The organism is Kitasatospora sp. NPDC048365 (assembly GCF_043200835.1).
GTDB lineage: Bacteria > Actinomycetota > Actinomycetes > Streptomycetales > Streptomycetaceae > Kitasatospora > Kitasatospora terrestris.
In genome coordinates this window covers 110,677-168,347 of record NZ_JBICYJ010000013.1, presented here as the reverse complement: position 1 = coordinate 168,347, position 57,671 = coordinate 110,677, and the positions used below count along the sequence as shown (strand labels likewise).

The following is a 57,671-nucleotide window of genomic DNA, read 5'->3' as shown; positions in this document are numbered from 1 at the left end:
AGGTCGGTGGCGGAGCCGGTGAGCATGTCCTTCACCTGCCGCGGCCGGCCGATGAACTCCGGACGGGCGGAGAGGAAGGCCGCGATCACACCGGAGACGTGCGGCGCCGCCATCGACGTGCCGGACTGCTCGGCGTAGGTGAGGAGTTGGTCCCTGGCCGGATCCGCTCCCGGGTTGAGCCCCGCCGCGTCCCTCACCCGGCCGCTGGCGGCCGACGCGATCCACTCGCCGGGCGCCACCACGTCCGGTTTCATCCGCCCGTCCAGCGTCGGCCCCTTGCTGGAGGTCCAGGTGACGCCGAAGGCGTGCGGCGCGTCCCGGTGGGTGGAACCGACCGCGATGCAGTCCTCGGCGTGCGCCGGTTCGATGATCGAGCCCATCACGGCTGAGGTGTTGGCGGAGTCCCCGGCCATGGTGCGGGCGCCGTAGTTACCCGCGGCGACGACCACCACCACGCCGGTGGCGACCAGTTGGTTGACGGCCTGGCAGAGCGGCGACTGCCCCGCGGCGTACTCGTCGGGCTTCCACTCGCAGCCCAGGCTCATGTTGACCCCGTGGACGCGGAGTACGGCCGGGTCCACGTTGACCTGGCTGCGCAGGTAGGTCAGTGCGTGGATGACGGCGCTGGACGAGGTGACCCAGGTACCCCGGCGGGTGGGCCGCATGACCTTGATGCTCACCAGCTCGCAGGCGGGGGCCATGCCGGACAGTTTGGCCGTGTGGGCCCGCTCGATGAATCCGCGGTTCCCCGAGTCGTCCGGCTCCGCCCGGAGCGGGGTCATGCCGTCGGGCGTGCAGCCCGAAATGATGCCGGCGACGTGAGTGCCGTGTCCGCTCTCGTCCGTCAACGGCTGCAGCGGGTACTGGTCGGCCGACGCGCCGCCGGGCCGGCTCTGGTCGTCGGGGTTCACCAGGAAGCTGAAGTCGCGGTGCAGTTGGCTGGTCAGTCCCTGCGGCGGTTCGTTGTCCTGGCCGGCTGCGGCGATCTCCAGGTCGGAGAAGTGCGGGTGGCTGCCGTCGATCCCGCTGTCGATGACCGCCCACACGATTCCCTGGCCGCGCGCGTCGTAGGAGTGCCAGGCGGCGTTGGCCTTCACGGTGGGTGCGGACCGGTCGATCTGCGGCTTCAGTTCGTAGTCCGGCCAGACCCGGAAGATTGTCGGCGGTCTGCCGTCCATGTCCGCGAGGGAGCGGTCTTTCGCCACCATGTCGTGCAGGTCCGCCCGGGAGAGCACGCACTGGTAGAGCTTCGGTGCGATGAGCGCGAGGCCGCGCGGAACGGGGGGCTGCACCGGGCTCGCCGAGGTGAACTCCTCGGGCCACCAGCCGCCGGCGACCCACTGGTACCCCTCCCAGAGGTGGTAGAAGGCCTCCCGGACCGACTCGAGGCCGCCGGGGAACAGCACGTTCAGCTCGACCAGCATGGCAACCTTCTGGGTGGGGTCGGTCCCCTCGTGAAGGTTGAGGTCCCCCACGATGGGGGAACGGGAGGAGTTCTCGGACTCGTACGCCATTGCCCTGTCACCTACCTCGCCAGACTACGCCGCCGTCGCACCACGTCGAGCAACTCGACTGCCGAGTCCATGAGTTCTTCGGGTCGGACGCGGAGGTCCTGCATCATGTCGTGCCGCAGCCTGATGGCCTTCATCACCGGATCGAAGTCGTCGCCGAAGAGTTCACGCAGCTGGTTCATGGGATCGCCGGACGTGGCACCGCCCGCCGTACCTCGCGACGTTCCGCCTGCTTCCTCGATACGTACCTCAGACTCCAGCAGGGCAAGACAGGTCAGGAGCAACTTCTCGCTTTCCTCGCCATCGGACTCCGCTCGCTGCCTCAGCTCCTCCAGACCGGCGCTCAGGTCGGCATCCCCTATGGGGCGTTGCACTTCCTGTATTCGCCGCAGCAGGGGACGAGCGAAGCGTATCGGCCAGTCGGTCATGTCCAACGGCCGTGGTGTGGCGTCGAAGCAGCGTACGGCCGCCAGGCCCGGGTCATCAGGCCCCGAAACCATCACCAGCGACTCGCTGCTGCGCCTCGTGATGACGTAGTCGAGGGGGAGGAGGTTGCCCGGACCCATGTCGTAGACGACCACGGCCGCCTTCGAGAGCGCCATGTCGATAGCCATGGGCGTCATCGACTTGTCCCTCGCCTGCACGTCGTCGATCCCGAGCGCCAGCAGCCCGGTCTGCTGGACAACCGGGAAGATGAAGTCACGGTAGAGCGCGAGCAGCGACCGACTGGCGATGAACAGCGCGAGCTGCGGGGCCAAGGCGTCTCGTCGCAGCTCGGCAGTGGTCGAATCACCCCTGCCCTTCAACTGCGAGGAGATCTCCCCCTCCCAGATGCGTCGCAGCTCCTCGAAGAACGTCGCCATCACGTGCGCCCGATCGGCATTCGGGTTCCGGTCGAGCACGATGGCCTTCACGCCCCGGCGATTGAACTTCGGTGCCTCGTCGTGCGGGTCGGTGGGCATGATCGCCCAGGCCGGACGCGTCATCCTCCCCAACCGCTCACGCAGGAGCGTGAGCACCTCCCGCATGTCGGCGTCATCGAGGCTGTACCCCAGGAAGACCGGCTCGTGCCCCAGCAGCACCCACGACAGATACGTCGCGAGCAGTGGATTGCGGCGGACGAACCCGTCGTAGTCGTCCTCGGTGGCGACCAGCTGGTCCGGGTGGTTCAGGTCGCCGTGAAGCTTGAGCAGGTAGGTCGCCTCCGGGCGGTGCTGGATCGCCAGCTGGGACTCGCCGATCAGCGGAACGCACGGTCTTCGCTCACCCGAGTAGCCCTGCTCGACCAGGAAGTCGAAATTCGTGGTGACGACGGTGTCGAACGGCAGCTTCGCGAAGGCCTTGTGCGCCTCGCCCGGCCGGATGTCGTTCACGAGGAGTAATTCAGCCAGCCGCTCGATCAGGTAGGAGCGCCCGTAGGTCTCGGCATAGGCGCTGATCGAGTCAAGCGGCCCCGCGTAGGTGCGCCCCGGGAGGTCCTTGTCGAGCTGCGTGGCCAGCTCGGTCCAGGTCGGGGGGCGCCGACCGTCCTCGGTCACAGCGGCGGCGCTGATGCCCGCGCCGATGATCGGCAGCCATCGGCCGGCCGCGAGGGCACGGCGCAGCCCGGCCGGCAGCTCATCCACATAACTCGTGTGGTCCGGGGGTATGACTGAACTGCTCACGGCCGTCCCTCCGATCAGACGAACGCGATCTCGCAACCACGGGTGACTGAGCTGAGCTCCACCTACTCTCAGCCTGGCACACGCCCACAGCCCCGTCATGCCGCGGAGTCCTTCCACTCACGGCAGTGGTGACGAGGACCCGCGAAAGGGCTCTGGCCGCGATTCCGTGACGAGCTCGGCGCGACGGAGAGCGTGGACTGGATGCTGGATCATGGCTGCACGAGGGAATCGAAGGCCAGCTGTGGACAGGGTGGGGATGAACGTCAGCGAACTGGTGCGCGCCGAACTGGCGCGGCATGACTGGACCGCACTGACCTGCGCCTGCCTTGACTCGGCAGAGCACTTGCCGCTGGTGTTCGAGACGCTTCTGACGGCCGAGAGCCCCCAGGACGCTCGCGGCTACGCCCTGTCGGGGCATGTCGAGTACAGCGGCATCATCGCCGAGTGCACCGGACCGGCGATCGGTGTCATCCTCGCGGCACTGGCGGGCGAGGTTTCGCCGGCGGTCAGGAGCGAGTTCCTGGAGACGTTGGCGTGTGCAGCCTACGGTTCGGGCTACGACACCGCGCCGCCCGCAGCGCGTGCGAATGACGAGTTCCGGGCGATGGTGCGGGAGGGCTTCTGGCTGCTCATGCAGGCCGGTCTTACCGGCAGTGCGCAGGACGCCGAGGCGGTGGCCGACCTCTGCGAGTACTACGACCTCGGTGATCAGAAGTCGGCGTACTACCTGTTGCTGCTGCGGGAGCGCGTACGAGCGAAGAGCAAGCGCCGAGTGGCGCGCCGATAGCGGGGGGCGAGTCAGTTTCTGCGGTGGTCCAGTTTTGGGGCATGCTACGCAGTGTGATCCGTTGAGCTTTATTGCCCGCAGCAGAGCCCCGGCAGCGAGACACGGAGCACTGTCGATGGCCACCAGGTCCGGGCACCCTTGACGGTGTCGGCGTGGGCGACCGGCAGGAAGCCGGTGTCGAACTGGATCTGCGCGGCCTCGGGGATGTTCATGAAGTCGAGGGACGCGGCCGCCAGGTCGGGGTTCTTGGCCTTGGCGAACCCGGCGACCGAGCCGGGCAGGTCGGTGCCGTTGCCGCCGTTGGCGCCGTCCGGCAGGTAGCCCTGCTTCGCCCATGCGGCGAGCGTGGTCGCGCCGTCGGTGCCGCCCGGGGTCTTGATGGTGGTGCCGGCCTTGTCGTTGTACAGCCGGCCATCGAGCCGCTGGACCCGCGGGTCGCTCGACCACTCGGTCGGCGCACGGCAATCCTCGCACACACGTTCCGTACTCGTCGCACGCCCCGTGAGGTCAAGCCGGTCGAGCGCTTGCCCGGGCAGGGCGCATACCTCACTGGTCTTTCCCGCCGTTGCCTCGACTGTGGCGAGGTCGGCATCCACAGCTGCTCTCCAAGAAGTCGGCGTAGCGCCCTGCCGCCGATGCGAACAGCAGCGACGAGGACTGCCACCGCAGAGGCCGCGAGTGTGTGGTTCCACCGCAGGTTGCGGGGAGCCGGCCCGGGGGGACGAACGCGGCCGGCGCCCCGGTAGTTCGAAGGCGGTTGCACATGGTCGAGGGGCGGCCTGTCCGGATGTCGGTCAGGCCGCCGTCGTGGTCGAGGTGTCAGGTGGGGTCGGTCGACGGGGCAGCGACGGCTGCCGTTGCCGTCACCAGCCGTAGACCTCCATCGAGTAGAGGGAGTAGCCGAAGGACGACCCGCGCTGGGTGCCGTACATCCGGACGTAGCGGCCGGAGCCGTTCAGGTTGGTGAGGGTCTCGGTGCCGCCGGTGCCGGTGGTGGTGGAGTGGACGGTGGTCCAGGTGGTGCCGTCGGTGGAGGTCTGGATCTGGTAGGCCTTGCCGTAGGCGGCCTCCCAGCTGAGGGTGACCTGCTTGACCGGCTTCACCGATCCGAGGTCGACCTGCAGCCACTGCGGGTCGCTGTAGGCGCTGGCCCAGCGGGTGGTGGGGTTGCCGTCGACGGCCATGGCGGCGGTGAGGCTGCTGCTGTTGGCTTCGACGGAGGAGGCGGCGGCGGGTCGGCCGCGGGCGGCGTCGGTGCCGGGGACGGTCCAGGTGAGCGTGGTGCTGCCGGTGGCGCCGGTGGTGTCGGTGGCGGTGATGGTGACGGTCTTGGTGCCGACCGCGATCGGGGTGCCGGTGATCTGGCCGCCGCTGGTGATGCTCAGGCCCTGGGGCAGGCCGGTGGCGCTCCAGCTGAGGGTCTGTCCGGCGGCGGAGTCGCTGCCGGTGACCTGGACCGGGGTGATCGCGGTGCCGGGGCTGGTGGTCCGGTCGCCGGGGTCGCCGACGGTGACGGTGTTGGTGGCGGTGCCGCCGACGGCGGTGAAGGTGAGGGTCTGGGCGTTGACCGGGCGAGTGTCGCCGCTGCTGCCGGTGTTGTTCCAGCTGCGCTGCGGGGAGGTCACCACGGACTGGGCACCGGGGGCGGTGAGGCTGAGGGCGAGTCCGCTGTAGCGGTTGACGAGCCGGTACGCGCCGGTGGGGGTGGCGGCGCCGCTCGGGGTGGGCGCGGTGGTGACGGCCTGGACGGACCACTGCTGGCCGACGGCGGTGCCGGCCGCGGTGGCGGTCACGGGTGCGCCCCAGGCGCGGCCGGCGTTGCCGGTGCCGACGCCGAGCGCCTGGCCGCTGCTCACGTTGGTGACGGTGAAGAAGCCGTCGCCGGTGGCGGTGAACTTCCACTGCTGGGTGGTGGAGCCGCTGCTGCCGGCGGTGGTCAGGGTGCTGCCGGACTGGGCGAGGTACTGGCCGTTGCCGGCCGCGATCTGGTACGTCCGGCCGCTGTTGACCGGGGCCTGCGGCAGGTCGGAGCTGCTGCGCGGCGAGACGGTGATCTCCCGCGAGCTGGTGCCGCATTCGATGCTGCAGTAGGAGCGGAAGGTCTTGCCGAGGACGGTGGTGCTGGCCCTGCTGCCGGAGTCGAGGAGCCAGCGGTACCAGGAGCCGTTCTCGGTGCCGGGGACCAGGCCGAGGTCGGTCCACTTCTGGGTGGCGAGGTCGTCGGTGGCGTAGAAGTGCAGCGGGGTGTTGACGCCGGTGTTCTGGGCGATGTTGTTCTGCGGGGTGCCGATGTACTTGCCGAGGTAGGCGCTCCAGGCGATGTTCATCACCGTGAGCGGGGACTGCCCGGGCATGGTGCCGGCCGCGACCTGGGCGGTGGCGCCGCCGGTGGTGGTGGGCTTGTACTCGTCGCCGGGGGCGGTGTAGCCGGTACCGCCGCCGTCGGCGGGGATGATGTTGCTCTCGGCGCCGCCGACGCCGGGCTGCTGCCAGGCGCCGTTGTACCACTTGCTCCAGGAGTTGGCGGCCATCTTGCCGGAGATCGGGGCGCGGGCGACGTGCTGCTGCCAGACGGATCCGCCGGAGGTGCCGGGCTTGGTGACGACGCGGGTGGCGTAGAAGACGTAGAAGTAGCCGGAGGCGTAGTCGGTGAACAGGCGCTGGTCGCCGTCGCCGTAGTAGTAGGTCTGCTGGGGGAAGGCGGCGGTGTCGCCGCGGGTGGTGGAGTACGGCGAGGTGAGGGCGTGGTCCTGGATGGTCCAGGTGTTGCCGTGGTCCTTGGAGACGGCGGAGTCGATCGCGTCGAAGTGCAGGCCGTCGCCGAACGGCGAGCCGGTGAACTCGTTGTGCACCAGGCCGTACCACCAGCCGGTGTCGGGGTCGACCCAGACGCCGACCAGGTCGCAGTAGTTGCGCTGGGTGTAGGTGGTGCCGGTCGGCGCGGCGGTGGCGGTCAGGCCGGTGGGGCTGTTGTTGCAGCGCCAGGTGGTGTCGTCGTTGCGGTCCTGGGAGTTGGCCGGGTTGACGGCGCTGCTGATCGGGTCGAGCGTCGCGCTGTCGAAGTCGGCGCCGGACCAGAAGCTCCACTTGCGCGGGTCGTTCCCGTACAGGGCGTGGGCTGACTGGTAGTAGAACGTGCCGTTGGCGTCGATGTAGGGGAACGCCGGGGAGTCGTCGCCGTTGGGGAAGGACAGGCCGCTGCCGGCGTTGAACAGGTACCGCGGGACGGGCGCGGTGGCGGAGCCCCACTTCTGGACGGCCTGCGAGGGGTCGCACTCGGCGAGGCCGATCCGGGCGTTGTTGACGATGCTGCCGCCCTGGACGGCCAGGCACTTGCCGGACTTGGCGCTGTAGATCGTGCCGTCGGGGAGGTACGTGAACTTCTGCTGCGCCGCGCCGCTGGTGCAGTCGTAGAGCTGCACGAGGGCCCCGTTGGCGTTGGAGCCGCCGGTGACGTCGAGGCACTTGGTGGTGGAGCCGACGGTGACGGTGAGTCGGCCGTCGTCCTGCCAGGTCCAGTTCTGGGCGCTGGCGCCGTTGCAGGTGAAGATCTGGACGACGGCACCGTTGGCGGTGTTGAAGTCGGCGTCGTCCAGGCACTTGCCGCCGATGGTGACGGTGCCGGGGGTGCTCGCTGCGGCGGCCACCGGGGCGGCGATGGTGCCGGCGCCGGCTGCGGCGAGCGCGACGGTCACGGCGGTGGCGAGCACCGCACGCAGGGTGGGGGGTGTTCTGCGGTTCACAGGTTCCTCCTGGGTACCACGGGTGGGGGGTGGGGCGAGGGGGATGCCCCGAGCGCGGGGTGGTGCGGTGGGTCCGCGCTCAGTCCTTGATGGGGGCGACGAGTCGGTCGATGAAGTCGGCCCACTCGTGCCGGGTCGAGGGCTTGCCCTCGATGCCGGGCCGGCGCTGCCAAGGGAGCGGTCCGGTCTCGCGGCGGTACTCGACGCCGAGCGCGTCCAGCCGGGGCAGGTGGTCGGCGAGGCGGGTGCGGAACTCGTCGAAGTCCCGTTCCCCCTCGCTCCAGAGGGCTTCGGCGACGGCGCACAGGCGGGGGAAGGCGTAGTAGTCGACGGTGCGGGGGTTGTCCATGTGCTCGGTCCAGATGTTGGCCTGGCCTCCGATCACGTGGCGTGCCTGCTCGGGGGTGAGCTCGGGCGGGACCGGGTCGAAGCGGTAGGCGTCCTCCAGGGTGAGCGGGACGGCGAACGGGATCGGCTCGTCGTCGCGTTCGGACTGCCGGTAGTCGAGGTAGACCCGGTCGTCGGGGCAGGCGACGACGTCCAGGCCGCGGCGGGCCGCGGTGCGGGCCCCGGTCAGTCCGCGCCAGGAGGCGATCACGGTGTCGGCCGGGACGGGCCCTTCCAGGACGTCGTCCCAGGTGAAGGCCCGCCGGCCGCGGTCGGCGAGGTGGTCGGCGAGCCGGCCGGTGAACCAGGCCTGGAGCGCGTGCTCGTCCGCCAGGCCCCGCTCGCGGATCAGCTCCTGGGTGCGGGGGTCGGCCCGCCACTGGCCCTTGGGGCACTCGTCGCCGCCGATGCCGACCACCCGGCTGGGGAACAGGTCGACGACCTCGTCCAGCACCTCGCGGAGGAACGCGAGGGTGCTCTCCTCCGTGTTGAGGATGTTCGGGTTGATGCCCCACCGGGTGAACACCGGCAACTCCACACCCTGGACGCCGAGTTCGGGGTAGGCGGCGATGGCGGCCTGGGAGTGGCCCGGCAGGTCGATCTCCGGGACGACGGTGATGTGCCGCTCGGCCGCGTACGCCACGATCTCGCGGATGTCGTCCTGCGTGTAGTAGCCGCCGTGCGGACGCCCGTCGCCGGGCGCGCACTCCCCCGCGCCGACCTGTGACTCGGCGCGCCAGGCCCCGACCTCGGCCAACCGGGGGTGGCGCTTGATCTCCAGCCGCCACCCCTGGTCGTCCGTCAGGTGCAGGTGCAGGGTGTTGAGCCGGTGCAGCGCCATCAGGTCGACGAAGCGCAGCACCTCGCGCTTGGGCAGGAAGTGCCGGGCGACGTCCAGCATCACCCCGCGCCAGCGGAACCGGGGCCGGTCCTCCACCTCGACGGCGGGCACCGTCCACCGCGCCTCGGTGACCGACCGGCGGTGGACCGCGGGCGGCAGCAGCTGGAGCAGCGCCTGGCAGCCGTAGAAGACGCCGGCCTGCGAGCCGCCCTCGATCACCACACGTTCGGTGGTGACGCTCAACCGGTAGGCCTCGTGGCCGAGTTCAGGAGCCAGGCGGAGCGTGATGGCGTGCCCGGCTCCGACGGCGACGCCGACCGGCAGCCACAGCCCGGTGGCGGGGCGCAGCGCGCCCTGCAACCAGTGGGCGCTGGGGGCGAGTTCGCGCGGCGCGGTGATCGCGGTGGTGTCGTCGAGGCGGAACTCGCCGTCGAGGAGCTGCAGGAACGCGGGGCGGGGCAGCATCGGGTCAGCCCTTCACGGCTCCGGCGGACACACCGGAGACCAGCTTGCGTTGGACGAGGAGGAAGAACAGCACCACGGGCACCGAGAAGATCACCGAGCCGGCCATCTGGCCGCTGAAGTCGGTGCCGGTGGTGGGGGTGCTGAAGGAGGCCAGCCAGACCGGCAGGGTGTACCCGTCCTGGTCCTTCATGAAGGTGTAGGCGACCAGGTAGTCGTTCCAGGCGGTGATGAACGCGAAGATGCTGGAGGCGACCACGCCGGGGGCGACGAGCGGGAACAGCACCTTGTAGAGGATCTGCCAGGTCGAGGCGCCGTCGATGCGGGCGGCCTCCTCGATCTCCACCGGGACGGCGATGAAGAAGCCGCGCATCACCCAGATGGAGAACGGGAGCACGACGGCGACGTACGCCAGGATCAGGCCGAGGTAGGTGCCGAGCAGTCCTGCCTGGTTGAACACCAGGAAGGTCGGGATGAGCAGCGCGGTGCCGGGGAGCATCTGGACGATCAGGATCGCGACCATGACGGTGCGTCGGCCGCGGAAGTGGAAGCGGCTGAGGGCGGCTGCCGCGAGGACGCCGAGGGCGATCGCGAGGACGACGGTGCCGCCGACCACGATCAGGCTGTTGCCGAGGTTGCGGTAGAAGCTGGTCTGGTTGATGGCGGCGTCGAAGTTGGCCAGGGTCGGCGACTCGGGGACGAACTTCGGGGTGGCCGACATGGCTTCGGAGCGCGGCTTGAAGGCGGTGTTGACCATCCAGTAGACCGGGAAGATCCACACGATGCCGAGCAGGACGGCGACGGCGTTGGCGAGCGGGCCGCCGCGGCCGGTGCGGCGACGGGTTCGGCGGCGGGTCACAGGTCCTCCCCGGAGCGGAGCAGGCCGCGGATGTAGAACGCGGAGACGACGACGAGGATGGCCGTGGTGACGACCGACAGGGCGGCGCCCTGTCCGATGTGAAAGCCCACGAACGCGGTCCTGTAGGCGAAGATGCCGAGGGTGGTGGTGGCGTCGTCGGGCCCGCCGGCGGAGACCAGCCAGATCTGGTTGAAGACGTTGAAGTCCCAGATCACCGACATCAGGGTGACGAGCATCAGGGTGGGGCGCAGGAACGGCAGGGTGATGTTCCACCAGAGCCGCCACTCGCCGGCGCCGTCGAGCCGGGCGGCTTCCTGCCGTTCGGCGGGCAGCTGGGTGAGTGCCGCGTACAGGGTCAGGGCGATGAAGGGGACGGCCTGCCAGACCACCAGCAGCCAGATCGACAGGTAGGCGAGGGCGGGGTCGTTCGACCAGTCGGTGCTGGTCATGTCGCCGAACACGCGGAGCTGGGTGAGCAGCCAGTTGACCACGCCGTAGCCTGGCTGGAAGAGCCAGTTCCACACCAGGGAGGAGGCGACGGTGGGCATCGCCCAGGCGCAGATCATGACGACGGTGAGCACGGTGCGCAGCGTGCGCCCGACCCGGGTCATCAGCTGGGCGACGTAGGTGCCGACCGCGATGCTGCCGGCCACCATGGCGGCGGTGAACAGCACGGTGCGGGCGAGCGAGTGCCAGAAGGCGGCATCGGTGAGCAGTTCGGTGTACTGCTGCAGTCCGACGGTGCGGTAGGCGCCGGTGAACAGGGAGCGCCGGCTGTAGTCGGTGAAGGAGGTGCAGACCAGGAAGGCGATGGGTGCGACGGTGACGGTCAGCATCACCACGCCGGCGGGTGTCAGCAGCCACCAGTGGGCCCGGGTCCGGTTCGGGCTGCGGGGCGTCGTGGAGCATCCCGCCGTACCCGTGCGTGGGGTTGTCATGGGTGTTCTCTTGTCCGGAGGGAAGGGGGTGCCCCGCGGGGGTGCGGGGCACCGGGGGTGGTCACTGCCCTGCGTTGAGTGCCTTGGTGGCGGCGGCGTCGAAGGCCGCGGCGGCGTCCTGGGGGGTCTTGGCGCCCGAGGCGACGGCGGAGAAGAGGTTGTTGACGTCCTTGTTGCCCTCGAGCTGGCCCCAGTCGGCGTTGGCCGGGGTGGCCTTGGAGTTGAGGGCGGCGTCGAAGAAGGGCTTCTTCAGCGGGGGGAGGGTCGCGGAGGCGGTCTTGATGCCCTCGGCGCTGTTGGGGATGAAGCCTTCCTTGCCGACGATCCACTTGCTCTGGACGTCGGGGCTCGCCGCGATCGTCGTCCAGGCGAGGGCGAGGCCGGCGTTCTTGCTGCGGGCGGCGATGCCCCAGTCGGAGCCGCCGATCATCACCGGCTGGGTCTTTCCGGACTTGCCGGGCAGCGGGAAGGTGCCGAGGGTGTCGTCGGTCAGCTTGGGGTTGGCCTTCTGGATGCGGCCGATGAAGCCGCTGGTCGCGATGATCGCGGAGGCCTTGCCGTCGGCGAAGACCTGCACCTGGTCGGGGGTCTTGACGTCGACGGTGCGGGAGGCGGCGGCGGAGAACTCGTTCTGGAACGCCTTGAAGTCCGCCAGTCCGGTCTGCGCCTGGGCGGAGCTCATCGAGCCGGACCACTTGCCGCCGCTGTGGGCGGCGAAGTCGCTGCCCGCGTCCCAGACGAACTGCATCGCCGCGTACCAGTTCTGGCCGGGGAAGTAGAGCGGGGAGAAGTCGGCGCCCGGGTTGGCGGCCTTCACCTTGCGCAGGTCGTCGACGAGCTGGGCGTACGTGGTGGGCGCCGCGGTGATGCCGGCCTTGGCCCACATCTCCTTGTTGTAGATGACGGCGCGGGCGCCGGCGAAGCCGGGGACGGCGTAGAGCTTGCCGTCGACGGTGGCCGGGCCTTCCAGGCCCTCCACCCAGGTCTGACCCTGCCTCAGGTCGTGGCCGTAGGCGGTGAGATCGAGCAGGCCGCCGTTGGCGGCGAACCCGGCAACCTGGGTGTTGCCGATGTCCAGGACGTCCGGCGGGGTGGAGGTGGCGAGCGCGGTGGTGACCTTGGTCTCGATGCCGTCCCAGCTCTGCACCTGGACGTCGACCTTGGCGCCGGTCTGCTGGGTGAACCGGTCGTTGATCGCCTTCAGGGTCTCGTCGGAGTAGTCCCCGTCCATGACCCAGACCTGCAGGGTCTTGCCGGCACCGCTGCCGGGGGCGACGGAGTGCGCGGCGCTGCCGGTGGTGCCGGCGCTGGAGCAGGAGGTGAGGACGGCGGTGGCGGCGAGGACGGCCAGGGCGGCCGGCAGGCGGCTGTGTCTCATGGAATTTCCTAGGGGTACGCCCGGTCGATATAGGATCACCGGACAGTGGGTGGTATCCACGGGCATCCGGATCGGGCGGCCCGCCGCGGTTGCAGCCGCGGCGACCGAAGGCCTCCGGTCCGGAAGTCCGTAACGCGCCGGGGTGTGTCAGAACACCCCGAGTTCAGCGGTGAGCAGCAGGGACGCCGCGCCGAGCAGCGCGAGATCGGCCCCGTCCGCCGCGTACCTGACGGTCAGTGCGGCGTTGATGGGTGACAGGGTGCAGGCCCGCGCCGTCGCCGACGCGGAGTCGAGGAAGGGACCTTCGATCAGGTCCCCGGGCCCGACGAGCAGGAACTCGTTCAGGTTCAGGACGGCGGCCACGGTGGCCAGGACCGTGCCCAGCGCCCGGCCGGCCTCGGCGAGGATGCGGTCGCGGTCCTCGGGTGCGTTGCGGTCCAGGCGTGCCCTGAGGCGGGCGGCGTCGATCAGTGGTTCCAGGCAACCGCGGCGGCCGCAGCCCTCGCAGGTCTCGCCGTTCGGGTCGACGGTCAGGTGGCCGATCTCCCCGGCCGCGAACTGCTCGCCCTCGACCAGTCGGCCGTCGACGACCAGTCCGGCACCGACACCGAACTCGGTGGTGACCACCATCAGGTTCTGCGCGTCGGCCCGCCCGAAGTTGAGCGCGGCCAGGGCCGCGGAGTTGACGTCGTTGCCGACCCGGGCCGGGACGCCGAAGCGCTCGCTGATCCGGGCCGCCATCGGCAGGTCGTACCAGCCGAGGTGGCCGGCCTGCCGGACCGTTCCCTCGTCGTCGACGATGCCGGGGGTGGCCACGCCGATGCCGAGCACCCTGGCCCCGGCCAGCTCCATCAGCTCCTCGGCCAGCCGCAGGACCAGCGCCAGCGCCTCCTCCCCCGCGGCGTCGCCGATGTCGATGCTCCGCCGTACCAGGATCCGGCCCCGCAGGTCGGTCACGGCCCCGCGGAACTGCTCGGCGTGCGCGAGATCGAGCACGACCAGGCTGACCGCGTCGTCCTGGACCTCCACCAGCATGGACGGCTTGCCGCGCCGCCGGGTGCCCGGCTCGGCCGGCGGCTCGACGTCGGCGACCAGCCCGTCCGCCTCCAGGTCGGCGACCAGGGCGGAGACGGTGGGCGCGGTCAGTGCGGTGGCCCTGGAGAGCTCGGCCCGGCTCATCGCGCCCTGGTGGTAGAGAGCCGCCAGGACGAGCGAGCGGTTGTGCACCCGGTTGTCCTGGACCTGCGCCTTGGTCCGCTCCGCCGCCCGCCGACCTGCGACGGGCACGGCGGCGAAGACGCCGCGCGGGGATTGAACCGGCTTCATGCCCGAACCTCCAGGAGTAATCTCTTAAGACTCTTTACTTAAGATTGTTTAGATAATGCTGCGCCTCTGCGGGCACTGTCAACCCTCGTGTCGCGACCGTGATCCTGCCCCTGCGGGCGACAGCCCACCGGGCGGGTCACACGGCGCACAGGTCGGCCGAGCAGGACCGCAACCCCGGTGACCGGCGCGCCGTTTCCGCCGAGCGCCGCGCGCGCCTGGCCGCGGACCACGGACAGCACCCGCTGCCACTCCCCCGTCTGCCGCGTCGTCCCGCAGGGCAGCCGGCGCGTCGCGCCCGGTAGGTCAGGCTTCCAACGCGGGGGCCACGCCGTAGCGGTCGAAGCGCTCAGCCCGGCTCAGCTCAGGCGTCCGGCCTGCCACGATCGGACCAGACCGCGAGCTTCCCGCCCGGCATCGAGACAACCCGCCAACCTCCCGACCCCAGCACTTCCCATGCCTCGAACGACGGGTCCGCCCGGCTGTTGAGGTGCCGGCCGTTGTCGAAGACCAGCCGCAGCGAGCCCGTCTTGAAGGCCACTGCGGACAGGACCTTCGCTCCGAACAGCCCCGACACCGCCGCCACGTCCTGTCGCCCCGGGCCGAGAAGAACATCCTGACGCCCGTCGCCGACACCGTGGGTGAGCTTGAAGGGGCACCCAAGAACCACACGGGCATCCGAGTCGAGGCGCAGGACCAACTGGTAGCCGGCGCTGATCTCCGTGACGGCCAGACCCCGAAGGTTCATGATCCAGCGGTCTTCGTGCTCAGCCGGCATTGATTCACTCACCACCGCACGATGCACCGCGGAGCACCGACGACACCAGCCGAGCAGGCTCCACAGCCTCGCAGCCCATCTCGCGGTGGGGCCGCACGCCCCCGGGCCGTCGTGCTGACCCTGGCGGCCAGGCGATGCGGGCACGACGCCATCGACTCCCTCACCACCCTCGTCGAGAACGCAGTGGATCTGAACGTCCCCGCGATGGCCGAACGCCTCGGCGTGGCCTGCCCCGACGCCTTCGTCAGCAGCCTGGGCCGAGACCTTGCCGCGGTCACCGGCGGGTTGACCCTGCCCTGGAGTTCGGGCGTCGTCGAGGGCCACGTCAACCGGATCATTCTGTGGAATCTGCGGTGTCAAGTTCCCGCGCATGACGGCGGCTCAGGCCACCGTGCTCTGCTCAGCGGGGGAACATGTCGGCGTAGGGATCCGGTTCGTTGGTGAAGGGATCTCGTCCGGCCTTCCATCGGATCTGCTGCTCGCGCCAGTGAACGAATCCTGGAGAGGTCTTGCCCCAGAGGGAGGTATCGCTCAGGGGACACGTGGCGAGGTCAGCGGTGAAGATCCGCAGGATGAACCGGGCCATGCCACAGTCGAACAGGGTCCAGCGTTCGTCGGTGTGCCGGCCGCAGACCAGGACCGGCCAGTTGTCCGGGTCGGGGTCAGTGGTGAGCCAGCACAGGAGATCGGGGCCGGATGTCTGGCCCCAGGGGAGGATGTGAGCCGGGTCGATATCGGGTCGCCACTGCGCGGGAGTGCGTTCCCATGTCGAGCGGGCGCCCGAGATCTCGTCCTCGATGGCACCGGGATCCCACTGGATACCGTCCTTGTGCAGAGGGAGGAGGACACTCAGCAGGTCATCGATGCCCCCACCGCCGTAGAGCGACATGAACGCCTTGTAGTCGCTGGGCAGCCGGCAGTCCAGTCGTTCTTCGACCGAGGGCCAGTCCAGGGCCTCGTCAACGCCGAAGGTCGGGGCCATGACCTGGGCGAGTGCTGCGATATCCGGGTGCTCAGTCATGGGCCTCCCCTTCATTCCAGTTGGTCGGCTCAACCTAGCGGCTTGGGCGGACAACACGGCCGGCGGGTGCTGTCTCGGGCCGGCGCATCGGTCTCAACGATTGGCAGTGCCACGGCGCCGGGAGGCAGGCTGAGCTCTCGCGGACTGGGCCCGGCCGGCGTCGGGACGTCGGTGAGCCGCTCAAGCAGACGATTGAGGGCATCCTGGCCGTCGTCGACGGCGGCTCGTTCGTCATCGGTGAGCGGGATGGACACGGCCATTTTCTGCAAGTTGCTTTTTGCTTCCAGGAGTTGGGATCTCGTGGAATGCTTGGGGCTGTAGAAGTCGCAGCGTGCGCAGGCCATGCGGTGCTGGCACTGCTCGAAGAAGGTGTAGCTGCAGTAGCCGTGTCCGAGGTCGTAGTGCTGCCAGGGTGCACCGGCCGCCGCGGCGCCGGAGGCGACCGCGTCGCGGTCGACCAGGACCTCGATGGTGCGCACGTTGCGTTCGAAGTAGCCGGCTTCGGAGTAGGCCTTGGACAGGGTATTCGGTGTGATCTTCGCGTAGTACTGGGTGGATTGCGGGGAGCGGTGTCCGAGCCAGGCCTGCAGCTCGAACAGGGTCATGGGTTCTTTGGCGTTGTAGAGCTGGCTGGCGATGGTGGACCGGGCGCGGTGGCTGGTGATGTTGCCGCGGATGTCGGCGGCCGGGACTCCGGCCTTGCGGCAGAGCATCGGGATGACGGTGTTGTTGATGTAGCTGGTGGAGAGGTGCCGGGCCCGGACGGCGAACAGCGGATCGACCAGCTCGCCGGTGCGGCGGTCGGTGAACTTCGGCTGGTCGGGGCGGGCGGCCTGCCAGGCGTCGACGGCCTGGCCGAGGATGGGGTCGACCGGCTTGGTGAAGGCGGTGCCGGTCTTGTGGGTGGGGACGTCGAGCAGGCAGATCGCGTCGCGGGCCAGGACCTGCTGCGAGTCGCCGGCGATCGGTGTCCCGTCGTGCTGCCAGCGGATGCAGCCCACCTTCAGCCGGGCGATCTCGTTGCTGCGTTGTCCGGAGAACAGCCAGGTCAGCGTGACCGCGCGGACCAGTTCGAAAGGGTAGAAGTGCCCGGAGCGGGTCTGCGGGAGGTCGGCGGGTTCCAGGTTCAGGCCCGCCCACAACAGTTTCGCCCAGACCTCGTCGGCGATCACCCTGGGGTCGGGTCCGAGGAGAGCGGTGATGCTGCGGGGGATGGCCAACGCGCGAATGGGGTCGAAGTGGCGGGGCAGCCACTCCCATTCCTGGCAGTCGCGGAAGAACGTCCGCAGCGCGGTGATCTGCCCGGCCTTGCTGGGCGCTTCCAGCGGCTTGCCGAGACGGTTGCCCAGCCCGATGGTGCGCTGGACGTAGTCGCCGACCTTCATCCGGTCCTGTGCGGCGATCCACGAAGCGCAGGTCTGCCGGGTCCAGTCGGCCGGATCTGCGGCGTCTGGCTGTTCTGCGGCGATCCACCGGCCGACCTTGAGCAGGTTCGAGCGGACGCCGCCGCGAACGCGCGGGGTCAGCGTCGAGGTGGCGTGCCAGCGGTCGGCCCACTGTTCCCAGATCGGCGCGCCGCCGCTGGCCCGGGCCGAGTGGCGGCCGGTGCCAGGCTGTGGAGAATCACAGAATCCGAGCTCGGCAACCGCCCGCTGCATCGCATGCAGGGTGTTCAGTCGGCTGCCTTCCAGCAACCCGTCGTGGCGGACCCGGTCGAACGGTGCGGTGTCGAGATCCTCAAGATGAGGGCTGCGGTTGAGTAGGAACAGCTGGCAGGACACCATCGGCAGCAGGGCGTCCTCGTCCCGGCCGAGCCGGTAGCCCCAGGCGACCAGGACCGTCCGAAGTCGTGCGACCTCGCCGTTGACGCGGTCGCGTCCGAAGATCCGCCAGGCCAGGGTCAGCCGCTGGAAGCTGCCGAGCCGGTGGAACTCGTTGAAACCGCCGAGTAGGTAGGCGTGCGCCGCGAGATAGGGGCGGACCTCGTCGCCTGCCCAGGCGGGTGCGTGCCGGCGGAACTCGGCCTGGGTGCGGCCGAGCAGGCGGAACCATTCCTCCTCGGTCCAGCCCCAGAAGGTCCTGCCGGTCTCCGCGCACCGCGTCAGCAGCACCGCGACCACATCCAGCATGGCCCGTCGGCGATGCGGGGTGGGCGGGGAGTCCAGTGCGGCGTTGACCGCCTCCAGCGGACCCAGCAGCCGCGCGATCGCGCGCCAGCCCGGCGCGGACGGGTCGTGGTACTGCAGTCGCCGCAAATTGCGCACGCCCAGGTCGGCCACGGCTCTGGCCTCGGCGGGTCGTATTGCCAGCGCGGCGGTGTCGCGGGGCGGGGAGATCGGCCAGGACCAGCGTCCGACCCCGTCCTCGGCGGCGATGGCCGGCAGCGGTGCGGTCATCGTGACACCCCAGCCGTCGTGCCGTCCGCAGAGGTGAGCATCTGTATTCGCCAGGCGTGGATGTGCTCCATGCCGCGGGCCAGCTTGTCGGCCAGGTCCCGGCCGGACAGGTGGATGTACTGGAGCGTGGAATCGGTGTTGCGGTGGCCGGCGAAGGTCGCGATCGCGTGCAACTCCCAGCCCATCCGGGCCAGATCGGTCAGACACAGGTGCCGGGTGGTGTGGGTCGAGAACCGCGGGACACCGGCCTCCAAGGCGATCCGACGGACGACCTTCGACCAGGTCCACAGAGTCAGCGGCTGTCCGTGGTTGCGCCGGGACTCCGACAGGAACAGCGGCCCCCTGGCCCGGCTGATCGTGGCCCGGTGAGCGAGGTAGGACGACATCAGCACGCCGGTCGACGCCGAGTACGGAACCACCCGCTCCAGCCGGTTCTTCGTCGTCTCCGCCCGCACCCTCAGCGTCCGGTGGGCCGGATCGAGGTCGTCGGTCCGCAGCGAGCACAGCTCCTCCCGCCGCAACGCGGCATCGTAGGCCAGGGCCAGCATCACCCGGTTGCGGACCGGCTCCTCACGCGCAACCTGCAGGATCCCCAGCCACTGCTCTTCGCTGGGAATCCACGGCAGCTTCGTCAGCCGCGGCACCAGCCCGCGCTGCTGCCCGCCCCTCTGGCGTCCAGGAGTGTAACGGCCCCGGCCCACCGGGTTCGACTCGCGCAGGCCCTCCTCCATGAGGAAGTCGTAGAACAGGCGGACCGGCACCAAACGCTGCTGGATCGTGGCGTTCGCCAGCCCCGACCCCGAGTCGATCGCCACCACGTTCGTACCCCGACGGTGCGGTCGCGACATCAACTCCCTTACGTAGACGGCAATGTGGGCGCGATTCGCGGTGACCGGATCGACGTCTTCCCGCTCGCACATCACCAGGTACTCGGCCAATCCGCGGGCGTAGGCGTCGATCGTCCTCGGCGCCCGACCGAGATCAGTCCAGATCTGCAACCACACCGCCGCCTGCTCGTGCCGACCCAGCACCGGCCACTTCTCCATCAGCACCATCGTGCCGCTCAAGCCATCTCCCAAGTCCGTGGTTGCACCGGAGAGACATGATCACCCCGGCAGATTCCACGTAACTTTTAAGATGATCAAGCGCCAGATGTTCGGCCGAGCCAAGCTCGACCTCCTCCGCAAGCGTGTACTCCTCACATCATGAAGATCACCGGGCACAGCTTGTCAGAGCGGGCCGGAAAGTCCTTTGACCAGGAGTTTTTCGTCCGTCACCATGCTCCGGTGACAGTTGAGACCACCCTCGTCAAGGTTGACGCCGACCTTCGCGCCGGCCGGATACCCGTCGCTCGTCAACGCCTGCGCGGCCTGGTGTCCTCGTACCCGGCAGACCTCACGGTCAGGCGGAGGCTGGCCGAGGTCTACCGGCTGTACGGCGAGCCGGCCGAAGCGGGACGCTGGGCCTACCTCGACACCGACCGGGTCCCGGCCGAGACGGCGGCTTTCGAGGCCCGCCACCCTGACCCGCTCGACCGGATGGCAGCCATCGCCTGGCGTGGGTCCGAGCGGTCAGCGCAGACCGAGACCGCCCGCGCCCGGCTGGCCGAGCTTCGCGAGGCCGCCTCCGTGCACGCCGGTCGCCCGATCCACTGGCACCACGTGCGAGACCGTGCCCAGCACGCCGCCCAGGACGGCACGGCCGGGCCGTTGGCCTGCGTTGGTCTTGCCGTCGTCGGTTTGGCTCTCATGGGCTTCGCGGTCCTCGGCGTCGTCACCTTCGTTCGCTGGTGGCTCTGACCCTTCGCCGCTGGCGTCGCTGTACCGGAGAGCTTTCACGGAACTCGCGCCAGAGCCAACTCCTACTGTCCCTTGACAATGTATGGACATGCCGGCTTTGCGCTCCTACGCAGGCAAGTGCTTCTGGCCTGAGCGTATGCAGCCGGAGGGCCGAGGCCGACCGTCTTCAGAAGGGCGGTTCGTCTGCGCAGCCGCCGCTCGAGAAACCGGGCCTACGGGTGGCGATGTCTTCGGGGAGCTCCAGGCTGGTCGTGTCGTAGCCCCATGTCTTCAGGGCACGCAGCGCGCGGCTGCGGTCGTGGCGATTGGTGCTGGTCGTAAGAAGACGGCGGGCGTGGCTGGCGAGTTCGCCACGGTGTCGGGTGAGTTCGGAATGTTCGGCCAGGGGGATAGCCGCAAGCAGAGCAGCGTCACGCACGACCGCGTTCGCGTAGTCCAGGAAGCGGGCGACGGCGTCGTAGAAGAGGGGCCGCAGATCGCGAAAGTCGCGCATGTACGGATCTTCGCCAAGGGACCAGCCGTGGCGTTCGCCCATGGCGACGCACTCATCGTCGGCGTCGTAAGCGAGAGAACCGATCCAGTCCAGCAGCGCCGCGCGCATGGGATATGCCGCGCGTCGCCCGACTTCGGGGCGGATCGTGTCAGCGGCGGGATGGGAGAGGAGGGCGGCGACGTACATGGCCACGGGGACGGTGGCCTCGTAGAGACTGTTCTGATGGCGCACCGGTTCCAGGTCATCGAGTGCGGAGGCTTGTACGACCGGGTCCGGGTCGAGAAGCCGCACCAGAACAGTCGGCAGGAACTCCCCACCCGTCAAGCGGGCGGTCCCGAGCGCGGCCCAGTCAGTAGTGCGCAGCAGTACCTGGCAGTCGGGGAGTCCGGTCGCCGTGAGGCTGTCGAAGGGGCTGTTGCTGATCGTCACCGGCCGAGGCTACGGCAACCCTCCGACACAGCGCGTCGGTATTCCATTCAGCCCGATGTTCACCTCTCGCTACGGTGCGTAATCGAGCCACAAAACTTGGCCAGAACCCGAGAACGGGCAGCGGATGTACACCGGTTTGGGAGGCAACCGACGCCCGCGAGGGATTCGAAATGTTCACGGGTTTCGACAGCAGCACCGGCATGGAGAGTTTGCTGCCGGGGGTGATCGCTGGCCGAGGCCGTCGGGTGTCTAGGGTCGCGTTCCATGACGAGGACCACGCCCCCGCGCCCGCTCGATGTCGAGGTGCTCTTCCCGGAACTGGCCGCCTACCGCGGTACGACGACGCGCCTGCACCCGCGTCCGGGCAGCCCGACGGTGTCGGGCAGCTCGGTGGGCGGCCCGATGCTGTGGCCGGCGGACGAACCGTGGCCGGTGTGCAGCGAGGCCCACGGCCGCGGGCGGGGCCGCCGCCCGGCCGACATCCACCGCTACCGGCGGGTCCTGTCTGCTGCATGGGCCCGGGAAGGGAACCCGGGCCCCACGGACGAGGAGCGCAAGCTGCTGGGCGAGCTGCGCCTGGAACACCGGTTTCCCGAGGTGTCGGAGACGGATCCGCTGCCGATGATCGGCCTCGCGCAGCTGTATCGGCGGGATGTTCCGGACCTGCCGGCGGGGCCGGGAGACTGCGACCTGCTCCAGGTGTTCTGGTGCCCTTTCGACGCGCACGGCCCGGGCCGGTACGACCTGGAGCTGCACCTGCGCTGGCGACGGTCCTGGGAGGTCGGTGAGGTGTTGGCGGTGTCCCCGCAGCCGATGGTCGTCGGGTACGACGGGTTCGTACCCGAGCCCTGTGTCGTGCACCCGGAGCAGGTGGCCACGTATCCGTTCGCCGGCCTCCTGCCCGAGGACCTCTGCGCCCGGATCGATGCCTGGGAGGAAGCCCTTGAGGAAGAGGCCGAGCAGTCGGCGGACGAGAACACGCCCGAGCCGGTCGGCTACCAGTACGACCTGTCCATCCCGCCCGGCTGGCGCGTCGGCGGCTTCGCTTCCTGGCACAGCACCGACCCGTACCCCATGGACTGCCAGACCTGCAGGACGCCGATGCACCTGCTGCTGACCATCGACAGCTCGGAGTGGGACGGCGGCAGCGGCAGCTGGAAGCCGCTGGAGGACCAAGACCTGCCCACCCACCGGTACGCGACCCCCACCGAGGTCACGGTGGGCCGCTCCGGCGAGCTCAACGTCTTCGCCTGCCCCACCGATCCCGACCATCCGCACCGTTGGAGCATCCAGTAGCTCGCAGGATCCGCCCGGTGCGGCAGCATTCTCATCGACGAGCGGGGGGTGCTGTCGCTTCTCGTGAACATCGAACACGCCGCCATGCAGGTGCCTCCCGAAGTACTGAACAACTGCTGTCGAAACCGGCGAACAAAGCCACGCCGGGCGCATTCGAGCAGGCCGACGCACCGGTCGAGCAGGGCGTGGACCTGGTGCCGGCGCTCGCGGGTGGTCTGTTCGCGGACGCCTCCGGGTCGGGCGGGGTTCACCGCGGTCGCCCAGCAGGTGGCGTGGGAGCGGACCTCGGCCAGGACCTTGCCGCACGGGTTGGACCACAGATGCCATCGGTCGCTGACCTGCACTGCTTCGGGGAGGGCCTGGCGGATCGCCTCGCCGTAGGAGCCGGACCCGTCGCGGCAGACGTACTCGATCCCCGGGTGCTCACGCAGCCACGCGGCCAGCGTCCGGGTGGTGCGGTCGGGCAGGACGTCGATCCGCTCGCCGGTCTCGGCGTCGATGGGCACGGTCGCGTAGCGGTGCCGGCGCTTGAGGGCGAAGTCGTCGACGCCGTGCACCCGCCCAGTCGGCGTGCCGCACACGGGACACGGCACGGGATCCTCCCGGGTCCGCGCGGTCACCCGGATCACACCGCGCTCGCCCGTCACGTCCTCGACCACCAACGCCGACAACCCTGAAAACACCTCACTCACAAGCTCGTTGACATCGCGCACACCATGCCGACGATGCCGGTCACCCCTGTTCCGGTTCGGGCCGTGCTGCTGACTGTGCCGGCGCTGCTGTTCGGCGGCACGTTGCTGGGCGACCTGAACGCGGCAGCCCTCCCTCGGCGGCGCGGGCCCAGATCTGTGGGTGTCGGACCCGGTTCGTACGCTGCGGCCATGAGCGAAGGGTCTTGGGCGGGCGTCCGCGAGCAGATACAGGGACTGGCGAAGGCGCCGGGCGCCGGCACGGTGTTCGGTTTCCATGGTCATGGGTTCTCGCTGGAGGATCCGCTGACCGAGCACGAGTTGGCCGAGTTGGAGGAGCAACTGGGTGTTCGGCTTCCGGAGGACTACCGGGAGTTCCTGACCCAGGTCGGCGCGGGCGGCGCCGGCCCAGCCTATGGAATTTTCCCGGTGCGCCGTGTGGACGGGCGATGGCGGTGGGACGGGGACGGTGCGGATCTCTCGGACCTCACCCGGCTCACCGAGCCCTTCCCCGTCCAGGGCCCGGACCCTGAACTGGTGCTCGCGCTCCAGGAGGAGTGCCCGCAGGAAGAAGACTTCGAGGAGGACGAGGACTTCGACCGGGCCTGGGAGACCTGGGACGAGAAGTGGGGCAGGGTGATGTGGAATCCCGACCGGACGGTGGGCGCCATCGTCCTCTGCCATCTGGGATGCGCCTACCGCCAATGGCTGGTCGTCAGTGGTCCCGAACGCGGTCGCATCTGGTCCGACGACCGGGCGGACGAGCGGGATCTTGAGCCGCTCCTCGGGTCGGGGCGGGAGCCCGTGACGTTCGCTCTCTGGTATCGGGGATGGTTGGAAGAAGCCGCCCGGGCAGTCGCCGCGAGTCGCTGACAGCGCAGGAATCGTTGAGGTCGCCTCCTGCCGGGTCCGCGACGCCGACACCGATCGGGTCGACGACCGCATCGAGGTCCTGCGCGCCGAGACCCGCACGTCCGGCAGCGTTGCCGCCCAGGCCGCACTCGAGCTCATTGCCGCGTTCCACCACGCCGCGTGCGCAGCGCCTGCGCGGCCCCGCCGCCACTGTCGGGCGCCTGCGCGGCCCTCGCCCGCGCAGGCCTACGCGTACTTCGCAAAGGCAAAAGCACCTGCCCTGACCTCCGACCGGTTCGCGAGCCCGGCGGAGCCGCCGGCGGTGGCCGTACCGACGTCCGGCGTTCATCGCACAGAGCACTCGACCGCTTGAGCAGCCGCTGACCGGACATGACGGTCTTCCTGCCCACGCGCACCCGGCGCAGCCTGTTGGCCGGTGCCGTCGTGGCGGCCACGCTCGCCGTCCTGGCCGTCGCCGCGGTCGCACCGGCTTTCGCGTTGCTCGGGTCCGCGCAGGGCCGCGTAGGTGCCCAGGGCGCGGGCCCCGACCTTGGCGACAGAGTTCGGCAGGAGGGGGTCGAAGCGGCGCCAGGCGGCCTCGACCATGGCCTCCGCCTCCTGGTAACAGGCCTGCACGGCACCGCAGTCGACGATGGCGGTGGCGACCTCGCGGACCGTCCGCGGGTCGGCTCCGCCGTTGCGGACGGCGGCCCACAGCCGGGAGATCTCGTCGGCGGGCAGCAGGGGGACGGCGCGGGCGAGCGGCACGGTGACCTTGCCGGGTGCCGGGCTCGGACCTGCCGGTCGTCTGCTTCAGCGAACCGTCCGAGGAGGCCCGCAGGGTCATGCTTCGGACAGGAGTGAGCGACCGAGGGCCCTACGAGCCTTGGGGGTTGGTGTTCGACCGCGAGGCGCGGCTCGAGATCGGTGTCCGCCCTGTGATGTACCTGTCCGGGGAGGAGATGGGCCTTACCTCCGGCCTCCCCGACATGTCCCGAAACCGTCGGGTCCGTTACGAACCCGGCTCTGCGGACTGGCTGCACGAGCGGGAATGGCGGCTCTGCTTCACCAAGAAAGGCGGCCAAGTCGGATCAGGCTCACCTCGCCCTCACCAGGGAGCTGACCATCGGCGTGATCGTGGGTGAGCAGGGTCGGCACCCGCCGACCCGGCAGGTTCGCCGGGCTCTCTCGCTCCCCGCCTCCCACCGAGCCGCGGCCGGGGGCGTCCGGGCAATCAGCCACCCTCCTTCCCGTGTGACCTCGCGGGCTCGGGGGAAATGATTCCGGTCAGGGCGCCGACGCCCGGAGTGGTTCGACGATGGGGGGTTCCATGTCAGCCGAACTGGTTCAACTGGTGGAGCAGGCCGGCCCGTACCTGACGGCGGCGGTGTCCGCCTACGGTGCGACGGTCCTGACCCGGGCCCAGAACGCTGCGGCGGACGGCACGGCAGAGGTCGGCCGTCGCATCGTCCGAGCCGTCTGGCAGCGCCGGCGGCGTCCCGACCAGCTCGCGCTGGAGGCAGCGGTCGAGGCCGTCGCCGCCGAGCCGGAGAGTCCGGAGGCTGCGGATGACCTGCGCCGGCAGATCGAGCGGGCCCTGCGCGAGGACGCCGAACTGCGGGCGGAGATCGCCGCGATGCTGCCGGGAGCGCCGCAGGTGGTGATCACCGCGACCGGCGAGCGGGGTATCGCCGCGCAGCACATTGGCACCGTGGTCAACGGCGACGGCGCGACGGTCCGGCCGTGACGGAGCACGTGTCCGACCCGTCCGCCGACGGCGGGCCCGACCGGGCCCGCGCGACGGACCGGGTGGGCGGAGCCGATGGGTACCGGATCTCCTCCGACGGTCCCCGGGGCGTGGCGGCCGGCTCGGTCGGCTGGGTGGTCAACGGCGATGTCGTGGTCTCCGCCGCCCCGGTGCAACCGACCGGTCCCGCCGCCGCGCCCCCGGATCCGCCGGGCCCGGGGCACGGCCCCGCGCACTGGTCCGTACCGCCGCGGAACGCCGCGTTCACGGGGCGGGACCAGGCCCTGTCCGAGCTGCGCGACCGGCTCTCCCGCGGCACGACGGCGGTGGTGGCCGCACCGCAGGCCCTGCACGGCCTCGGCGGGGTGGGCAAGACGCAGCTGGCGCTGGAGTACGCGCACCGGTATCGCGCGTCGTACGACCTGGTGTGGTGGATCGACGCCGAGAAACCGGAGGGCCTGCTGCCGGCGCTGTCGGTGCTGGCCGATCGGATCGGCCTCCCACCCGACGAGAACGCGGCCAGGGCCGCGGCCGCGGTCACGGAGGCACTGCGCCGGGGCCGGCCCAGTCCGCGCTGGTTGCTGGTGTTCGACAACGCCGACGATCCGGCCGCCGTCTCCCGCTATCTCCCGGACGGTCCCGGACACACCCTGATCACTTCCCGGAACCCGCACTGGACGGGCCTGGCCGCGGTGCTGCCGGTCGATGTGTTCCGGCGTGCGGAGAGCGTCGAGCACCTGACCCATCGGGTGCCCGGCCTCGCTCGGCGGGACGCGGATGCGGTGGCCGACGTGGTCGGCGATCTGCCGCTGGCCGTGGAACTGGCCGCCGCCTGGCTGGCCGAGACCGGGATGCCGGTGGAGCTGTACATCGAACGGCTGCGCGAGGAAGCGGCCGAGGTGCTGGCCTCCGGGACGGCCTCGCGGGAGGCCGGACTGTTCGGCGCGACCTGGAACGTCTCGATCGCCCGGCTGCGCGAGCGGTCCCCGGCCGCGGTCCGGCTGCTGGAGCTGTGCGCCTTCCTCGCTCCCGAGCCCGTCTCCTTGCGGGAGTTCGTCTACACCGAGCAGATGCTCGACGCGCTCCGGCCGTACGACCCCGGGCTGACCGACTCCTTCGCCCTGGGGCCGGTGCTCAGCGCGATCGGCCGGTACGCCCTCGCCCGGGTGGGCGGCGGTGACGACAGTCTGCAGGTGCACCGTCTGGTCCAGTCGGTGGTCAGGCACGGCATGACGGAAGAGCAGCAGAATGACGCCATGCACGAGGTGCACCGCTTCCTGGAGGCGCTCCACCGGAAGTCGGGCGAGGCTGACAATCCTGCCAACTGGCGCTCGCTGGGACGGATCTGGCCACACCTGGCACCTTCGCGGGCGCAGGACTGCGACGAGTGGCACGTGCGCGACCTGCTGGTCGACCGGGTCCGCTACCTGTGCGTCCGCGCCGACACCGCCCGCGGGCTGCCGCTGGCCCGGCAGTTGGATGCGGCCTGGACCGCCCGCCTCGAGTGGGAGGACTTCCCGGAGAGCCGGATCCACTGTGTGCGGCAGCTCCTCGACCTGCGCCGGCTGACCGGTGAACTGCTGCGGGCCGACGGCTCCTACGCCGCGGCGCTGGCCCTCGCCGAGACGACCCTGGCCGCGCAGCGAACCGAGTTCGGCGAGGACGACCGGAACACCCTGCTGACCGCCGTCTCGGTCGCTGCCACCCTGCGCCACCTGGGCCGTTTCCAGGAGGCGTTGGCCGCGGACCTGCACGCCCACCGGCGCTCGCTCGCCTGCTTCGGACCCGACGACCCGCTCACCCTGTCGGCCGCCGGCAACCTGGCCGTGGACCACCGACTCGCCGGTGACAGCGACGCTGCCCGGACCCTCGACCAGGACACCGCCGAACGCCGCGCCGCGCTGCTCGGTCCGCACCACCCCTCGACCCTGACCTCCGAGTCCCAACTCGCCCGCGACCTGCGCGAGTCGGGCGACCACCACGGGTCGGTCGACCTGCTCCGCCGGATCGTGCGGCTGCTCGACGGGCCGGTCCGGGTCGACCTCTCCGACGAGCTGCGGATCCGCCTGTCCCTGGCCGTCTCGCTGCGCCGGGCCGGCGACCACGCCGAGGCCCGCGAGCTCACCGAGCACCTCTACCGGCGGTACATGGACCGGTACGGCCCCGACCACGCCGACTCGCTGGCCTGCCGGCTCAACCTGGCCGCCGACCTCAGCGCCGCCGGCGACAACGAGGCCGCCCGCGACGTCGCCACCGACGCGTACGAAGGACATCGTCGACTGCTCGGGGAAGACCACCCGTTCACCCTCGCCTGCGAGAACAACCTCGGCATCTACCTGCGCGGCAGTGCCGACCTCGCGGGTGCGATCCGGCACGGCGAGCGGGCGGTGGCCGGCCTGTCCCGGGTCCTCGGCGCCGAGCACCCGTTCACCCTCGACGCCGCCGTCAACCTCGCCAACGCCTACGGCGACGACCTGCAGCCCGCCGAAGCGGATCGGCTCGGCCGCGCCGCGCTCGACCGCGTCACCGACCGCGCGGGCGGCGGACGTCCCGCAGACCGGGAGCTGGAGATCCAGCCGATGTGAGCGGGCGGCCCGGTCAGCTGCCGCCGCAGGAGGTTTCGAGACTTCTTCGCCGCCATGGTCGACCCACAAAGCCGCTGGGTGGAACGACGCCACACCGCCACGATCAGTAGCGCCGCACCGCGCCACACGGCGAGGAGCCGGCTCGACGTCGTGGTCTCCGCTCGGCGCTTCTCACCATGTCTTGTCGTCATCACTGCCGTGTGTGCACCGGTTGCGGAACGATCTTCCTTGAGATCTACTTTTCCGCAGGTCAGAGCCGTGTTCGATCAGAACTACGACCTGTAAAGTACCGATCTCACCGGCTCCGCAGGTCAGCACCGCGTCGGCCTGCGGATTCGTTCGCGAGGGACCGATCTGCGCCCGCAGGCGCGTGCTGCTCCAGCAGGGACAGGCGGCTGGCGGTCCGGTTGATGTCGGCGGGCAGGCCGTCGCCGCGGAGCACTTCGGCCAGGGATGCCCGGCTCACCAGGGTGAGCGGTATCTCCCGGTCGCACAGGACGTCGATCAGGTTGGCGAAGCGCTGGGCCGCGTCCCGGTTGGTCTCGGCCAGCCGGGGCAGGCCCGTGAGCACCCAGTCCTGCGCGGTGTCGGCGAGTTCCAGGTAGTCGCCGGTCGAGACCGGACGGTCGCACAGCTCGTGGAAGTCGAACCAGATCTGCCCGTCGCGCACGGCCAGGGCCTCCACCTTCCCGGTCCCGGCGCGCAGCGGGCGTCGTTCGTCCGCTGTCGGCACGGTCAGCCCCGCGTCGGTGAGCTGATGTTCGGTGCCGGGCCACAGGTAGCGGCCGGCGGCGAACCCGGAGCGGGGCCGGCCCGCGCCGCGGGAGGTCCGGTAGTCCTGGCCGTCCGTCAGCTCGACGACGTCCAGCGAGGCTTCCAGCAGGGCGATGACGGGTTCGAAGAGCTGGTGGAAGACGGGGTTGGGCAGCAGGCCGGCGGGCGGATAGTTGGAGGTGGCGAGCAGGGTGGTCCCGCGGGCGAGGAGCGAGCGCACGACCCGTCCGATCAGCATCGCGTCGCCCGCGTCGTGGACGTGGAACTCGTCGAAGTACAGGAACCGGCAGTCGCCGAGCAGTTCCTCGACCGCCCGGTCGCTTGCGGCCCGTTCGCCCCGGTACCGGCCGTAGGCGGTGTGGAAGCGGCGGAAGAACTCGTGGAAGTGCAGGCGCCGCTTCTCCGTCTCCTCGGTCAGCGGGACGGCGTCGAACAGCGTGTCCGCCAGCCAGCTCTTGCCCCGGCCGACCGATCCCCACAGGTAGACCCCGCGAACCGGCGCCGTCGCCCGGCCGAACAGTCGCCGCCTGCCCCCCAACGCCGACCCGAGTCCGGCGAGCCGGGCCGCCACCGCCAACTGCCCCTCGTCCAGCACCAGGCCGTCCCGCTCCGCGGCCCGCGTGAACTCCCCCGTCCCGACCACCATGCCCCCTCCCCTGATCGATGATCTTCAAGGCTCCCGACCATACGCCACGGGGCGTTCTCGTTCGCGCCGCTCAGCCCATCAGCCGGCGGATCTCGGTGATGACGCCGACCAGGGCCTCGCGCTCCGGGGGCGTCGTCCCTCCGCCACACCCTCGTTCCAACCACAACACCCCACGTCACGGGCCTACATCACAACCAAAGTGCCGAGCAGTCACACGGGATGATCCGGTAGGTCTTCGACGCCCGGTTCGAGGCCGGTCTCGACTGGGCGCGGGTGTGGGCGAAGGGCCACGACGGCGCTCTGGCCGCGTCGGCGCGGGCCTCCATCGGCGGGTACGCGATCGGCACATGGCTGGCGGAGCTGTGGGCCACCGTGCAGGTGCCGGCCGGGGAGCAGGGGGCGATCGCGCCGGAGCGGTGCCGGGCACTGGAGGAGATCGATCCGTGGTGGTGCCCCACCTGGCCGATCACCTGGCAGCGCGCGTACGCGACGGCCCGGCAGTGGTGGCTGGAGTGCGACGGCCTCGTCGACTGGACCACCCTGCCGCTGGACACCGTGTACGAGGGCGAGCAGCTCGGCCGGTGGGTGAAGGCGCAGCGGGCCGGCCGGCCGGGCTTGGAGGCGGACCAGCGGGACCTGCTCGCCGCGATCGGGCTCGAGGAGAACCCCGAGCTGGTGGCCGTCAAGGCCGCCGCCAAGGCGAGGCTGTCCCGAACGGACCGCTTCACGCAGGGCCTGGCCGCGCTCGCGGCCTTCGTCGAACGGGAGCGGCATCCCCGGGTTCCCCGCCCACACAAGGAGCCGGTGGAGGCCGGCCCGGCGGCGAGAATCAGGTCGTCGTGTCGCATTTCGCCCTGGGTACCTGGCTCGACAACACCAAGGCACGCAGGGCCGAGCTCACCCGGGGCAGCTCGCGCAGCTCGCCGAGTTCGGGGTCGAGTGGGCGTGAACGGCAGTGTGCTCCGCGTCGTGGTCGCCGCGGTCGCCCTGGTGGCCGGGTACGTGCTGGTCGGGTGGCCGTTCAGTCAGTCGGTGTCGGTGGCGGCCAGCACGGCTATCCAGCTCAACGGGCCTTCCGACCTCAACCAGGTCGCCGCCGCCCAACCCGCTGACACCACACCACCCACTCACACACGCTGCCGGCTGGGATCAAGTCCCGGCACGTCTCCCACACGTCCGGCCCGACCGCCTCCCCGGACCACTCGCCCATCGCCATGAAAACGAGTCTGGCCCCACCGCTCACACGGCAGGGCCAGAACCCAACATCTTCATCGGTCTTCCAGGGCGAGCGCCACTCATCGCTGCAGGACAGACATGGGCGATCCCCTTTCTGGGACGGCTGGTTGCCGCTTGACAGGACGCTAGAGCGGAAGGCGCCGCGCAGTGCGTTCATATGACGTGCGGCTGCCTCACTCTCCGATGGGCGCCGACTGGTCCTGCCCCGCACCCGTGGAGGCGCTGGACAGCGTCTCCACCTCCTTGCCCTCCGAGCTGGTGCCGAGCGCGGCGGCCGTGATGAGGTCGGACTCGGGTGCGGCCAGATCCGCACCGAAAGCCGCGGCGGTGCGCCGCACCTCAGCGAGTGCCTCGGTCAGGTCGGCCAGGTTGACCTGCCGGTCGTCACCCTTGCGTGAAGCCGCCTGGAACGCGGCCAACTTGACGGCGTTCACCAGGTCGCCTCCGGACAGCCCCAGCGAGAGGCCGGCCAGCACGGCGGCGTCGACATCGTCCGCACGAGGCATCCGGTCCGGCAGCTTGGCGGCCCACAGCCTCTGCAGGGTCGGCTCGTCCGGAACGGAGAGGACCAGGGTGACCTGGATCCGCCGGCGGAACGCCCGGTCGAACAACTGACCTTGGTTGGTCGTGAGGACGACCATGCCCGGATAATCCTCCAGGGCGCGGAGCATGGCGTTGCGCACGTTGTTGTGCGCCTGGTCCGAACCGCTGTCGACTCGGGTCAGGCGACCGCTGGTCAGCGAATCGGCCTCGTTGAAAACGAGCATCGCGCCAGCCCGTTCCCCCTCGGCGAACAGGGCCTTGAGGTTCTTCTCGCTTTCGCCGACGTACTTGGACTCGATTGCGGTGTAGTCGACGACCGACTCCGCCGGCGACCCGATCCCCACCCTCGCGTTCGACAAGATCGTCGAGGCGCGCGACCTCGCGGCCAGGGCAGTGCAATGCTGGGAGAACGGCGACCAGCAGGGAGCGTTCGAGGCCGCCAGCGCGACGGCGCCGGCCGCCGAGGCCGCGGCCACCGCGCTGAACGTCCTGCTGAAGCCGGACCGGGAGCGGACACGGCAGGACGAGCACGGACCGGACGACGACGGATCGAACTGGCCGGGCTGACACGCCCGCTACCGGTCCGGCTTCAGCAGGACGTCCGGGATCGGCGGCACCGCCGGACCCGACTCCAGGTAGGGCAGCGCCCAGACGGTCCGCAGCCGGGCCTCATCTGCGCACGCCGCCAGGCAGGCCTCGTAGTCAGCGAGGAAGTCCTCGAGAGGATCCGGGCCCGGCTCCCGATGCTGCCGGCTCACGACTACCCGACGACGGCCGGATCCACCGGGTGCGGTCCGGCCGGGCCACGCCCACGGCGAGGACAGCGGCTAATGCTGTGACTGCATACGTTCGCCAGGGTGGTGGTCGGCGCTGCTGAGGTCCGGACCGGTTGGATCTCGGGAGACGTTCTTGCTGGCCTGGGAGGCGGCAGGAGGGCCAGCAGTTGCAGCGGGTCGGGCGGCGGAGCAGTACCAGCTCGGTGCGGTATCGGCGGCGATGATGCTGCCGGCTCCGGTCGGCGGCACCCGAGCGTCGGTCATCGCCCGGCTGGTGGCGGCCGACGAGGACACCGTGCTCTGCCTTCGGATCGGCGCCCCTTCATCCTCATGTCACCTGATCAGCGGGGGCGCCGTGCCCCGGCCGGTGACCAGGCGGCGCCTACAGTCGGAATAGATCGTCGGCGCAACAAACCATCGCGATTCCGGGAGGCTCCGTGCTCCAGCTAATGGTCCTGGATGAATCGGCGACGGCGACACCAACGACGGCCTCGACCGCCCCGCCCGGGTCGGGCGGGGGTGTGGTGACGCCGGCCCCCACTGTGCTGGGCTGGGACCAAACCCTCATCGCGATGGGGATCACCGCAGCGGTGATCCTGCTGATCGGGCTGGGACTCCTGCTGGCCCGGAGGCCAGTGACGGTTCGCAGCTGGTTGGCGCTCATGCTGGTCGCAGGCCTGCTCCTGTTCAGCGTGCTGTCGTTCGCGGTCAACGACAGTGCGACGCGCGGAACACTGCTCGGCGCCGTCGGCGCGGTCGTCGGCACAGTCGTCGCGTTCTACTTCACCTCGAAAACGACCGAGCAGACCAACCAACTGCTCGCCGCCACCGTGGGCACCGAGAGCGTCCCGGACCTGTCCAATCTCAGCGAGGCCCAGGCGAAGGAGAAGCTGGGCGCGACCTCGCTGCGACTGGTGACCGCTCCCACCTCGCAGCCACCGAGCGGCACCGCGACAGTGACTGGGCAGGAGCCGATCGCCGGCACGGTGGTGCCCAAAGGGGCGTCGATTTTCGTGACCTACGGCTGACGCGACAGCGGCTCACCTATGTCGTCCCGGCCGGATGACTTCCCGATGCGCTGGTCGCGAAGTTCGCCCTCCCCAGTCTGCACGGCCGGTCCCCATGGTCATGGGGCGGTCGGCGATCGCCGACCGCGTGGCGGTTCACCTGCTCAAGCACGACTACAAGCGTCTTATCAGGGAGATCGAGTCTCTCGATCAATTCTGTCTCATGCTGTGCGTCGACGCGGCGGGCACCTACGGCTGCCAGGCTGTCGAAGTCGCTACCGACCTGTCGGCCGTCGCGTTCTGGCGCAGCCACGTCCCTGCAGAGGCCGGATTCGGTCATCAAATGCACTCACGGGGCCGGCCTGGGCTTTCACGGAACTGCGGGCAGAGCCGCGAAATTGGCTCTGCCCGCAGTCCCGGATGCTGTTGGTGATCTTCACGGCCCTGCATATTGCTGTAGGCCGCCCGGGCTCAGGCCGTCCCATGAGAAGCCGCTCCTCACAGATCGCCAACAGCATCAGTTCCGTGAAGGGCCGCTGCGGGGGTGCTACCCGGTGGCCACAACCTGGCCGGCCGTGACCTGGGGAGGGTTGGGCAGCAGTGAGGTGAGGTTGTCCCGCACGAAGTCCGCCGCTCTCCGGATCGACTCCTCGGCCCCGGCCTGGTCTTCGAAGACGCTGGTGGAGACCATCACTCCGTCCCCGGCGTCAACCCAGTAATAGGCCACGAATCCGGGAACCTGCCGCAGCAGCGGCACGAATCCATCGTTCACCCGGCGTGCTGCCTCCGTAGGATCGGTCACCCCGTCGTACCGTCGCACTGCTGCGTACACGCTGGTCTCCTCACGGGTCCCGAGGTCATCTCGTGCGAGACGACATACCCCTCGCCGACGTCTTCCGCTCGCGAGGTAGTCGGAAGGCACTCGGACAGCCGAATTGGTGATCCACGGCGGCCTGCGCCGGGCGCCGGAACAGGCCGAGGCCTCACGGAACTGCGGTCAAACCCGTTTCAGGGATCGCCATCACACGAACGTGCCATGGCTGCCGTACCGGCTTCGACCTGCGTGGATGGCACGGCGCCGGGCGCCGGCCGCGAGTGCGGCGGGGGTGAGGGTGCCGGTGCCGAACCGGGCGTTCGCGCGGTCGATGACGGGCTCCAGGGTGCGGGCGCTCTCGGTGGCCGGTCGAAGGTCAGCTGCACCGCGGTGCTCTCCTGCTCGCCGAGGTCACCGGCGCGGGCAGTGACCGCGCGGACCCGGGCCCGCTGCAGGCCGAGTCGGGCGTGCAGGGCAGATGTCGATCCCGACGCCGTAGTACTTCGCGACCGAGGCGAAGGCCGGCAGCACCCGGCCGGTCTACGGGTAGCAGACCGTGGCCATCCGGTCGAAGCGCCAGCGCCGGGCGGTGCCGCCGAGCTTGCGCACCACCTGGACCAGGTGCGGGAAGTCCTCGGACTCCGCGAGCACTGCCCGCCAGCGGCCGGAGTGGGCCAGGGCCCCGACCAGCAGGTGTGCGTTCGCGCCGACGCCCCACGACTCGGGCGGGTCGGGCAGCTCGAGCCAGTCGAACTGGATCTCCTCGCCCGGCGGGTGGGCGATCACCGCGACGTCGCGGCCGGTCGACGCCTTGCAGGGCTCGCAGTGCGGGTGGAGCTGGTGGCGGCGAAGCACCCGGGTGAACGTCGAGTAGGCGCCCTGGTAGCCGAGTTCGGTGATCTCGTCCAGCAGCGTGGAGGCCCACACGTGCGGATCGTCCGCCAGGCGCTGGCGGCAGTAGTCCACGAACGGCGCAAACGCGTCCGGGGCCCGGTGCCTGTGCTCGGACACCCGCTCACCGTTCAGGTGGGCGCGGATCGTCTTGCGGTCGCGACCCAAGTGCCGGGCAATGGCCGAGATGGACCAGCCCTGCCGACGCAGAGCATGAGCGTCCACGTCTTCCTCCCGCGTCAGCATCCAGGCCCCCGAACAGGCCGAACTCGTTGCAAGCGCAGACTTTCCGACAGGACACGAACCAACCGGACACGCCGGGAGAGATTACACGATGGGTGGGGAGATCACCTGAGCAGGTTTGGCCAATCAGGTGTCGTAGAACTCGCCATCGTCGCCCTGGATCTTCGCCTCCAGGGCACTTGCCACCTCACGCATCTTCGCGATCACCGCATCGCTCGGGTTCTTGGACACGATCCGCCCGGCGCTCCACCACATCGGAACATCCACGAGGCCGGGATCAGCAGCGACCACCGCCTCCCACTCCGCCGTGCTGATGTCCCGACCCTCTTCATCCCACCAGTTCTCACGGCGGGTGATGTGCACGTCGTAGCCCATGACCAGCCAGAGTAGGCCGCGAGACCGACATGGTCGCGAAGTCACATTGGAGTAGCGAGTGCAGGGTGTTGCCCGCACTCACCGAAGGTGAGGAATCCAAGCGAGCAGGCGTGGCCAGTACCCGAGCACGGGTGGGGAGATTCAAGGCTCTGACCGCGCTTCCGTGAATGATCTCCAGATTCGTCGAGGACCGGCTCACGCCGGTCCTCAGCCCGGAACCCTGATCCACGCCCGCGAGAGTTCCTACGAAGGCGCCGGGGTTGCCGCGCTTTGTCAGCTGTAAGAAGTGAAGGTCACCGACCGTACGAGCATGCTGTAGGTGGCGCCTTCGGCGTACGACACAGGGCCTCCGGCCCAGTCCGTGACGGCGGAGCCGGCCGTACTGGGGTCGTCCCAGATGGACAGCTCAACGCCAGCGGCCGAGTCCGGGTACTTATGGGTCCGGCTCGTCGCGTCCCAGGTATCGGCGCGCCGCAGGGTACGCACCGGCCTTCCGTCGACCCGCCAGGTGATCTCCTCGGGCGTCCAGCGGATGGCATATGTGTGGAAGTCGACAGTGGTGTCGATCCCGGATGCGGGGACCATGGTCGTAAAGTCTGCTGCGCCCTTGGCGGAGTAGTTCGTCTGAACGCAGGCCGGGTCCTTGCCGACCCACTCGAAGGAGATCTCGTCGCGGGTCTCCTGGGACTGCAACGCCAGGACGCACGCCACGCCGGTGTGTGTGGCCCCGCTCTTGACCACGGCGGTGAGCTCGCCGTACTGCTCGGTGTGCTTGTCGTGCGAACTCACCTGCGCGCCAGTGCCGACGTTCCTCGCGGAGTCGAAGGCCAGCTCCAGCACCAGCGCATTGTCGCGCAGTGCGGCGCGATTCGGGGTGAGCAGGCTGGTCCAATCCGCGTCGAAGGCAGACGAGCCGTAGTCGGGGTTGTCGAAGTTGGCAGTCCAGGACATCGCCGCTCCAGGCGCATGGGAAGAGATCGCTGACAGTCGATCACATAGGGTTTCCAGCATTCCAGATGGCGACCGGCTCAGCTCTCGGACTCCGAGAAGGTTCACTCTGCAGATGCCCGTCCACCCCGGTTGCGGCAAGACATCTTGCGACGTCAAGGTCCTGATCCTGGCGGCCATCGACTGACCTGGCCATTCACGCAAGCGCGGTCAGAGCCAGATTCAAAGAGCCCTATCACCTCAGCCTGGAGAACCGGGGGAGGCCTGCCAGAGGCGTCCGGCACCTGCTTGTCGGCGGTCGCCAGCTTCCCGGCCGTGGTCCGAGGTGTCGTGGGTGGGCTGGTTCAGCAGGGCCAGGACGGCGGCGGTTCCGCCGGCCCGGTGGGCATCGGCGATCTTCTGGAGGTTCCGCGCGAGGGTGCCGATCACGGTGACCGACTGGCCGCGGCGGGAGACGGTGCCGCGGGCGAGGATCAGGAAGTGGTGGACCAGGGTGCTGGCGGCCTGTTCGTGGGTGTCGTCGAAGAAGGTCAGGTCGACCTGGCCCCGTTCGCCCTGGCTGCCATCGTCGAGGGACACGAAGATGGTGCGCCAGCCGGAGCGCATCGGCGGGGTCTGGATGGCGACCTTCGCGCCGGCGACCGGCGACCGGCCGACCGAGCTGCACCTGGAGCAGGAGGAACGCACAGCCCTCCTGCGCGCCCACGACCGCTCCCGGGCGGGCCAGCAGGAGCGGGACTTCGCGCTGGGCGCGGTCCGGGCCCTGGCATGGCTACTCGGATACGCCAGCGGTGTCCGTGGGCGGGGCCGCCTCGGGTGGTTCACCCGAGCCAGTGCGAGGTGTCACCGTCGATCGGCTGCGGCTGCTGCTCGGCAGCTGTCTCGAGTTCAAGGAGCCCGCCGAGCGCCGCCACGGCGGCCGCTGCCGCGGTGCCCGCCTCGCCCGCGGCGTCACGGGCCCCCTGCAGGTCGCCGGCCTGCCGGCAGTCCAAGGCTCTGGCGCCCAGACGCCGCAGCTCGGCGAGTTCGGTGTCCGCCAGGACCGGAGCAGGCGCGTCCTCAGGAATCGCGGTCATCCCGTCATGGTCGACCAGCGCCACCCACCCATCCAAGATCATCCACGGCGTACGTTCCGCCGCTGTCTTACCGATCCCCCGCCGGTGCAGAGGCCGACGCCCCGGCGGGTGACCGTACGCGGTCACAGCACTAGGGTGGGGCCGTGGACATGCGGACGACCATCACCCGCCTGACCGAGGAAGCCGGACTGCAGCTCCACGACCGCACGTGGGAGCCGGCCCCCGCCGACCGGGCCCTCGCCGAGCGGACGGCGGCCGCGCTCGCCGAAGCCGTCCAGCCGCCCGCCGTCCAGGAGTCTCTGGCTCCGATCGACCGGCTGGAGCACCTGCGGGCCGCGCTCGCCGACCTCGCCGTCGCCATCGCCCGGGTCCACGGGCACCTCGCTTGGTTCCTCGCCGCCGCCGGCACCGCCCCTGGCCCCCGTCCTGCACTGGCGCGCTCTGCCCGCCGACCACGGCCGCTCCTTCGGCACCGTCGAGCCGACCCTGGGGCAGCACGCGGACGCCGAGGACGCCGTCCGCCGCCTCCAGCAGACCCTCGCCCGGATCGCCACCGCCTGAGATCCGGCCCGTGCTCGGGTTCTGCTGGATCATCGTCTGGCTGCCGACACGGCCGACCCCGGAGCCCCGGTCACCGACCGCCCCTGCGCAAGGCCGCCCTCCGGCCCCGCCCGGGGCCGGAGAGACGACCGGGAACCACGGCGCCCCCCGGCGGTCCGAGGACCTCCGGGGCGCTGTCGCGGGAGCTTCGGTCACTCCCGCTCCTCGTCCATGTCCATCGCGGCCGTGTCCTGCCCGGCCGGCATCGCGCCCTCCGCCTGCTGCCGGGCCTTCTGCTCCGTGTCCTCGGCCTTCGCGCCGTGGTCACCGAGCGCGCTCTTGGCCTGGTCCGCCAGGTCTTTCGCCTTGTCCTTGAACTGGTCGCCGAGTCCCATGCCTCTCCTCGTCCTGTGATCGGGTAGCCCCCGTCCCAGAAGCCGCAGCGGCACGCGTCAGCGCCCCCGGGCATCGACCGAATGGCCCAACCCGGCCCGGCTGCCGCTGGTGGCGGCGCAGATCAGGGGTCTAAGAAGGAACCTGGACGGGCAGCCGCCCGGCAGGAGCTCCAGGCCACTGGGCCCGGAGCGAAGGCCGGCCCGGCCGCCTGGGCAGTCCGCCCAGCGGCACCACCCGGGCCGCCGAGCCGACGAAGAGGAAGGGGTCGTGATGGCCAGACCCGTATGGACCGGCGTGCTCACCTTCGGCCTGGTGACCGTCCCCGTATCGCTGTACACCGCGACCGACAGCCACAGCGTGGCCTTCCACCAGCTGCAGCGCGGCACCAGCGACCGGGTGCGCAACAAGCGCGTGAACGAGCGCACCGGCGACGAGGTCCCGTACTCGGAGATCGTCAAGGGCTTCGAGGTCACCGACGGCGAGTACGTGGTCGTCGAGCCGGACGAGCTGGAGCAGATCTCCCCTGGGCGCTCGCGCACCATCGACATCTCCGGCTTCGTCGACCTGGACCAGGTCGACCCGATCTTCTTCGACAAGACGTACTACCTCGGGCCGAAGGGCAAGGAGTACGCGAAGATCTTCCAGCTCCTCACCGAGGCGCTGACCCGCTCGAACCGGGCCGGTATCGCCCTGTTCTCCATGCGCGGCAAGGAGTACCTGACCGCCGTGCGTGCCGAGGGCGGCCTGCTGGAGCTGCACACCATGCACTGGGCCGACGAGGTCCGCGACCCGCGCAAGGAGATCGGCGACCTGCCGGGCGGCCAGGCGAAGTACAGCCGGCAGGAGCTGGCGACCGCCCAGCAGCTCATCGACATGCTGAGCGTGGACTGGGACCCGAGCGAGTACCACGACACATTCGAGGAGCAGGTCAGAAAGCTGATCGAGGACAAGCTCGCCGGCCGCGAGATCGCCGTCTCCGAAGGGCCGCCCGCTGAGGCCACCAACGTCGTCGACCTCATGGAAGTCCTCAAACGCAGCCTCGAAGGCGTCAAGAGCGGCACAGCAGAGCCCGCCGCGCACTCGTCGCGCACAACGCCGAAGACCACCGACGGGAAGAAGAGCACCAGCAGTGCCCGGCCCGCCAACGCGAAGAAGCCGGCCGCGAAGAAGCGCACCACCGCGAAGGAAGACCTGTCGCAGCTGACCAAGGCGCAGCTCTATGAGAAGGCCACCGAGTACGAGATCGCGCACCGCTCCAGCATGAGCCGCGACGAACTCCAAAAAGCCGTCGAGAAGGCCGCGCGCGGCCGGCGGCTTCGGACGGCATCCTGATCCGGACGGCAATGCGCGGTGAAGGAGCTGTCGTCAGCAGCTGTGTGCCCGCCGAGGATGGCCGGGATGTGCGTCTCGGGCCCGGCTGGCGGCCGGCCCGCTCCGACGCCGTGATCACATCAGCCACCCCGAGATCGTCCCACTGCGACTGGGCGCTTCAGTGGGGTTGATCCGCTTTGACGGACACTCCTGATCAGGGGCTTCGGCCTCGGAAGGATGATGTCCGTCATGGAGAGCACGGGGAAGAAGAAGCCGCGGCCTCTCCGCTCGTTCACGCCGGAGTTCAAGGCCGAGATCGTCGAGCTGTGCCGACGTGGTGCCCGCTCCGCCGGACGTGACCGCGATCCAGAACCTCGTTCCGACCGTTGCCGGCAGGTGGCGCCGATTCGCTACCCGCGAGCCGTCCGCCCACTTCGTCTTCCTGTCCGGGGCGAACCGAACACCCGCCCCCGAGGACGGGAAACGTCCGGAGCGGCATGGCCGACAGTTCCGAGGCCGTTGCTCGGCGCCTGCCGGACACGCGCGAATGCCTGTCCAAGGGCCTGACGCCCCCTGCCCGTCGAGCGGGGGAAGCTCCACGAATGGCCGAACCCCATCGGCCGCGATAGCCAGGCTGACCGGTCGGAAATTATGATCGATCCAGCCGAGCGAGTGTCACCACCGGCGGACGCCAGCGTGGCACGGAAAGGCTGTCATGACTGGACCAGTGTGGACCGGCGTTCTGACCATCGGGCTCATTACGCTGCCAGTGGCGCTCCACAAGGCAGTGGAATCCCATGACATCGCCTTCAACCACATCGAACGTGGCACTTCCGATCGGGTCCGCATCCGGTGGGTGAATGAGCGGACCGGCGCCGAGGTCGACTTCCGTGACCTCGTAAAAGGATTTGACGCCGGGGGCGGAGAATACCTGGCCATCGAACCCGAAGAGCTCGAAGAAGCCACCCCGGAAAAAAGCCGGAAAATCAAGGTAGCCGAGTTCGTCAATTTCTCCGACGTGTCCCCTTTGTATTTCCGGGCCTCCTACTACCTCGACCCGCGAGGGAAAGGGAACGCCAAGATCTACCAGCTGCTGGCCTCCGCAATGGAGCACTCGAACCGGGCGGGAATTGCCACGCTCTCCATGCGGGACAGGATGTACCTGGCCGCAATACACGCCGAGAGGGGATTGCTGACACTGCACACCCTGTACTTCCCGGACGAGGTACGCGACCCGCGCCGCGGACTCGGCCACATGCCCGTGGAGGAGCAAAAATTTACCGACGCCGAGTTCCGCATGGCCGAGCGACTGCTCGACCTGCTCACCGTCGACTGGGACCCGCGGAATTACACTGACGCGCGCCACGAGCAGATCCGTCGCACCGTCGAGGACAAACTGGCCAACCGCGAGATCGACTCGCTGCGCCAAAGCCTGGCATCCCTTGGCGGGACCGTCAAAGAACCCGGCCACGGGAAGGGCCGTCCGAGGCCCATCGCAAATGATGCCACCACAAAGGGGCGCGGCGGGCGGGGTCGCAAAGGAAAACCCGATCGGCGGAGAGAAACGACACGTGAGGACATCTCCGGCCTGACCAGGAAAGAGCTGTACAGGCGCGCCCAGGAACTGCAGATCCCCCATCGGTCGGCCATGAATCGCCAACAACTCCACGACGCCCTCCTACGGGCAACCCGGTGAGCCTCTCCATCCCGAGTTCTCGCAGGTGGCGAAGAGTGTGGAGGGCGGCGACGAGCAGGCTGATACGGGTAATCGAGCAGCGGGCTTTGCGGAAAATCCGCCGGGAAGCGTCCTGCCCGCGATCACGAAGTCGCCCTCACCCGGACCCTGACTTGATTCTGTCGGGGATCTTGGAGTTCCTCGGTGCGGCAGCATGATCAACGGGCATGCTCGGGTCGTTCCCCCGACCGATGCAGCTGTCGAGGTGCCCGTTGTCCCTTCGCCCCCGTTCCGGTGAGCAAGTCCCTTCTCTGACCGTGCAGATCGCGCGGGCGGGCAACCCGGGCGGTACGACGGCGATATGGGTACGCGACCGCCTCGATGGGCTGTGGCGCGACGAGGACTTCGCCGACTGGTACCCCCGCGATGGGCGGCCGGGGCTCTCGCCTGCTCAACTGGCCACCGTCTGTGTCCTGCAGTTCCTGCTCGGCCTGTCGGACCGGCAGGCTGCCGAAGCGGTCCGCTGCCGCATCGACTTCAAGTACGCCATGGCGATGGAGCTTGGACGATCCCGGGTTCCACCACAGTGTGCCGGCCGACTTTCGTGACCGTCCACACGGCAGGGTTGTCGCGGCCGCGAGCCAGGGGCCGGTGCCGGTGCCGGTCGGCGGTTCGCTCCGGTCAGCGACGGCCGGTGGCCAGGACGAGGAGAAACTGGCCGCCGCCCTCCTCGATGTCGGCGGTCACCGGCAACCCCGGGACCAGCCGGGAGAACCGGTCCACCAGCCAATCCGCCGCCTCCTGGGCATCCTTCCTGGTCGGGCACCGGCCCACCATCTCGCGGCCCCCCTTGCGCTCCAGTCTCCCGGCAACGGTGATCAGCGGTGCGGGTTCGACCACGTACAGGCGGTCCGGCCAGGCGATGACCACCTTGACCGCGCCCTTGCGAGTGTTGCAGCCGCGGTGTGCGAGCCGCTCGGCGACCTTCGCCTTGCGGTCGGCGGTCCGGCTGTCAACACTGGGCCCCCGCGGGTCGTTCACCGACATGTCAGGGTCGACCGGCTCGTCGCACACCCAGCACAGCCAGCCGTCGCGCTCGGCCACATCATCAAGGAGACTCACCCGAGTAACCTAGCCTGCCCGGACGCCACCGTGCACACCACGGCAGCACGGCCCTCCCCCAACCGACGTCGGATCGACGCAGACCGGCCCCAGGTGAGGACCTCCGGGCCCCGGCGAACCGGCACCACCCACGGCGAGGACGCGGGGTGGTCGCACCCGGTGGCGAGTGCCCCGGCGGCGGCCAGAACCAGTGCCCAACACAGCGGCTGACGCATCGGCATCCGGCGATCACGGCCGCACCGGGCACCGCCCGTCCAACAGGACTCAGCAGCACCCACCGACCCTCGTCCGAGGCACAGCACAGCGGCGGAACGCGGCCGGGCCCGGTGCGCAGTAGCGCACCGGGCCCGGACCATCGAGTAGCGGGGACAGGATTTGAACCTGCGACCTCTGGGTTATGAGCCCAGCGAGCTACCGAGCTGCTCCACCCCGCGTCGGTGAACACGACCCTACGTCACATCAGCCATCAGGCGCGAATCGGTTTCACCAGCGGCGGCCCCAGCCGGCGACCTACAAGTACGGGGACTGGCTCACGCCCGACTCTCGCACCGCAGGTCAAGGATGAACTACGCCTTGGGGCAGCCCCTGGAGTCGCCGTCCTCGGCTGCTGACCGGTCGATGTCCGGTCACCGAGCTGCTGCACCCGGGAGCAGCCGGCCCCCATCCACCGTGCCACCAGGGGCGCAAGCTGCAGCGCCTCCACCGCGCCGAGCCGAAGCCTCGGCTCGGCGGCGAGCACACGATGCAGCTCGACCGCCGCCTCGCGAACCCGCCCGTCCACGTCGACTGTCAGCCGCTCGTCAGCCGGCCTCGCCCCTCCTCCTGCGGCGCCGCGATCGCCTCGCGCGCCGCCGGGGAGGGCGGGTTCTTTGACCGGGTTCTTTACTTCAGGGACGCCAGCAGCAGCGGAGTCCGCCTCACCGGGCGCCGGACGGGGTGCATCCGGCGTCACCTGCGCTCTTCCCCCGTCGCCGAGCACCCGCGTCGTCGCCGATCCTGCCCGCTGTGGCGTGTCGTACACGTGCGCCTCCGAGCGGATGGTGCCGTCGGGCATCCGGACCTTCTCCACCCGGTAGTAACCGGCTGCCGTCAGCTCCCTGAGGGCCTTTCGGACTGCCGCACGGCTCTGCGTACTGGTGTCGGCCATCTGCCGGGCGTCCTCACGCCACCGGTTCGGCCGGGACAGCAGATCGGCGAGGAGACCGCGAGCGGTGAAGGACAGACGACTGACCTGGACCTCGGCCTGGATCTCCCGGTACCTGATCGAGCTGCCGGTCCGGTTCACCCCGAAGGTGGCCGAGGTCCCGGCGCCTGGAGCCGCCGTCCTCTCCACCCTGTCGGCGGCACCGCCCACCGCCGTGTCGCCGGGGTCGGAACCTTCCGGACCGGCAGGCTCCGACGCTGACGGCGGGCCGTCAGCCGATGGCGGCTCCGCGGACGAAGCCGGCGAAGCGGTCGGCGAACTCGGCGCTGACGTAGAGCTTGCCGTCGTTCTGCACGAACAGGTCGAGGTTCTTGTCCAGCCAGTCCGTGAAGATCGGACCGGTCCGGTGGTCGTCGAAGGCCTGACGGCTGGTCCAGGCGCCCATGAAGATCACCTCGCTCGGGGTGGGCGGCGGCAGCGAGCCCTCCACCACGGCGGTGTGCAGGCAGTACATGAGGGTGTCCGGCTCGCCCTCCTCCACCTGCCGCACCAGGTCCTTCAGGGCGTCCACGGCCTCCTGCTCGCGGCCGGGCATGCACCACCACTTGGTCACGATGGAGATCATCACGGCTGTCCTCCTCGGTTGTCGGTGTGGTTGTCGGTGCGGTTGTCGGTGCGGTTCTCGAGCCGCTGGACGAGCTTGTCGCGGTCCCCGCCCGGCGGGACGTAGGAGAACCGGGGGCACAGGGTGTGCCCGGGCTTGGCCGGGTTCGGGGTGCGCATCAGGGCGGTGGCCGCGTTCTTCAGCCCGTACATGGCGTGGACGGCCAGCCGCAGCGCGGGCCGTTCCCGCTCGGCGTGCGGGTCGAGCGGGTCGGTGACCTCCACCGGCCGGCCCGCGAAGGCGCGGTAGATGTCGTCGACGAGGTGCGAGTACGCCAGGTCGAAGGCGTCCAGGGCGGCGCCCTCGGGGCTGCCGTCCACGTCGCCGTTGCGCGGGACGTACAGCGCCGGCCGGACGGCGGAGTAGTCGATCAGCAGCAACGCGCCCTCGGGGTGCTCGCCGGCCTGCTGGTCGGTGCGGAATCGGCGGCCGGCCTGCAGTTCGCGGAAGCGCGCGTAGTGGGAGTACATCTGCCAGCCGGAGCCGAGCCGGTCGGCGTCGGTGACCGTCTTGGCGGGCCGGTGCAGGCACTCCTCGGGCAGGCCCTCGCCCTGGTCGATGATCTTCAGGACGGCTTCCCGCGCGGTGGCGCGGTCCTTCACCTCGACGACGTGTCCGGCGCCGCCGTAGTACTCGCTGTCGGGGATCTGGCGGACCGGCTGGAAGGCGCTGTCCGGGCAGATCGCCGGGTCGGCCAGGGCGGCGTCGACGGCCTCGTAGAACTCGCCGATGGTGCGGAAGCCGCCCGGCTGCGCGGGGATGTCGCCGAGGGTGGCGGCGCCGTGCAGCGGGTGCTCGATCCGGACGAAGCCGTCCACGGCGTGGGGCGTGAGCGGGAGCAGTTCGAGTGTGCCGATGCCGGTGATCAGCGGGCTGTCCAGCGGGTAGGCGGGGATCGGGCTGAGGTTGCGGCGGCCGTGGAAGTCGACCGGTGCGGTGCTGGGGATCTCGCCGAGGGCGTTGAGGACGTTGGCGGCGAGCGTCATGTGGAGCATCTCCTCCATGACCACGCTGCGGATCGTCTGCGTCGCGTCGGTGTTGCCTCCCGTGTCGATGGAGTAGAGGCCGGTGAGGTACACCGGGACGGTGCTGAGTTCCAGCCCGACGGCCAGCTGGAGTGCGGCCTTCAGGTCCTTGATGCTGGTGATCCTGGTGGGCTCGGTCATGCGTCGTTCCCCTTCAGCTGCTCGGCGATCCGGTCGCCGGTGCGGAGCGCCAGCGCGGTCATGGTGAGCGTGGGGTTGGAGGTGCCCAGGGTCGCCATGCTGCCGCAGCCGGTGATGTACAGGTTGGGCAGGTCGTGGCTGCGCTGGTGGCTGTCGACCACGGAGGTGGCCGGGTCGTCGCCCATCCGGTGGGTGCCGACGACGTGTCCGGCGCCGCGGACCCAGTAGGTGACGCCGTCGTGGGTGACGGCCGACGGGTCGTCGGCGTCGTAGTGGGTGTAGTCGCCGGGGCGGTACTCGGGGCGGCGGACCTTCTCGCCGATGCCGAGCTGGGCGAACAGCTGCCGGCTGGCCTCGGCGGCCCAGGGCAGCGCGTCCCGCACGTAGGGCGAGAGGTCGTAGTGGATGACGGGTCGGTGGTTGCCGAGCGCGTCCTTGTACCGGTCGTCGATGGTGACGCGGTTGGTGGGTTCGGGGTCCTGCTCCAGCTCCCAGGCGATCCGGAACTGGGCGGGCAGGATCTCGCCGAGCCGCTCGCGCAGCGCCCGGCCGTAGAGGCCGACCTTTCCGCTCTCGCCGCCGCCGACCAGGTCGTGGACGGTGTCGTAGGGGGCGTTCTCGGGGAAGTTCCAGCCCCAGTTGCCGATCTCGACGCGGAAGGCGGTGCGTTCCGAGCGGAAGCTGCCGTCCCGGAAGGCGGGGATGCCGGAGGTGGAGCCGGGGCCGCGGTAGGCGCCGACGCCGTCCTCGAGCAGGCCCCAGGTGAGCAGCAGCGGGTGGTCCATCAGGTTGCGGCCGACCTGGTCGCTGCGGTTGGCGGCGCCGGAGGCGAGCAGCAGGGTGGCGTTCTCGACGGCGTTGGCGGCCAGCACGTAGGTGTCGGCGGTGACGGTGTGCTCGACCGGTGCGCTGCCGTCGTCGAACCAGGTCCGGTAGGTGAGCCCGGTGACGGTGCCCGTGCCGTCCGGCTGCGTGGTGTGCCGGACGCGGGAGACCACGCACTGGCTGCGCACGGCCACCCGGGCCTTGGCGGGGGCACCGTCCGCCGGGTCGCGGTCGGGGTACTTGACGATCAGTTCGTAGAGCGTCTTGAGCGCGTTGTACTTGGCCTGGGCGGGGCAGATCGGGATGCAGCTGGAGTTGCCCTCGCAGCGCTGGCCCTGGTCGAAGTTGCCGACCGCGCCGATCACCTGGTAGCCGTCGGAGGGCTGGGAGTTGCGGCCGACGGGGGTGTTGCTGAGCTCGATCGGGAAGGTGTGCGGCCGGCCCTGCCGGTCGGTGAGTTCGACGACCAGGCCGGCGGACTTCTTGGCCAGGTACTGGTCGAGGTAGCTGCTGGGGATCCGCTCCATCGGGAAGTGGTAGGCCCCGTCGGGGAACTTCGCGGTGTTCGCGCTCCTGAAGAACTTCGCCGGGTCGCCGCCGATGCCGGGGTAGACCTGGTCCTGGACGTTGGCCGACACCCCGATGATGTCCCACTCGGCGCGCTCGTAGTAGGGCTTCAGCTCCTCGTACGAGAGGGGCCAGTTGACGCTGTGCCCGTAGGTGTCCCGCATCCGGAAGTCGTTGGGGAGCATCCGCAGGCAGGTGCCGAGCCAGTGCAGGGTGGTGCCGCCGAGGGAGCGGGCGTAGTCGCTGCCGAAGGGCAGCGGGCCCATTTGGACGAAGTACCCGTTGTCGCTGGGCACCTTGGTGGTGCCGTCCGGGTTCATGATCGGTCGGCCGATGTCGAGCACGTCGGGCTGGGGTGCCGAACGGCTGGCCGGGTAGGGGGCGTTCGGGACCTTGGCCAGTGCGGCCTGGTAGGCGTCCACGTAGGTGTCGTACTTGTCGGCGCTCATCGCGGTGGCCCGGCCGGCCTCCAGGATGAGAATCCGGGGGTGCCGGGGCGGGCTCTGGGCGGCGGCCTTCTCGATGACGGTCTTGGCGATCGTGGCGGCGGAGATGCCGCCGCCGACGATGACGATGTCGTGGTCGTTGGTGCTCATGGCGCTTCCTCGCTCCTCGTGGCGCTTCCTCGGCTCAGAAGACGGGCATGGACGGCGGCTCCGCCCAGGAGCCGAAGCCGGGCGGCTTGGCGCCCATCGGGTGGGCGCCGGCGGCGACCCAGACCAGTCCCTCGCGGTAGGCCTGCGGGGAGACGACGTGCTCGACGTCCTCGGCGGTGGATCCGTTGACGTCGCGGTAGCCGCCGGAGAGCGGGTACCAGCTGCCGAGGTACCAGAGCTTGATCAGGCTGATGATCACCGGCGCGTAGCGCGGGTTCTCGACGACCCGGGTGCGCAGGGCCTCACCGTCGTGGTTCCTGCGGTCGGCGGCGAGGGCCTCGGCGGCGGCCAGGAACAGGTGTCCGGCCTCGCGTTCGCCGATGATCCGCAGCAGGGTGGCGTAGTGGCTCTCGATCAGGCCGGTGCCGGCCAGCTCGGCGCGGTCGAAGCCGGTGAGGGCCACCGAGAGCTCGGTGAAGATCTGTTGGGGGCTGGGGGTGGGTGTGCCGTGGTCCGTCATGGCGTGCTCCCGAGGGGTGCGGGTCAGACGAGGGTGCGGTTGATCGGGCTCAGGTCGAGCGGGCGGCTCAGGTCCGGCTCGAAGGTGGAGTCGACCGACTGCTGGAAGCGGAAGAAGCCGGTGGGGTCGGCGGCCGCCTTGATCGCCTTCAGCCGGGCCAGGTTGTCGCCGTAGTAGGCGACCGCCCAGTCCTTCTGCAGCGGGTCGATGTAGTTGACGTAGGCGCCCTGGAAGTCGGCGCTGAGCGCCTCGCCGACGTCGAAGGCCCACTCCACGTTGGTGCGGGTGTCGGCCGGGTCGGTCCAGATCGCCTTGAGCTCGAAGACGTACCGCTTGTCGCGGTGCGGGTAGGGCCCGTGGTTGTCGCCGTCGGGGTGCATGACCTTGCCGCGGCCGTGGGTCCACACCACGAAGCTGTCCGGCGAGGGGGCGTTCTCCATCGCGTCCTGGAGGGCCTCGATCATGTCGCCGCGCCAGCCGTCCTCGCCGATCACGCCGGAGCGGATGTACGCCTGGCGGTCGCCGACCAGGGTGGAGCGGCCGATGGTGGCCTCCCAGGTGGGCAGCGGCATCGAGTAGACGCTCACGTTGAACGGGTGCAGGCGCAGCATCGGCTGCAGCAGGTCGACGCCGTCGGCGTACTCCCCGTTGAAGACCGGGGTGATCCGGAAGGTGGGAACCTTCCGGGTCGGGTCCGCCGGGTCGGGGTCGCGCCCCACGTAGCCGTAGGCGGCCATCGCCTGTGGGACGTCCTTCGCCCAGGCGTCGTACGCGGCGACCACCTCCTGGGCGCGCTGCAGCGGGTAGGACAGCTCGCCGCCCATCACGGTCGCGGCCGCGGGCGTGTGCAGTTGGAGGGTCATCTCGACGGCGACGCCGAAGTTGCCGCCGCCTCCGCCGCGGCAGGCCCAGAAGAGGTCCCGGTCGGCGGGGTCGGGGGCGTCGGCGGTCAGGGTGCGCAGCCGGCCCGCGGCGTCGACCAGCTTGATCTCGAGGACGTTGTCGCTGCCGAGGCCGTAGGAGCGGGAGACGAAGCTGTAGCCGCCGCCCTGGAGGAAGCCGGGCAGGCCGACGGTGAGGCAGCCGCCGCCGATCGGGATCAGCGGGGTGGCGTGGCGGGAGACGTATCCGTAGACGTCGCTCCAGATCGCGCCCATCTGGACCCGCAGCCGGTCGGTGTCCCGGTCGAGTGCGATGCCCTTCATCAGCCCGAGGTCCAGCACGACGCCGCCGCGGTTGAGGCAGTACCCGGCGGCGCTGTGGCCGCCGCCGCGGACGGTCATCGGCAGTTCGAGCTCGCGGGCGAAGGCGATGGCCCGGGCGACGTCGGCGACCGAGTTGGCGCGCACCACGTAGGCCGGGGGCGTGCGGGTGCGGCCGTTGTCGATCTCCACCGTCCGGGCGTAGTCGGCGCTGCCCGGCTCGCAGACGTAGCCGCTCAGGCTCCGGGCGAGGGCGTCGACGGCACGGTGGTGGCCGCTCACGCGCCGGCCCCGGTCACGGCCGACTCGACCACCGTGCCGAAGCGCTTCAGCGCGCTCAGGCTCGGCACGAAGAAGTACTCGCCGCCGCGCATGGTCACCCACTGGCCGACCCGTTTCGGGAAGAAGGGGCTGGTGGGGGCGGGCGGCTGCTGGGAGAAGTCCAGCTGGTTGTGCGAGCCGTACACCTTGGGCCAGGGCTGCTCGAGCGCCTGGTCGCGGGATTCCGACGGCGGAAGTTGGCCGATCACCGCGTCCAGGCCGGTGCCGGGCTCGAGGAACTGCTCGAAGTTCGACCAGAGCGCCTGGATGAACTCGAACTGGTCCGGGATGCTGCTCTGCGCACACAGGAACAGCAGGCCGACGGAGTCGGTGGGCGCCGGGTCCAGCGTCGCCGGGCCGAAACTGATGCCGCGCCGGGCGATCCGCTGGGTCCGCTCCTGGGTGAGCGGCACCCCGAACTGGCGCTGCTTGTCGCCGCGCGGGTTGACCTTGCGGACGTGCGAGGCGAGCGGGCAGCGCACCGCGTCGACGTCCCGGTCGTAGCTGAAGTTGTTCGGCAGTGAGGCCAGCCCCGGCACCTGCTGCTCGACCACCGGTGTGCCGTCCTTGAACCGGCCGACCATGTACGCGCCGGCCAGGGCGATGTCGGCGTCCGTGGGGTCCTGCGCCTTGGGGTCGGCCTGCTGGGCGATCTCCAGGGCGAGGGCCTTCTCGTCGCCGCGGAACCCGGCCACGTCCTGCTCGAGCTTGCGGTAGACGAAGTAGGAGCCGTAGCCGTCGCCGCCGCCGGCCGGGTCCTTGACCAGCACCTGGTCCAGCGGCGCGCTCGGGTCGTAGACGTCGATGCCGCCGTTGAGCGTCCTGGCCCGTGCGATGTCGCGGGCGAGGAAGAGCGGCTGGCTCACGCCGTCCGCGAAGCCGAAGTGCTCGTGGACGTTCCCGGTCGGGCTGGGGTTGCCCTGCGCGTCGAAGCGCATGGCGGTGCCGGTCTCCTCGGCGACCGTGGCGCCGATGGCCGCGAGCTGCTGCTTCAGCTGCGCCACCAGCGGGTCGATGCGCAGTGTCGGGTCGTCGTCGGCGACGATCACCAGCGCGTGCAGGGTGGCCTGGAAGGCGGGCTCCCAGGCGGTCACCGGCGGGTCGTTGAGGACCGTCACCCGGTTCTTGGCGCCGGCGGCGAAGGACGGGTCGTCCGGCGTGAGGTCGGCGCCGACCCGCAGGTCGCGGTAGCCGTCGGCGGAGACCAGCGCGCCGACGAAGACGGTGCTGGCCGAGAGGATCATCGCGGTGCGGTCGGCGGCGGTGATCGCACCGTTGCGGTCGAGGGTCCGCAGCGTGTCGCGGTAGCTGTTCGCCTCCTCGTACTGGGTCAGGGCCGAGGTGATGTACTCCGGCCGGGCCAGCGAGGCCAGCCACTGCCGCGACTTCTGCCGGTCGTCGGCGCCGGTGGTGGCGAAGGTGATGAACAGGTGGCGGCTGTGGTCGCGGCCGTGGCTCTGCAGGATGTTGCCCTGCAGGTCGCCCAGGGCGGCCCGGACGGCCTCCTGGGTGTTGCGCGTCGGGGGGATGGTCGGCAGGTCCGGATCGATCCCGGTCTGCTTCAGGTCGATAGCCATGCGCTCCACCATGGGCCGCTGCCGGGCCGGCCCGCACACCGCGACACGCCTCCCAAGAGCCCCGGCGGGGGGCTGCAGAATGGTTCCCACGTGCGGGTTTGTTCGGACACGGACTTGCAGGAAAATCAGCCGCACCACCACTCCGCCGGCGCAGCGCACGGAGCCTGCGGCGGGCCGCGCGCCGCGCCTTGGCCGCCCCTCGAGTGAGCGGGTGCGCCCCCGCCCGGACGACCCGGTGCCGGATCCACCGATCCGCCCGCAGGACGGCCGGTGCGCCGATCGGCCGACACCCGATGGGGTCAGCCGCGGCCGCGCCGTCCGGCCCGCCCGCCGGTGGCGTGATTCGCTGGGGCCGAGCGCCGCGCGATGGGAACCGGACAGGTCAACTCGGCCTTACCGGGCTGCAGTTCGCCGTGATCTCGGTGAGCCTCGACCCAGGTGCGGGCGAGCGCGAGAAGCTGGTGGTCAATCAGGTCGAGGACGTCGCGCCCGCTCGGGCCGAGCGCCGGCCAGAACTCGGCCTCCTCGATGACACGGATGCGGTGGGTGAGCACTCGGTGCGGGTAGTGGCGGTTCGCCCAGTCGCCGGTGGTGCCGAGCGGCCCGACGACTCACAGGCCCCAGGTCCGGAGGCTCGGCAGGTCGGCGAGGATCTCGCGGACGCCCTGCCTGCGGGAGTCATGTACCAGCCGAAGGCCGATGGCATCCGGGCGGCCGCCCACGTGTTCGAGGGCCGCGCCGTTGCCCTTGTGTCCCGGCGTGCCACGGACCTCGGTGTGCGCTTCGCCCAGCTGCTGCCGCCGCTCGCCGCACTCTCCCCGGGGATCACCCGGGACTGCGAGTGCGTCGCGTTTGTTCCCGATCCCTCCGACAATGGTCCGGGCCGCTTCGACTTCGAGGAGCTGCTGCGCACCACCGGCAACCGCGCGCCGCACACGGCGATCTCCCTCCTGGCGTTCGACCTGTTGTCGGTGGGGACAGCCCGCTGTGGTTGAAAATCCGGTACGTCGAGGGGGTCGAGGCCACCATCGCCGGTATCACCGACACTCCGCGCCGCCCGGAAACGGTCCTGATGATGCTGCCGGACGCCCGCCGTACGGTCACCTCGCCGCGGCTCGACGCCGGGCCGACCCGCCGCTGGTCGCCGAGGTCGCCGCCGGCCACGGCCGGCACGCCACCACGCGGTTCGTTCGATTCCGGCCGCAGCTGTGATCCTGCCGGGCCGGGACTCTTGGTGCACCACCCCGAGCTGGGGGCGGCAAAAGTACGCGCACCGGTCCAGCGAGGCGGGTAAGCCCTGGAACAGCCCGCCGAACCCCCGTCCGCCCTCGCCGATGAGGCCGGCGTTGCCGCCGAGGCCACAGCCCAAGAGCTGAAGCCTCGTCACCGTAAACACCGTTGCAGCAGGGAGGGGCTGCAGTGGTTGCGGGTTCGCCCGGCCCCCATCGGGTGAGTTTCACGGCCTGCAGTGGTGGGTGTGACGGAACGCGTGCGGTGGCCGGTCGCGTGTGGTGTGCGGCGCCCGCCCCGATGCGTCCCGACAGGATGCGTCCGGGCGGGCGCCGTGTTGTCGGCGCCCGCCCGGGGGAGGTGCCGGAGTCGGGTCAGAACTCCAGCACCTCGCGGTCGAGCGGGTACTGCGCACGGTGAGGGCCCTCGTACGGTGAGGGCGTGATCGGGAGGACGCCGGTCGGTTGCAGGCCCAGGTTGTCGTCCCAGATCCGGGGTTCGACCTGTCCGAGGACGCGGAACTGCCGGAAGGTGAACGGCGGGCTGTCGGTCGGGAAGAACTCGGCCGTGGTCATCACCTGGAAGTGCAGGTGCGGGGTGGTGGAGTTGCCGCTGTTGCCGATCAGCGCGAGGACCTGGCCGGGTTCGACGCAGTCGCCCTCCCGGACGTTGATCGAGCCGGGATGCAGGTGGCCGTAGAGCAGGTAGCGGCCCGGTGCGACTTCCAGGGTGATGTGGTTGCCGACGGTGTCCTCGATCGGCGGGATGGGCGGCGCGTGGGGCGGCGGGTTGTCCGGGATTCCGTCCTGGACCTCCACCACGCGGCCGCCGGCTGCGGCCGCGACCGGCTGACGGTAGCTCAGGTAGCTGGTGAGCTGGGTGGGGTCGCCTTCCCAGGCCTGCCCCTGCTCGCCGACCCGGTACCAGTCGATCGCGAAGCGCTGCGGCACGTCGAAGCGGCCGTTGATCGGGGCGAGGCCGCGCCGGTGGTGGGTGTTGCCGCAGCACGACTCGCTGGCGTACCAGGTGCCGGGGAGGACCGGCGGGGTCAGGTTCAAGGGCGCGGTGCGGGCGGTCGGGGTGGCCTGCACCGTCTCCTCGAACGCGGAGGGGCCGGAGGGGGTCAGGACGGCACCCGAGAGACGGTGTTCGAGGACCTCGGGCGCCTCCCGGCCGTGGTCGAGGGTCAGGTCGAGCCAGATGATCCACTGCTGGGAGCCCTGGATGACGGTCGGCGTCGGCGCCGGGGGCGCCGGGGTGTACGCGTCCGCACCGGGCAGGGGGTTGCCCACCGGATTCGCGGCCTCGGCCAGCGCCTGCCCGCTCAGCGAGCCGATCACCTGGTGGGTGCCGGCGTCCATGACGTCGACACGGTCGAGCCGCACCGGCGCGCTGCTGGACAGCGCGCTCGTGGTGAGCAGTTCGTACGAGAGGTGCGTCTTGCCGTCCGTGGCCTCGAACGGCGTCGGTTCGGTCATCACCGCCGCCGTCAGCGGCGTGAACTGGGTGCCGGGCGCCAGAGCGGCCGCGCCGGTCCCGTGTCCGGGTCCCGCTGAGGCCACCAGCGTGCCGACCGCGAGCACGGCTGCGGCGAGCCCTCGAAGGAGAGGGCCTCGACCAGTGCGGTTACGAGGGTCGTGCTCTGCCATGGTGCTCTTTCATTCGTCGGGTCCGGGGCCGTGAAGGACGCTGGCACGCCCCGCGCCGAGGCGCAGGCCCATGCAACCCGCAGGCGCACCGCTTCGGGCGGAGGCCACCGGAGTCCGGTGCCGAACTACACCCGTCCAGCCGCACGCAGGTTTGCGGCGCTACCGGCTACTGCCGTACGGACGGCGGCGGCCGCCCGCGCGGGCGCAGCGTTGACGCCGTCGCCGACCCTGACCGTGACGGCGCGTTCGCGGTCGCGTTCGGCCCGGACGGCAGCCACGGTCAGGGGCGCTGCCGGCGGTGGCGAAGGCGTCAGCTCCCGTCGGGCAGGTCCTGCTCGGTCCAGATGGTCTTGCCGGTGGTGGTGTAGCGGGTTCCCCAGCCGCGGGTCATCTGGGCAATGATGAACAGCCCGCGTCCGCCCTCTTCGTCGGTGGCGGCGTGGCGCAGGTGGGGCGAGGTGTGCCCGGTGTCCGACACCTCGCAGACCAGGCCGCGGTCCCGGATGAGGCGGATGCGGACCTGCCCGCGGGCGTACCGGACGGCGTTGGTGACCAGCTCGCTGACGATGAGTTCGGTGGTGAACGACAGTTCGTCCAGGCCCCAGTCGCGCAGCTGTCCCGAGGTCAGCCGGCGCGCGGTGGAGACGGCGGTGGGCTCGGCGGACAGTTCCCATTCGGCGACCTGTTCGCGGTCCAGGAGTCGGGTGCGGACCAGGAGCAGCACCGCGTCGTCGTCCACCGGGCCGGGCAGCAGGGTCTCCAGGGCCCGGTCGCACAGCGCTTCCAACGAGTGCCGGTGGGGCGCGAGGACGCCCGCCAGCAGCTCGCGGCCCTCGTCGGCGGCATGGTCGGGGGTGTGGATCAGGCCGTCGGTGAGCAGTGCGAGCAGAGTGCCCGGAGGGAGGGCGAGCTCGGTGCTCCGGTACGGCGGCCCGTCGACTCCGAGCGCAGGCCCGACCGGGAGCTCCGGGTGGATGACGAGACCGCTCGCCGGGTCGACGATCGTGGGCCGCGGGTGCCCGGCGAGGGCGAGGCAGCACCGGCCGGTGACCGGGTCGTACACCGCGTAGAGGCAGGTCACCCCCACGGCCCCGGTGGCGCGGTCCGCGGTCCGGTTCCCCGTGGGGTCCTCGGTGTCCTGCCGGACGGCGTCGTCGAGACGGGAGAGCAGGTCGTCCGGGTCGAGGTCGAGGCGGGAGAGCACGCGCACGCTGGTCCGCAGGCGTCCCATGGTGGCCGCTGCGGCCAGCCCTGACCCGAGGACGTCGCCGACGACCAGGCCGACCCGGCTGCTGGAGAGCGGGATGACGTCGAACCAGTCCCCGCCCACGCCGGAACGGCCGTCGGCGGGAACGTAACGGTTGGCGTGCTCGACGGCCGTGTGCGGCGGCAGCAGGCGCGGCAGCAGCCGCCGCTGCAGGCGGAGGGTCGCCGTGTGCTCGCGGGTGACGAACGGCATGAGCAGGGCACCGATCAGCAGCGCTCCGAGCCCCAGCACGGTGACCCCGCCGGTCCGGCCGATGACCGGCAGGTCCACCACGGTCGCGCCGTAACCGGGGTCGGCGTACACGTCGAAGGCCGCGTAGCAGAAGAGGCCGAGCATGATGATCCCGCCGACGCCCGGCAGCACGCCCTTGAACAGGAGGTCCCGTCGGCTGCGGGTGAGCACCCGGCGGTAGAACCAGACGCATGCGAAGCCGGTGAGGCCGTAGTAGAAGGCGATGGCCAGGCCGACCGAGGCGATGGAGTCCGCCAGGACGTTGTGGCTCACCGCGGTGAGCAGCACCAGGAGGCCGACCGACGCCAGGCCCATGCCGACCGTGGACCAGGTCGGGGTGAGGTACCGGCGGTGCAGGCGGGCGAAGCGCGAGGGCACCGCCTTGTGCGCGGCCATCGAGAAGACCGTGCGGGCCACCGGCAGGATCGTGGTCTGCGTGGAGGCGGCCGCCGAGGTCAGGACCATGAAGATCAGCAGCTTGGTGAGGAACTCGCCCGCGCCCTCCCCGCCGAAGACCGCCCGGCCGAGGCCGGAGAGCACGTCGTCGGAGTTGGCGGCGTTGCCGAGTCCGATCCCCTCGCTGCCGACTCCGGCGAACGCCTGCGCGGAGGTGGACACCAGGGTGTAGACGATCAGGAGGAGCACCGTCGACATCACGGCGGCGCGGCCCGGGATGCGCTTGCTGTCGGCGGTCTCCTCGTTGACCGCGACCGCGGTGTCCCAGCCCCAGTAGATGAAGACGGCGGCCAGGAAACCGGTGGTGAACGCCTGCGGCGAGGCGATCCGGGTCGGATCGAACCAGGACGCGGAGACGTGGACGGCCGTCGCCGGGCCGTCGGCGCTGTAGACCTTGACCAGCGCCACGACGGCGAACAGGAGCAGCACGGCCACCTCGATGCACAGCAGCCAGCGCTGCACGGCGGCCGAGATCTCGATGCCGACGTAGCAGATCGCGGTCATCACGGCGATCCAGACGGCCCCGGCCACCGTGGTCCACAGCCGGTCGTCGGCGAGGGAGTCCGCGCCCACCAGGCGGAAGCCGTAGATTCCGGCGATCTCCGCGAGGTTCGCCATCACGAGGACGTCGGCGACGATGATGCCCCAGCCGCCCATCCACCCGGTGCGGGGCCCGAACGCGCGGGTCGCCCAGGTGAACGTCGTCCCGCAGTCGGCGTCGGTGGCGTTGAGCTCCCGGTAGGCGTGCGCGATGAGCAGCATCGGTACGAAGGCCAGCATGATGACCACCGGCGTCTGCAAGCCCACGCCGGCGACGATCAGGCCGAGCGTCGCGGCGAGGCTGTACGCCGGGGCGGTCGACGAGATCCCCATGACCACGGACGAGAACAGCCCCAGGGCACCGGCCCTCAGCCCCTTCTCGCCGGCGCCCGCACCGGGCGCCAGTGCCCCGCGGGACGCGGCGAGACCACCGAAGAGCTTCACATCCGCAATCCAGACGCCGGCTGCTCGTGATCACCATTCTCCGCGCCCCTGCCGGGGCCCGCCACGGCACCGTCGTGGGCCACTGCCTCGCCGCCGGTTCCCGGCACGGCACGGGTCGCACCGCAGCGCACCGAGCCGACCGCCGCCGCCGCCGGAGGAGTCCGGCCCGGCCGCGGCCGGGCGGGGCCGGGCGGGGCCGTGGCCACCCGGCGGTGCTCGTACTTCGAGCTACAGGTCGATCACCTGCGGGTGGCCACGGCCCTCCCCGAGGGTCGCCTCCGCTGTCAGCGAATCCGGCCGGTGCCCGGGTGGCCGTCGTGATGGGGTGGCGGGATGGAGATCCTGATCCTGGGCGGAACGGCATGGGTGGGCCGGGAGGTCTCCCGGCAGGCGGTCGAGCGGGGCCACCGGGTGACCTGCCTCGCGCGCGGCGAGAGCGGCGGCGTCGCGGCCGGTGCGACCCTGGTGCCCGCCGACCGGCGCGACCCCTCGGCATACGATCCGCTGCTCGGCCGCGACTGGGATGCCGTCGTCGAGGTGTCGTGGCAGCCGGGCTTCGTCCGCGACGCCCTCGCGCGACTCGCCGACCGGGCCGGCCACTGGACGTACGTCTCCTCTGTCAGCGCCTACGCCTCCCACGGCGCTCTCGGCGCGGACGAGTCCACGCCGCTCCTCCCGCCGACCGCCGGGACGGAGGTCGACCGCGAGCTGTACGGCGAGGCGAAGGTCGCCTGCGAGCAGGCGTCGACGGCCGCCGCGGGCGACCGCCTGCTCATCGCCCGAGCCGGACTCATCGGCGGCCCCGGCGACCACAGCGGACGCTCCGGGTACTGGGTGGCCCGCGCCGCCCGCGATCCGCAGGGGCCGATGCTGGTGCCCGATGCCGCCGCGGACCCGACCCAGACCGTCGACGTCCGCGAT

47 protein-coding genes, 1 tRNA gene and 2 pseudogenes (2 of these 50 only partly in view) are annotated in these 57,671 nt (G+C 70.5%); 13 read left to right on the top strand and 37 right to left on the bottom strand.

The genetic code is table 11. The features are described 5' to 3' along the window. Both ACGFX4_RS16265 and ACGFX4_RS16260 read right to left on the bottom strand, forming a co-directional pair. Positions 1-1,514, bottom strand: the 5' portion of a protein-coding gene (locus tag ACGFX4_RS16265) for a S8 family peptidase (RefSeq protein ID WP_393073998.1). The gene continues 67 nt to the left of window position 1, outside the view; 1,514 of the gene's 1,581 nt are visible here — the first part of the coding sequence; it begins with the start codon at positions 1,512-1,514; its stop codon lies off the left edge, out of view. Positions 1,515-1,525: 11 nt separating this feature from the next. Then, positions 1,526-3,136, bottom strand: coding sequence for an SIR2 family protein (locus ACGFX4_RS16260; protein ID WP_393073995.1), 1,611 nt, complete (start codon positions 3,134-3,136; stop codon positions 1,526-1,528). Between the two features lie 295 nt (positions 3,137-3,431). Here ACGFX4_RS16260 and ACGFX4_RS16255 point away from each other — a divergent pair, with 295 nt between their 5' ends. Next, positions 3,432-3,962, top strand: coding sequence for a hypothetical protein (locus ACGFX4_RS16255; protein WP_393073992.1), 531 nt, complete (start codon positions 3,432-3,434; stop codon positions 3,960-3,962). A 68-nt stretch (positions 3,963-4,030) separates the two neighbouring features. Here ACGFX4_RS16255 and ACGFX4_RS16250 read toward each other — a convergent pair whose 3' ends face one another. From ACGFX4_RS16250 to ACGFX4_RS16200, 11 genes are all read right to left on the bottom strand, one after another. Next, positions 4,031-4,438 (bottom strand): hypothetical protein, encoded by a 408-nt coding sequence (locus tag ACGFX4_RS16250; protein WP_393073990.1) that lies wholly within the window; start codon positions 4,436-4,438, stop codon positions 4,031-4,033. Positions 4,439-4,825: 387 nt separating this feature from the next. Continuing rightward, positions 4,826-7,705 carry a ricin-type beta-trefoil lectin domain protein gene (locus ACGFX4_RS16245; protein ID WP_393073988.1) on the bottom strand — a complete coding sequence of 960 codons (2,880 nt, stop codon included), beginning with the start codon at positions 7,703-7,705 and terminating at the stop codon, positions 4,826-4,828. A 79-nt stretch (positions 7,706-7,784) separates the two neighbouring features. Further along, positions 7,785-9,398, bottom strand: coding sequence for a beta-N-acetylhexosaminidase (locus tag ACGFX4_RS16240; protein WP_393073987.1), 1,614 nt, complete (start codon positions 9,396-9,398; stop codon positions 7,785-7,787). A gap of 4 nt (positions 9,399-9,402) precedes the next feature. Continuing rightward, positions 9,403-10,254, bottom strand: coding sequence for a carbohydrate ABC transporter permease (locus ACGFX4_RS16235; protein WP_393073985.1), 852 nt, complete (start codon positions 10,252-10,254; stop codon positions 9,403-9,405). Continuing rightward, positions 10,251-11,192, bottom strand: coding sequence for a carbohydrate ABC transporter permease (locus ACGFX4_RS16230; RefSeq protein WP_393073983.1), 942 nt, complete (start codon positions 11,190-11,192; stop codon positions 10,251-10,253). Before ACGFX4_RS16230 ends, ACGFX4_RS16235 begins: the two co-directional genes overlap by 4 nt. 61 nt (positions 11,193-11,253) lie before the next feature. Then, positions 11,254-12,570, bottom strand: coding sequence for an extracellular solute-binding protein (locus ACGFX4_RS16225; RefSeq protein ID WP_393073981.1), 1,317 nt, complete (start codon positions 12,568-12,570; stop codon positions 11,254-11,256). Between the two features lie 147 nt (positions 12,571-12,717). Further along, a complete protein-coding gene (locus ACGFX4_RS16220) occupies positions 12,718-13,896 on the bottom strand; it encodes an ROK family protein (RefSeq protein ID WP_393073979.1) in 1,179 nt (392 codons plus the stop codon). 361 nt (positions 13,897-14,257) lie between these two features. Further along, positions 14,258-14,995, bottom strand: coding sequence for a DUF6188 family protein (locus tag ACGFX4_RS16215; protein ID WP_393073977.1), 738 nt, complete (start codon positions 14,993-14,995; stop codon positions 14,258-14,260). 76 nt (positions 14,996-15,071) lie between these two features. Continuing rightward, positions 15,072-15,692, bottom strand: a complete 621-nt coding sequence (locus ACGFX4_RS16210; RefSeq protein ID WP_393073974.1) for an SMI1/KNR4 family protein — start codon at positions 15,690-15,692, stop codon at positions 15,072-15,074. Positions 15,693-15,721: 29 nt separating this feature from the next. Further along, positions 15,722-18,088 carry a tyrosine-type recombinase/integrase gene (locus ACGFX4_RS16205; protein ID WP_393073972.1) on the bottom strand — a complete coding sequence of 789 codons (2,367 nt, stop codon included), beginning with the start codon at positions 18,086-18,088 and terminating at the stop codon, positions 15,722-15,724. After that, the gene (locus ACGFX4_RS16200) at positions 18,085-19,155 is read right to left on the bottom strand and encodes a tyrosine-type recombinase/integrase (RefSeq protein ID WP_393073969.1); all 1,071 of its coding nucleotides are present in this window, start codon (positions 19,153-19,155) and stop codon (positions 18,085-18,087) included. Before ACGFX4_RS16200 ends, ACGFX4_RS16205 begins: the two co-directional genes overlap by 4 nt. 219 nt (positions 19,156-19,374) lie before the next feature. Between ACGFX4_RS16200 and ACGFX4_RS16195 the strand changes: the two genes are divergently transcribed. Next, positions 19,375-19,887, top strand: a complete 513-nt coding sequence (locus ACGFX4_RS16195) for a DUF6584 family protein (RefSeq protein ID WP_393074121.1) — start codon at positions 19,375-19,377, stop codon at positions 19,885-19,887. Between the two features lie 166 nt (positions 19,888-20,053). Here ACGFX4_RS16195 and ACGFX4_RS16190 read toward each other — a convergent pair whose 3' ends face one another. After that, positions 20,054-20,809: a hypothetical protein gene (locus ACGFX4_RS16190; protein ID WP_393073967.1), complete on the bottom strand. Its 756-nt coding sequence runs from the start codon at positions 20,807-20,809 to the stop codon at positions 20,054-20,056. Between the two features lie 264 nt (positions 20,810-21,073). Between ACGFX4_RS16190 and ACGFX4_RS16185 the strand changes: the two genes are divergently transcribed. After that, positions 21,074-22,105, top strand: a complete 1,032-nt coding sequence (locus ACGFX4_RS16185; protein WP_393073964.1) for a hypothetical protein — start codon at positions 21,074-21,076, stop codon at positions 22,103-22,105. Positions 22,106-22,245: 140 nt separating this feature from the next. Here the strand turns inward: ACGFX4_RS16185 and ACGFX4_RS16180 are convergent. Continuing rightward, positions 22,246-22,788: pseudogene (locus tag ACGFX4_RS16180) on the bottom strand (transposase); the annotation flags it as partial. A 42-nt stretch (positions 22,789-22,830) separates the two neighbouring features. Here ACGFX4_RS16180 and ACGFX4_RS16175 point away from each other — a divergent pair. Then, a complete protein-coding gene (locus ACGFX4_RS16175) occupies positions 22,831-23,667 on the top strand; it encodes an SMI1/KNR4 family protein (RefSeq protein WP_393073962.1) in 837 nt (278 codons plus the stop codon). A 324-nt stretch (positions 23,668-23,991) separates the two neighbouring features. Here the strand turns inward: ACGFX4_RS16175 and ACGFX4_RS16170 are convergent, their stop codons facing one another. Then, positions 23,992-24,414, bottom strand: a complete 423-nt coding sequence (locus ACGFX4_RS16170; protein ID WP_393073959.1) for a hypothetical protein — start codon at positions 24,412-24,414, stop codon at positions 23,992-23,994. A gap of 562 nt (positions 24,415-24,976) precedes the next feature. Between ACGFX4_RS16170 and ACGFX4_RS16165 the strand changes: the two genes are divergently transcribed. Then, the gene (locus ACGFX4_RS16165; protein ID WP_393073956.1) at positions 24,977-25,393 is read left to right on the top strand and encodes a hypothetical protein; all 417 of its coding nucleotides are present in this window, start codon (positions 24,977-24,979) and stop codon (positions 25,391-25,393) included. Positions 25,394-25,644: 251 nt separating this feature from the next. After that, positions 25,645-27,978 (top strand): annotated as a pseudogene (fxsT, locus tag ACGFX4_RS16160) (FxSxx-COOH system tetratricopeptide repeat protein); the annotation flags it as partial. Positions 27,979-28,273: 295 nt separating this feature from the next. Here the strand turns inward: fxsT and zapE are convergent. Then, on the bottom strand, positions 28,274-29,398 hold the full coding sequence (gene zapE, locus ACGFX4_RS16155; RefSeq protein ID WP_393073953.1) for a cell division protein ZapE: 1,125 nt from the start codon (positions 29,396-29,398) through the stop codon (positions 28,274-28,276). 273 nt (positions 29,399-29,671) lie between these two features. Between zapE and ACGFX4_RS16150 the strand changes: the two genes are divergently transcribed. Next, positions 29,672-30,616 (top strand): helicase associated domain-containing protein, encoded by a 945-nt coding sequence (locus tag ACGFX4_RS16150; protein ID WP_393073950.1) that lies wholly within the window; start codon positions 29,672-29,674, stop codon positions 30,614-30,616. 191 nt (positions 30,617-30,807) lie between these two features. On the opposite strand, the gene ACGFX4_RS16145 is transcribed toward ACGFX4_RS16150, so the two are convergent. Together ACGFX4_RS16145 and ACGFX4_RS16140 are read right to left on the bottom strand one after the other, a co-directional pair. After that, positions 30,808-31,653, bottom strand: coding sequence for an ATP-binding protein (locus ACGFX4_RS16145; RefSeq protein ID WP_393073947.1), 846 nt, complete (start codon positions 31,651-31,653; stop codon positions 30,808-30,810). A gap of 99 nt (positions 31,654-31,752) precedes the next feature. Continuing rightward, complete coding sequence (locus ACGFX4_RS16140) at positions 31,753-31,935, bottom strand: hypothetical protein (protein WP_393073944.1); 183 nt, start codon at positions 31,933-31,935, stop codon at positions 31,753-31,755. 590 nt (positions 31,936-32,525) lie between these two features. On the opposite strand from ACGFX4_RS16140, the gene ACGFX4_RS16135 reads away from it, so the two are divergent. Further along, positions 32,526-32,981, top strand: a complete 456-nt coding sequence (locus ACGFX4_RS16135; protein ID WP_393073941.1) for a PASTA domain-containing protein — start codon at positions 32,526-32,528, stop codon at positions 32,979-32,981. A 526-nt stretch (positions 32,982-33,507) separates the two neighbouring features. Here the strand turns inward: ACGFX4_RS16135 and ACGFX4_RS16130 are convergent. The 8 genes from ACGFX4_RS16130 to ACGFX4_RS16095 all read right to left on the bottom strand — a co-directional run bounded on the left by ACGFX4_RS16130 (position 33,508) and on the right by ACGFX4_RS16095 (position 38,242). Next, positions 33,508-33,792 carry a hypothetical protein gene (locus tag ACGFX4_RS16130; protein WP_393073938.1) on the bottom strand — a complete coding sequence of 95 codons (285 nt, stop codon included), beginning with the start codon at positions 33,790-33,792 and terminating at the stop codon, positions 33,508-33,510. Positions 33,793-34,314: 522 nt separating this feature from the next. Continuing rightward, positions 34,315-34,785 (bottom strand): hypothetical protein, encoded by a 471-nt coding sequence (locus tag ACGFX4_RS16125; protein WP_393073935.1) that lies wholly within the window; start codon positions 34,783-34,785, stop codon positions 34,315-34,317. 249 nt (positions 34,786-35,034) lie between these two features. After that, positions 35,035-35,283, bottom strand: a complete 249-nt coding sequence (locus ACGFX4_RS16120) for a hypothetical protein (protein ID WP_393073932.1) — start codon at positions 35,281-35,283, stop codon at positions 35,035-35,037. A 273-nt stretch (positions 35,284-35,556) separates the two neighbouring features. After that, positions 35,557-36,234 (bottom strand): family 16 glycosylhydrolase, encoded by a 678-nt coding sequence (locus ACGFX4_RS16115; RefSeq protein ID WP_393073929.1) that lies wholly within the window; start codon positions 36,232-36,234, stop codon positions 35,557-35,559. A 237-nt stretch (positions 36,235-36,471) separates the two neighbouring features. Next, positions 36,472-36,918, bottom strand: coding sequence for an OB-fold nucleic acid binding domain-containing protein (locus ACGFX4_RS16110; RefSeq protein WP_393073926.1), 447 nt, complete (start codon positions 36,916-36,918; stop codon positions 36,472-36,474). Between the two features lie 134 nt (positions 36,919-37,052). Beyond that, positions 37,053-37,307, bottom strand: coding sequence for a hypothetical protein (locus ACGFX4_RS16105; RefSeq protein ID WP_393073923.1), 255 nt, complete (start codon positions 37,305-37,307; stop codon positions 37,053-37,055). Between the two features lie 122 nt (positions 37,308-37,429). Then, positions 37,430-37,687 carry a hypothetical protein gene (locus ACGFX4_RS16100; RefSeq protein WP_393073920.1) on the bottom strand — a complete coding sequence of 86 codons (258 nt, stop codon included), beginning with the start codon at positions 37,685-37,687 and terminating at the stop codon, positions 37,430-37,432. A gap of 372 nt (positions 37,688-38,059) precedes the next feature. Then, positions 38,060-38,242, bottom strand: coding sequence for a hypothetical protein (locus ACGFX4_RS16095; RefSeq protein WP_393073917.1), 183 nt, complete (start codon positions 38,240-38,242; stop codon positions 38,060-38,062). Between the two features lie 271 nt (positions 38,243-38,513). Between ACGFX4_RS16095 and ACGFX4_RS16090 the strand changes: the two genes are divergently transcribed. The 3 genes from ACGFX4_RS16090 (at position 38,514) to ACGFX4_RS16080 (ending at position 41,837) form a co-directional block, all read left to right on the top strand. Then, positions 38,514-39,575 carry a Ku protein gene (locus tag ACGFX4_RS16090; RefSeq protein ID WP_393073914.1) on the top strand — a complete coding sequence of 354 codons (1,062 nt, stop codon included), beginning with the start codon at positions 38,514-38,516 and terminating at the stop codon, positions 39,573-39,575. Between the two features lie 694 nt (positions 39,576-40,269). Then, positions 40,270-41,250, top strand: coding sequence for a Ku protein (locus tag ACGFX4_RS16085; RefSeq protein ID WP_393073911.1), 981 nt, complete (start codon positions 40,270-40,272; stop codon positions 41,248-41,250). Positions 41,251-41,546: 296 nt separating this feature from the next. Continuing rightward, positions 41,547-41,837 carry a transposase gene (locus tag ACGFX4_RS16080; protein ID WP_393073908.1) on the top strand — a complete coding sequence of 97 codons (291 nt, stop codon included), beginning with the start codon at positions 41,547-41,549 and terminating at the stop codon, positions 41,835-41,837. A 73-nt stretch (positions 41,838-41,910) separates the two neighbouring features. Here the strand turns inward: ACGFX4_RS16080 and ACGFX4_RS16075 are convergent, their stop codons facing one another. The 8 genes from ACGFX4_RS16075 to ACGFX4_RS16040 form a co-directional block, all read right to left on the bottom strand. Beyond that, positions 41,911-42,351: a hypothetical protein gene (locus ACGFX4_RS16075; protein WP_393073905.1), complete on the bottom strand. Its 441-nt coding sequence runs from the start codon at positions 42,349-42,351 to the stop codon at positions 41,911-41,913. Between the two features lie 360 nt (positions 42,352-42,711). Beyond that, a tRNA-Met gene (locus ACGFX4_RS16070) sits at positions 42,712-42,785 on the bottom strand. Positions 42,786-43,766: 981 nt separating this feature from the next. Continuing rightward, positions 43,767-44,120, bottom strand: a complete 354-nt coding sequence (locus tag ACGFX4_RS16065) for a putative quinol monooxygenase (protein ID WP_393073902.1) — start codon at positions 44,118-44,120, stop codon at positions 43,767-43,769. After that, positions 44,120-45,325, bottom strand: coding sequence for a ferritin-like protein (locus ACGFX4_RS16060; RefSeq protein ID WP_393073900.1), 1,206 nt, complete (start codon positions 45,323-45,325; stop codon positions 44,120-44,122). The genes ACGFX4_RS16065 and ACGFX4_RS16060 overlap by 1 nt, the downstream gene beginning before the upstream one ends. Next, positions 45,322-47,313 carry a GMC family oxidoreductase gene (locus ACGFX4_RS16055; protein ID WP_393073897.1) on the bottom strand — a complete coding sequence of 664 codons (1,992 nt, stop codon included), beginning with the start codon at positions 47,311-47,313 and terminating at the stop codon, positions 45,322-45,324. The genes ACGFX4_RS16060 and ACGFX4_RS16055 overlap by 4 nt, the downstream gene beginning before the upstream one ends. Before the next feature lie 34 nt (positions 47,314-47,347). Beyond that, a complete protein-coding gene (locus tag ACGFX4_RS16050) occupies positions 47,348-47,833 on the bottom strand; it encodes a hypothetical protein (protein ID WP_393073895.1) in 486 nt (161 codons plus the stop codon). A 23-nt stretch (positions 47,834-47,856) separates the two neighbouring features. Next, complete coding sequence (locus tag ACGFX4_RS16045; RefSeq protein WP_393073892.1) at positions 47,857-49,317, bottom strand: FAD-binding oxidoreductase; 1,461 nt, start codon at positions 49,315-49,317, stop codon at positions 47,857-47,859. After that, entirely contained in the window at positions 49,314-50,933 is a 1,620-nt protein-coding gene (locus ACGFX4_RS16040) for a Dyp-type peroxidase (RefSeq protein WP_393073889.1), read from the bottom strand. Before ACGFX4_RS16040 ends, ACGFX4_RS16045 begins: the two co-directional genes overlap by 4 nt. Positions 50,934-51,346: 413 nt before the next feature. Here ACGFX4_RS16040 and ACGFX4_RS16035 point away from each other — a divergent pair, with 413 nt between their 5' ends. Continuing rightward, complete coding sequence (locus ACGFX4_RS16035; RefSeq protein ID WP_393073887.1) at positions 51,347-51,928, top strand: hypothetical protein; 582 nt, start codon at positions 51,347-51,349, stop codon at positions 51,926-51,928. A gap of 609 nt (positions 51,929-52,537) precedes the next feature. On the opposite strand, the gene ACGFX4_RS16030 is transcribed toward ACGFX4_RS16035, so the two are convergent. Then, positions 52,538-53,641: a M23 family metallopeptidase gene (locus tag ACGFX4_RS16030; RefSeq protein WP_393073884.1), complete on the bottom strand. Its 1,104-nt coding sequence runs from the start codon at positions 53,639-53,641 to the stop codon at positions 52,538-52,540. Positions 53,642-54,122: 481 nt separating this feature from the next. Beyond that, positions 54,123-56,750 (bottom strand): SpoIIE family protein phosphatase, encoded by a 2,628-nt coding sequence (locus tag ACGFX4_RS16025; protein WP_393073881.1) that lies wholly within the window; start codon positions 56,748-56,750, stop codon positions 54,123-54,125. Positions 56,751-57,083: 333 nt separating this feature from the next. On the opposite strand from ACGFX4_RS16025, the gene ACGFX4_RS16020 reads away from it, so the two are divergent. Continuing rightward, positions 57,084-57,671: the 5' portion of an NAD-dependent epimerase/dehydratase family protein gene (locus tag ACGFX4_RS16020; RefSeq protein WP_393073878.1), read on the top strand. The gene runs 402 nt beyond the window's last position; the window shows 588 of its 990 coding nt (coding positions 1-588); the start codon lies at positions 57,084-57,086; the stop codon falls past the right edge of the window.

Coding starts and splice junctions, on each gene's coding strand:
- ACGFX4_RS16255 (WP_393073992.1), top strand. CDS start 3,432: ATGAACGTCAGCGAACTGGTGCGCGCCGAACTGGCGCGGCATGACTGG.
- ACGFX4_RS16240 (WP_393073987.1), bottom strand. CDS start 9,398: ATGCTGCCCCGCCCCGCGTTCCTGCAGCTCCTCGACGGCGAGTTCCGC.
- ACGFX4_RS16230 (WP_393073983.1), bottom strand. CDS start 11,192: ATGACAACCCCACGCACGGGTACGGCGGGATGCTCCACGACGCCCCGC.
- ACGFX4_RS16225 (WP_393073981.1), bottom strand. CDS start 12,570: ATGAGACACAGCCGCCTGCCGGCCGCCCTGGCCGTCCTCGCCGCCACC.
- ACGFX4_RS16220 (WP_393073979.1), bottom strand. CDS start 13,896: ATGAAGCCGGTTCAATCCCCGCGCGGCGTCTTCGCCGCCGTGCCCGTC.
- ACGFX4_RS16210 (WP_393073974.1), bottom strand. CDS start 15,692: ATGACTGAGCACCCGGATATCGCAGCACTCGCCCAGGTCATGGCCCCG.
- ACGFX4_RS16205 (WP_393073972.1), bottom strand. CDS start 18,088: ATGACCGCACCGCTGCCGGCCATCGCCGCCGAGGACGGGGTCGGACGC.
- ACGFX4_RS16185 (WP_393073964.1), top strand. CDS start 21,074: ATGACGAGGACCACGCCCCCGCGCCCGCTCGATGTCGAGGTGCTCTTC.
- ACGFX4_RS16175 (WP_393073962.1), top strand. CDS start 22,831: ATGCCGGTCACCCCTGTTCCGGTTCGGGCCGTGCTGCTGACTGTGCCG.
- ACGFX4_RS16165 (WP_393073956.1), top strand. CDS start 24,977: ATGTCAGCCGAACTGGTTCAACTGGTGGAGCAGGCCGGCCCGTACCTG.
- zapE (WP_393073953.1), bottom strand. CDS start 29,398: ATGGTGGTCGGGACGGGGGAGTTCACGCGGGCCGCGGAGCGGGACGGC.
- ACGFX4_RS16135 (WP_393073941.1), top strand. CDS start 32,526: ATGGGGATCACCGCAGCGGTGATCCTGCTGATCGGGCTGGGACTCCTG.
- ACGFX4_RS16120 (WP_393073932.1), bottom strand. CDS start 35,283: ATGGGCTACGACGTGCACATCACCCGCCGTGAGAACTGGTGGGATGAA.
- ACGFX4_RS16115 (WP_393073929.1), bottom strand. CDS start 36,234: ATGTCCTGGACTGCCAACTTCGACAACCCCGACTACGGCTCGTCTGCC.
- ACGFX4_RS16105 (WP_393073923.1), bottom strand. CDS start 37,307: ATGACCGCGATTCCTGAGGACGCGCCTGCTCCGGTCCTGGCGGACACC.
- ACGFX4_RS16095 (WP_393073917.1), bottom strand. CDS start 38,242: ATGGGACTCGGCGACCAGTTCAAGGACAAGGCGAAAGACCTGGCGGAC.
- ACGFX4_RS16090 (WP_393073914.1), top strand. CDS start 38,514: ATGGCCAGACCCGTATGGACCGGCGTGCTCACCTTCGGCCTGGTGACC.
- ACGFX4_RS16085 (WP_393073911.1), top strand. CDS start 40,270: ATGACTGGACCAGTGTGGACCGGCGTTCTGACCATCGGGCTCATTACG.
- ACGFX4_RS16065 (WP_393073902.1), bottom strand. CDS start 44,120: ATGATCTCCATCGTGACCAAGTGGTGGTGCATGCCCGGCCGCGAGCAG.
- ACGFX4_RS16060 (WP_393073900.1), bottom strand. CDS start 45,325: ATGACCGAGCCCACCAGGATCACCAGCATCAAGGACCTGAAGGCCGCA.
- ACGFX4_RS16055 (WP_393073897.1), bottom strand. CDS start 47,313: ATGAGCACCAACGACCACGACATCGTCATCGTCGGCGGCGGCATCTCC.
- ACGFX4_RS16050 (WP_393073895.1), bottom strand. CDS start 47,833: ATGACGGACCACGGCACACCCACCCCCAGCCCCCAACAGATCTTCACC.
- ACGFX4_RS16040 (WP_393073889.1), bottom strand. CDS start 50,933: ATGGCTATCGACCTGAAGCAGACCGGGATCGATCCGGACCTGCCGACC.
- ACGFX4_RS16030 (WP_393073884.1), bottom strand. CDS start 53,641: ATGACCGAACCGACGCCGTTCGAGGCCACGGACGGCAAGACGCACCTC.